Here is a 48,111-nt window from a genome sequence, read left to right as displayed (position 1 = left end):
GGGCGAAATCGGATCACCCACCGGCCGATCGGCTGTACGACGTGTCGCCCGAGGAGGCGCGGGATCGGTTCCCGGCTCTAGGCGACGTTCCAAGCGCCATCTACTACGAAAACGCCGGTCGCGTCGATGGAACGACGGTGCAAAACGCCCTCCTTCGAGCGGGGGCGACCCACGGGCTGGAGACGGTGCGCGACAGCGCCGAACGAATAACTGTAAGGCGGGGTGCCGTCACCGGTGTCGTCACCGAAAACGAATCGTACGAAACGTCAGCCGTCGTGATCGCCGGAGGGGCGTGGTCTAGTGCGTTCGGAGAGCAGCTGAACGCGCGCGTCCCGGTCGAACCGCAACGCGGACAGCTGATCACCCTCGACCTGCACGACGCGGACACGTCGAACTGGCCGATCGTGACCACGTTCGGGGGGTACTATTTCGTGCCGTGGCCCGACAACCGCATTGCGGTCGGAGCCACCCGCGAGACCGGTTCGGGCTTCGCTCCACACACGACCGCCGCCGGCGTGCGCGAAGTGCTGCAGGAGGCGCTGAGCGTCGCGCCCGGTCTCGCCGAGGCGGCTATCGACGAGATTAACGTCGGCCTTCGTCCGCTCAGCGCCGACGGCCTACCCGTGATCGGTCCCGTTCCGTCAGTCGACGGAGCGTACCTGGCAACCGGTCACGGACCGACCGGCCTCCAACTCGGTCCGTATACGGGAAAAATCGTCGCCGACATGCTACTGGGGAAAAACGTGGACATGGACATATCGGCGTTCTCCCCGGCTCGATTCGCCTAGCTACCCGGTCGATGGATACGGACACTCGATCGATCGACGCCGGCGGTACCGAACCGCTTGAGAGTCGATACGGGCCCATCGTGGTCGTCACAGTGAGGTGCTACTGGATACTTGAAGGGGTAGCACAAAGCGCTACGGGTCGCCGAGATTCATCCCGCCCTAAAGGGTGGGGATGAATCTCGCACTTCCGTAATCCAGGTTGTGTGTACGTTTACATTTGCGATTGTCTTGCTCGCGAAAGGTGTACACCGTGAACGGCCACCGGCGAAAGATGAAGAGCACACGCCAACTGGCGAACGCAAACGTCCGTTGGGTGCGGCTGATACCGGTCCGCAGCCAGCCGTCCGCCAGTAGCAGGACCTCAACGGACACGCTTCGAGTACGCGCGTTTTTGCGCGAAGTGTTCGCAGGTACGCCACCGACAGCTCCCGTCTCGCGTGACGATGGGGCGTGAGGTCTCCGACATCGTCGACGGCAACTCCACCAGCAACACGGTCACGGTCGAGCAAAAACGTCGTCCCTTCGCTGGACTGTAGATCAATTGCAGTGAATCGTCGGTATGATGTTTCCTTTTCTCTCTGAAATCCGCTCGCCCCGTTATGCTGACTGACAAGTGGCTACCGGGTAGCGAGTCACCGTCACCGTCCGAAAATCGTCACGCGTATCGAGCTCTCCTCCCGTCGGTGTTTCTCTTACAGACGGACCGCTGGACCAACTTCTCTCGTCTGGCTGTCGGGTGCCCCCAACGCATTAGTACGACTGTCCCCTGTATCGGAAAGACCGAATTACGGGACCGCGGAACGCGCCCGCTGCCTCGTCCACCTGGGGACGAGGGGACGAACCCGTAGTTCGGTCAACTCGGTACCGCCGCTCACGAGCCATCGGATGCGAGCCACCCGGTGGATGGGCACAGAGGTCGACACCGGAACCCGCGTTCCGGCACTTAGCGTCCCATCCACCACGGGCAGCACACCGCACCGCGGTGCTGCCTTCATCATACGTTGTGCGCTTCCGCCTCGAAGTCGTGTGAGAACGCGGTCTCGACGGAGTCGTCGCACGGTGAGGGTTTTCCGCTGGTCGCTCACGGTGGGTCGATACAGGAGGACAGGGCGAGTGAAATCGGTCAGAACGCCCCGACCGCCCCACCCTCGCCGAGTACTGAGTCTGCGGCAGGCCGAAAAACGTCAAACTCTTACATCGCTACACCGCCTGCTGAGATAGTGCCTGACGCTGGGTGGTTCCGTGACAGCACACAGATCGTCCTTCCGAAGGACGCGGTAGCCGAGTATCGCGACGAACTCTGCGAGGCGTTCATGATCACGCTCGTCGATGAGAACGACACGGTCCGTCTCATCGGCAGCCCCGTCGTCATCACTGACGTCCGCGAGTGGCTCGAAGATCGAGGGATTTCTGTCACCTGACGTTGCAGAGGCCGACGACGCTCTCATCGCGATGCCGACCGGCGCAGCCGGTGGGAAATCGCCTCGAAGAACCCATAAGAACCATTGGCGATCGCGCGTGCGGTCCGTTCACGTTCGGCGGGCTGACGATCTGGTGAGGAGAAAGGTCCGAAGCGGTGGGCTTCCGGCTTTGAGCCGTCCGCCGGTACCACTTTACTGATCGCTTCCGTCGGCTCGACCATGGAAACCGCCCGTATTCCGCCGAAGAGCGGCGCGGCGTTCGCCGTCAAAGCCGGCGAGTCGTTTGCGGTCATCACGCCGGAGCCGCGACAAGTAGCCGATCTCGTCGCGTTCGACCGTTCAGATCCGTCGGAGGCGTTTGCCCAATCCTACACGCGGGACCTCAACGGGAAGCTCCGTATCACGACCGGCGACGTCCTCTACACGACACGCGGGAACGAACTGTTGACGATCACGGACGACGACTGCGGCGTCCACGACATCCTGTTCGGTCCCTGCACCGAATGGATGCTCACCGACCGGCCGACCGGCGAGGGGCGACAGGACGAACCCGGCGGATGTCGAGAGAACCTCGCGCTCGCCCTCGAAGCGTACGGACTCGACGTCCCCGTTCCGGACACGTTCAACGTCTTCCAGCAGTCGACGGTGACCGACCAGGTCTACTTCGACGTGCGCGAAAGTCCCGCCGACGCCGGCGACGCGGTGAGGCTCCGCGCCGAACGCGACGTCGTTGTCGCCGTTTCCGCTTGCTCGGCGAAAGGCGTCGCCAGCGGAACGACGCTTACGCCGATTGACGTCCAGGTTCCGGCGAACACAACGGTCCACCGTGCGTCCGTTCACGATGACCGTCAGGATTGACGGGCTCTCCGCCCTTCGGAGCGAGGTTTTGTGCTCAACGTCGGGCGAACTGCCGTCTGACGCGATCAGGTAAGATCCGTCTACGTATCGGTATTCGAAGTCTACATTCGATAGAGAGTTATTACTTATTGAGATCCGTCGTTGATTTATAAAGAGGGATGACGGCTATCCGGACGCGTGCCAACGTCGAACTAGCTATCGAGAACGACTCCCTCCCCCAATGGGCGAAGCGCCGTTATCGCGCCTTCGATGAGACAATGACGGGTGAGGACGCCCCGTATCCCTGCTACTTCGCCGTTAGCGCTCACCGCGACGGGGACCTCCGGTATCTGTTTTCTCCATCGGAGACGAGCGACGACGGAAAGGCCACTTTCGCCGAGGAACTTGCGACGTACCTCGACGCCGCACCAAGTATCGCCGACGTAACGGCGCTGGCGGTGTTCTTCGAACCGCCGTCGGCGTCGCTCTCTGCGAAGGACTATCACGATCGGTTCTGGGACCTTTTGGATCACCTGCACCGTCACGATCCCGCGCCGTGGCCGGAGTCGATTCCGACCGACCCGTCGGATCCAAAGTGGGAGTTCTGTTTCGCCGGCGAGCCGATATTCCTCGTGGCGCGGGCGCCATGCTATGAGCGCCGACACAGCAGATACGCCCCCCACGGACTGGAGATCACCGTGCAGCCGCGATGGGTGTTCGACGGCCTCGGCGGCGACACCGAGGCCGGTCAGAACGCCCGTCGTGTGATTCGCGATCGACTGGCCGACTACGACGACGTGCCGCGCCACCCCGACATTGGCGACTACGGTGAGCCGGGGGTCCGCGAGTGGAAGCAGTACGTGCTCCCCGACACCAACGAAGAGCGGGTCGATACCTTCCCTTTCCCGGAGTGGAGCACGTGAGTTACGCGATCTCCGGATACGGTTTCTGTGAGATGGTGCCCGGATCGGAGGTGGTGAAATATCACGCATCACGCGAAAGGAGAATCACGGAAGGAGTGGGATGCGGTGTTATCTTCGGCGACTGAGCGAACGAGCGCGGCCTGATCCCGACGGGTTCGAACTACATCCCCGCGACGGCCGTGGATCCGTCGACGCGCTCTCGGCGCCTCCTTTTTTCCGCACTGATTAATGGGCCCGAGATTGTATACATATTTGATATAGGCCAGAGGTATAGCTATACGTTATAGGTAGAATCCCAGTACAGACTCGAACGGCTTGATCAGCACAGTACTCCGGTGTTTATGTTACTTCAGGAACTGCTCTCGTCAAGAGAGGGAGTCAATGAGGGAAGAGCGTAGCGCTCTTTACCGCTCGGTCTCCGTGGATTCATAGATTGCCTCGCACATGCATTTCTCGAGAGAAAGAGCGTCTACTCCGCGTTAGAACCGTCTTCCCGGTCAATTCGCACGAGTTCTCCCGCCTGCTCTACCCAGTCAACTCCCCATTTCACCGTTACTGGAACCAGTGCGGTGGTGAAAATAGCGATGAAGACCAGCACCGAGAACAGTTCCTGAGTGATGATTCCGGCGGAGAGACCGACTGAGGCGATGATAATCTCGACGGTGCCACGACCGTTCATCCCAAAGCCGATCACGAGACCTTCGCGGGAGGTGAGCTGCGTCGGGAGCGCAGAGACCCACGAGCCAACGATCTTTCCAACGAATGCGATCACGATCAGTAAGATGAGAAGACCAAGACTCCGTGTAAAGACATCAAGCGTCAGGTCGAACGCAACGGAGACGAAGAAGATCGGAGCGAAAAAACCGATTGCCAGGTCGTAGATGACGTTGTACATGTGCTCGTACAGCTCCGGTTCAAGATCTGCCTGATGGAGAAAGAGTCCGGCCATGAACCCCCCGATGATCATGTGGAGACCAGCGATCGTGGCTAGTTCGGCGAAAAAGAGCGCAACGAGCAGCGCAAGCGTAAACGCGGAGGTCTTATCGACGAATCCGTACTCTTCGAGGAGGCGATCGAGCCGTGACCAGAGAATCGGTAGAAAACGATCGCCGATGACGAGCGTGATAATAAAGAAAGCGAGTGCCTTTCCCATGACGCTGACGATGTCTGTCACATTCACTGATCCGGCCTGAATAAATCCGATCACACCGGCGAACACGACGAGGACGCCCACGTCGGAGACGAGTGCGCCACCCAGCAAAATACCGGCAATTCGAGTGTCAAGGAGCTCTAAGTCAACAAGAATACGCGATTTTGTCGCCAACGACGTTGCCGCCATCGCGAGTCCGAGAAACAGCGCACCCTCCGTCGTCGCGATCGTCAAAACGCCGCTTACGTATCCTAAGATGAACGGGAGCACGAACGCGCCGACAGCGACGACGAGCGCCTGCGGCCCTAAATCGAAGAGGTCGTGGATGTCAATTTCCATACCCACATAAACCATGAGCAGGAACACACCGAGTTCAGCGAAGATGTCCAGTGCTACGCCGCCATGGAGTAACCCGAGTAGCGGAGGACCGAACAACAAACCGACAAGCAGTTCGCCCATCATCGCAGGATATCCGAGTCGCTCTGTCAGTGTCCCGCCGGCCCACGCGAGCGTGAGCACGAGCAAGAGATTCAGGAGGTCAAATTCGACAGCTCCGACCATATTCCACCGTTATTGATCAGTTCCCTCAGCTCCCGAATCTTTATTCGTATTGTGCTATGTACGCTAGTACGCCACAGGTCAATTAAACATTTTCCGCGGAACCGGCAGTTTCGCTCCCCTATCGTCCGAGAGCGATGAATTTCGACTCAGCATAGATGAAGACAGTTGCAACGAGTTCCACAGTAAGGTTAGAGATGTGAACGGGTGTAGGTCTTCGTCTCGTTACCACTGTAAAACCGGAACTCACTCGACACCCGAACGGACCTGAAGGTACGTGAGCAGGGGGGAGTAACTGAGTGTTACCAAGCAGTTCCTCACCTCTTCTGGCAGAACGACGCATTTTTATATTCTCTATCTGCGAATGATTCTCAATGGCCGGATTTTCTCATCAACGACAGGAGCGTGAAGCAAAACGGGAACGAACGGATGTCTCTACTCGGACCTGCCCAGAATGTGGCTCGGACTCGATCATTCAGGACGGGGATGCGGGGGAACGTCTGTGCGACGACTGTGGACTCATTCTCGAAGATCAAAACATCGATCACGGACCGGAATGGCGAGCGTTCAACCAGAGCGAACGTGATTCGAAGTCCCGGGTCGGGGCTCCTACGACGAAGACGATGCACGACAAGGGGCTGACAACCCAGATCGATTGGAAGAATCAGGACGCGTACGGTCGGTCCCTCTCGTCGGAGAAGCGCTCGCAGATGAATCGATTGCGTAAGTGGCAGGAACGTATTCGAACGAAAGACGCGGGCGAACGCAACCTCCAATTTGCCCTCTCAGAGATCGACCGCATGGCGTCCGCTCTGGGGATTCCTCGATCAACTCGCGAAGTCGCGTCCGTTCTCTACCGCCGTGCGCTAAACGAGGACCTCATTCGCGGGCGCTCCATCGAGGGGGTCGCGACGAGCTGCCTGTACGCGGCGTGTCGGCAGGAAGGGATCCCACGGAGTCTCGATGAAGTGACGGACGTAGCACGCATTCCGTACAAAGAACTCGGTCGTACCTACCGATACATCGCACACGAACTCGGCTTGGAGATGCAGCCGGTTGATCCGAAGGAGTACGTCCCGCGCTTCGCCTCCGAACTCGAACTGAGCGAAGAGACGACACAGAAGGCGAACGAGATCATCGAAACCTCCGCGGAACAGGGCCTCCTCTCCGGGAAATCGCCGACGGGATTTGCGGCTGCTGCACTCTATGCCGCCGGCCTCCTGTGCAACGAAAAGCGAACACAACGGGAAGTAGCCGATGTCGCCCAAGTCACGGAAGTGACGATCCGAAATCGGTACCAGGAACAAATCGAAGCGATGGGACTTTACTGAGAAATATCGGGGGGACTTACCCGCCCGTGGAGTTGTTTTCGTTGAACTGTAGATCATTTCACTGGACTGGAGAACGTTTCGCTGGATTGTAGATCAGGACAGCCCGCTCGAACAGCGCAGCTCGGTGGCCGTCACGATCAGCTACATAAACTCCCCCACCCCTCGTTCAGAGTGAAAACGGGAATACCTCTCTGAAACCAGCCGCCACGTGGGCACTACGCTCGTAGCTGGACGATGATCAGCCAGTCGATGATGAAACGAGATCCGGCTCAACAGACGTTGAAGGCGCTAAAACATCGAAGTTATCACTCTGAACGAGGGGTCTGTCTGACGGATTCTTACTAGACTCGTTTGGATAGCGTTTCACTCTGAATGAGGGGTGGGGGAGTGCGACTCGAATACGCCGTTAGAACTAGCTTCGAAGAAGGAGAAATCGAGAGAGATAGCGACGTAGCGTTTAGACTTTCACTCTGACAGACCCCCAACAACCTTATTACAAATGGTGTTGATACACGGGATATGACGGAGCAACCGGACGGTACAGACTCCGTGGGCGATCCGTTGTTCGCCGATCAGGACCCAATTTTCGCCCGGAAGGAACTCCTTCACGTCGGCCACGTCCCCGAGAAAAACCGCATCGTCGGCCGGGACACCGAGATCGAGTCCGTTGCCGACGAAATTGGCGCTATCGTCCGGGACGACCCGCCGAACAACGTGATGATCTACGGGAAAACCGGAACGGGGAAGAGTCTCGTTTCTCGGCACGTTGCGAGTCGAGCGAAGAACGCTGCCCAGTCGAACGGGGTTCGATGCGACGTTGTCTACGTCGATTGTTCCGAGGCGGACACAGAAACGCGAGCCACGAGACAGATCGCCACCACTCTCAAACGGAGTACGCCGTACGAACAGAAGGTCCCGCTCCGTGGCGTCGGAACGATGGAGTACTACCAACACATCTGGCGCATTCTCGATCTTCACTTCGACGCCGTCCTCATTATCCTCGACGAGATCGACAAACTCACCAATTCGAATATCCTGATGCAGCTTTCCCGCGCCAAAGAGGCCGGGAAGACCGAGTCGTTCATCGGCATCATCGGGATCAGTAACAAAATTCAGTACAAGGACTCTCTCGACGAGCGGATAGACTCGAGTTTTGGCCACCGCGAGCTGTTCTTCCACCCCTATGATGCGTCTCAGCTCCAAGAGATCATGCGGAATCGGACTGACGCCTTCCAACCGGGGGTTCTTGGGGCTGGGGCGATTGAACTCTGTGCCGCTCTCGCGGCGAAGAAACACGGTGACGCACGGAAGGCGATCGACATCCTGAAAGAAGCCGGGGAACTCGCTCGTCGAAACGGGGATAGAACGATTACTGACGAACACATCCAGCAGGCGCAGAAGGTCGCGGAGATCAATCGCATCGAGGAACTCACGAGCGGCGGAACGATCCACGCGAAGCTCGCGCTGTACTCGCTTGCCAGTCTCATCATCACGGGAAGCAAGGAGAGTTACTCGACTCGGGAAGTCTATGACCGGTACGGCAAAATGTGCGATCTCGCTGGCTATGAGTCCGTAACCGAGAACGGACTGTATAAGCAGTTGAAAGAGCAGGCCTTCCTCGGCGTGATCGAATCGACCAAAACTGGCGGTGGTCGCTCCCAGGGAAGCTATCTCCTCCATCGGCTCGTCACTGATCCGAAGCACATCGTCAAGGCCGTCCGCCGAGACACGAGTCTCGATGCGCTTCCGTCTCTTGAGGATCTCCAGGACCTCACAATCGCTCACCAGGAGCAATCGTCACAGACGACGTTTGGTTCAAACCAGTGAACCGCGTGACCTCTTGACGTAGGTGGTGATTACCCCGTTTTCACTCTGAACGAGGGGTCCCCGAAGTCCTAACCGGTTCTCATTTGTCAGAGAATACACTCTGACTAAGGCGTGTTCGGAGAAGGTTACGGGTGGCATCCGATACAGTCTGAATGAGGGGTCCCTCCGGGATCGTCGTTACTCAAAAGGGAGACGGCGTACGGTGTGTCACCCGATACAGTCTGATTGGGGGGTGTCTGAACAGCGGTCCAGGGCGACGAACTACCTCTCCCGCCGGTCAGACCGACGCCCTCACGCGTGGGAATGGGTTTCCTGCTTCCACGACTCGCTTTGCAGATACAGGTCCATCCGCAGGGAGCAATCTCCTCGGAAGTTGCTTTAGAGTGGGACACTCCTGGATCTGCGGAACTGCGAGAAGATATCGGTGAGACTGCAAGAAAGAACGTACCGCGCCGTCGCAAAACCACGGGCGATTTCGCTGTCCGTCAGACTACTTCTGACGACCATGTTTGCGTCCGTGTCTCCCCAGAACGTGAGACGGCGTTCGAGCGGATGGTTGGGAAGCTCAACCGAGATATGGAGATCCGCAAGATGGTCACCGATTCGGAACTCGTAGAGGATCAGGATGTCGACCTTCCCGAAGGAGCGTCTTTAGTGCCGAAGATGGCGTCAGAAGAGAAGCTTCGTGAAGCCAAACACAAACGTATGGAAGCGAATCTTGAGCCAATTGAAGAACTCGAGGACGCCGATGGGACGGGAGAGGACAGCGACTGAGACGAACGATTTATAACGGCTCGGCTACCTCTTGTGAAATCCTCAGCCACAAATGGAACTGTCTCAGCTGACGGTTCAGGGCAGGAAGCACATCAAACGCACCTTCCACCGTCTTATGGCTCATGAGCCACGAGATGGTCTATATTTTAAGTAGTTTATTACGATACCAACTTCTTCTTATGACTCGAAACCTAGTCAACCGAGATAAAGGGAATATTCTCATGTGGCTTTATTGAAATCCGGCCTTGTCGAAACCCTCAATCGGTGATAGGTTTCAACAGCCGTGCTGAATACACAGCGCGTATTGGTGACGGAGAAGCATCCGTGGCGAAACCTCACGTCCACAGAGGAAATTCGTTTGGAGTGGATTCAGACCACAAAGCGACGAAGCAGTGGTGGACGGAGTGGTACGATGCGTAGGAAGCCACCGTCACGGAAGGTTAGAAACGTACAGGAGTGGCTTTGATGACGAAGCTGACTCACCCGAGAAGTGCATCGAGGCTCTGTCGAGAGACTCAGACGGTTATCAATTCAGAGAGGTTGGCAAAACTGAATTGGCAGTTCCGTGCCCAGTCACGCCGTCGATTTACCGCGGATTGTCCTTTGTCCACTCTGGAACTTCGCTTACGCGTCTCGCCCGGCGACTACCCGACGCGGCCCTGTATCTCGACTTCCGCCGGCAGCGTCGAGGGCCGATCGCCCGCGTCGATATACCCACGCTGATGTTCGTCACGTTGCCCCTCAGTCCAGGGTCCGCCGAGTCCGGTGAATCCACAGCGCACACACGAGGGCCGCGAGGCCGGCGGCCGTGGCGATACCGAACGCGACGCGATAACCCGTAAAGGAGTAGACGGGCGTGCCGCCGACTGTCTTCCCGGTCCAGAAGGCATCGAGCGCCACGCCCATCACCGCGGGCACGATGGCGGCCCCCAAGTAGCCGACGCTGTTTATCGTCCCGCTCACCGTTCCGCTCACCTCGTCGGGGTGCCGCCGACGTCCGACGGTGAACGCAAGCGAGATTCCGCCGTTGACGAACATGGCCGCGAAGAAGAGGACGCCGACGAAGACGAGCGGTGGCGTCCCGAGGGCCGTGATAGTGCCGTAGACGACGCAGAACACGAGCGTCGAGAACAACACCAGTGCGGTATGGGCGGCGATGCGGTCTGCGACCCACCCAAACAGCGGTGACCCAACCAGGAGGCCGACGTTACCCGCAAGGACGTACAGCGACGCACGCGCGACGGAGAGATTGTAGAGGTGGACGAGGTACGGGACGCCCCACAGGCCGATGACGGTAAAGTTGACGCCGAGAACCAGAAAGTCGAGGACGCCGAGGACCCACACGTCCGGGCCGCCGAGGACGGACCGTAAATCGGCACGAAGTGACGTGGGCGCGCCGTCGGCAGCCAGTTCTGGCGACTCGTCGTCGGACGGGTCGGCCGGTCGGTCACGGACCAACAGGAAGATGACGAGGGCACTGACGACACAGAACGACCCGACGGCGAGCATCGATGCCCGCCACCCGGCGACGGACGCGGCGATGGCGAGTGGCGTCGTCGCGACGATGCCGCCGAGCGCCGAGACGCCGATAGTCATGCCCGTCACGGTGGCGTACTCGTCCGCCCGGAACCACGTCACAGCGAACCGGAGGATGGCGAGGAAGATGACGCTCCCGCCGAGGCCCACGAGTGCGCGGGCAAGAAAGCCCATGAGGAACGAATCACTCATCGCGAACGCGACGGCACCGAGGCCCATCACGAACGTGCCCGTCCCGGCGACGTGGCGCGGACCGTACCGGTCTGCGAGCAACCCGGCGGGCAACTGCATGGCGGCGTACAGGTAGAAGAACGACGAGTGGAGCAACCCGAGTTCCGTCGCCGTGATGTCGAACGCGCGCGCCAGCGACTCCGCCAACACTGCCGTCGAGACGCGGGTGAAACTCATGAGCACGTACCCGAACGTGAGAACGCCCCACATCATCCACCGGACGCGTCGCGTGTCGAGTCGCGTCAGCACCGTCGCCCCAAAGTACCGTACATTGCTTGTCTGTGACCCCACAGTAATCGACGACGATGCTCGGGACGGCCTATGCCGCCTCGACAAGTGACTCCGTCGTCGTCCACTCGTCCACGCCGTGGAGGTTCGCACCCTACGAACCGACGAGGGCGACGGACGCGTCGTAGTAGCTCCCGAGGCTCTGTTGAATTCCTCACATGGATACAGACTTGAATGGGTTGGCTGAAAGGAATCAGCGGTCTCATATTCTGAACGTTAGACGTAGGGCGCACATTCACCACGGATGGAACTGCACATCGAGGCCGTTCGAACCGTTCAGAGTCGGTCATTATTCGAGTGGTTCGATCGTGTCGCCCGGCCGAATTGTCCCGCTTTCGAGGATATCAGCTCGAAGCCCGCCCCGGTGGGCCAGCGTATCCAAGAGGTCTTTTCCAGTGAGGTCTTGCAAATATCCGCAGGGTTCGCAGAGGCGGTCGCCACGACAGATGGCGGTGCCGATTCGGAATCGCGTTCCGACGAGGTGGTTGAGTGCGGCATCCTGCGTGACGATGTTCCGCCGGTGTTCGCCGGGAGCGAGTACAACGTCTGCCTCGCGTTCGATTGCGTCGATAGCCTCCTGCTCAATGAGCGTCAGGTCATAACCGTCCTGGCGGTCTTCGTCCGATTCCCAAGTAACAAACGTCCCGGCTTCGATATCGCTGAAATACCTGTCGCCCTGCAGACCACGGCCTGCGATGGCTTCGACTTCACTGCGTTTGTCCATCTCAACGCCGGCGTCAGGCGCAGTGAAAATGTGTTTAGCAGTCCCTTCACCTTCCATACGTACTGTCTTATAGCTCAGGTACAAATACCTTCCCCGTACTGAATTCGGTTTGAGTGGTTAATATTGTATGAGACATTATAAATAGGGAACATATTGAACTCAATCCAAAAATAGATGTGAGCGCTCGCCTACCAGCTGATTCTGACTAAAGGGGCTGAACAAAAGCCCCGCGTCTTGCTGAATACAGGCTCTGCATCGGTCACACTGGTACTAACAGGACTCGGGCAGATCGATTGCCCTCATACGATGCTCAGCGATGCCGAATGGGAGCTGGCGAGCGGACTCGAATTACCGGCTTTCACTATCGAGGGGGATGAATACCTGAAGCGGTTAACGATGGTTGTTTCTGAGGGACGTATTGAGCACGCCTTCTACCCAATCTTCCCACCGGATGAACACGCGAGCGAAGTCCTCGAATGGATGAAAGAAAATCCCCCGATAGAGAGGACACCGAGTAGTGCTCTGCCAGCCGACCCGTTCTATTGTTTGAGGACTTTCGTATTGGCTCGGGATGCTATAGGGGTGGATCGGCGTCGTCACCAAACCCACTCCCGTACGCCTCGACGACTTCTGTAACGGTGACTTCGTACGCATCGTACCACTCTGTCCATCGCTGTTTCGCCTCTTTGTGGTCAGAATCTGCGCCAAACGACTCAAGCGCGTCCAACGACTCCCAGTAGTACACGACGAGAACCTCTTCACTCTCAGAGGCATGCCACGTCCGCTTGCCCAGATACCCCTCTGTGTCCTCGGCAGCCACTTGTATCGCGTCATTCAACTCGTGAAACTCTGCATCGTACTCCCCCGGATCAAGGCGGAACGTGACAAGATACATCACTACAGTTTACTCGCCAATGTGAATAAGAAACCTCCCTTCCAGGGACACAACAGTTCGTTACAGATCGCTCGCTGACTCGTGCCCAGTTCAGGTTTTATCTCTGGCCAGTCTCGCCTATAACTCTACGACTATCTACCGCTACGGAGAACACTCCTATGAACCACCCAATTGTATCGGAGATATGTTCACCGCCCAAGTGGGTCTTGTAGTGAGTAACCTATGACACGACACGATGACCGGTCCAGCAAGAACCGATTCGCAACCATCGCCGTCGGCGCAGCAGAAACCGAGACGCATCCCCACAGAGGTGGAACAAACGACGTCGTCCCGCCGATCCACCTCTCGACCACATTCGAGTGGACCAGCGGAGACGAGGCCAATGAACACGACTATTCGCGTGAGAGCAATCCGACGCGGGCAGCCCTTGAAGCGCAGTTAGCCCGTCTCGAAGGCGGCGAGCATGGGTTGGCGTTCGCCTCCGGAATGGCCGCCACATCGACGACGATGCTATCGCTGGTCCCTCCGGGAGGCCACGTCGTCTCCTCGGACTCCATCTACAGCGGAACCGAAAAACTGCTCACGGAACACATGGCCGGACATCTCGGCGTTGACATTGACTTTGTTGACGCTCGTGACCCCGACAACGTCGCCGATGCAATCAACGCGGACACTGACCTGATTTGGGTAGAAACACCGTCGAACCCCTTGATTAGGTTGTGCGATATCCAAACGATAGCCGACATCGCCGATGCCCATGATGCGCTGTCCGGCGTGGACAGTACCTTTGCGAGTCCGTACTACCAAGCCCCACTCGAACTGGGTGCTGACGTCGTCGTTCACAGCACCACCAAGTATCTCAACGGGCACTCCGACTCGATCGGCGGTGCCGTTATCACCGACGACAGTGGTGTTTTTGAGCAATTAGCGTTCGCGCAGCGGGTTGGGCTTGGGAATATGCTTTCGCCGTTCGACTGCTACCTCGTTGCACGAGGCATCAAGACGCTGCCCGCGCGGATGGAACATCATGAGAAGAACGCGATGGAAGTCGCCCGGTTCCTCGAAAGCCACGATCGGGTCGCTCGTGTTCACTATCCGGGTCTCGAGAGCCACCCGCAACACGATCTTGCGAGTGAGCAGATGTCGGGGTACAGCGGGATGCTGTCCTTCGAGTTCGATGGTACACTCATCGAACTTGAGGCGTTCGTTAAGGGACTTCAGGTATTCACGCCGGGAGCCAGTCTCGGCGGGGTTGAGAGCCTTGTTGAGGTGCCGTCACTAATGATCCCCGAGGAGCTCAGTCGTAGTGAGGATTCAGCGGAGATTCCCGAGACGTTGGTCCGAGTATCCGTTGGCCTCGAAGACGCCGACGCCCTCTGCGAGGATCTCCGGACGGCGCTACCGTAGACCCATGCACTCGTTCTCCGATTGTCCACCGGTCATAGCGGTCGCAAGGGGATTTTGAGCCGTCTCTGACCGAACTGAGATATTGGTCTTGGTTTCGATTCAGGATCCTATCCTACTACAAAGCAGGCCAAGAACCCGACATTCACTCGATTTACTCTTGAGTGCGCTGTGGACGGCCAATCCTTACAATGCGCTGAACTCGATCGGATATTGGGGAAGTATCATTCTATTGTCAGTTTGTAGAAATCTAAACGCGGAATCTGTAGGGTGCAGCAAGAGACTTCATCTGTATCCCATCATGGAGTTTATCGAGGCACCAAGCAAGTCTCATTTTGAGAGAGGGGATAGACTGAGACCACTCCCACATTTGAGGAGGGGCTGATGTTCTCACGGACGTGATCAGAGGGGTAGTAAATATCTCTCCCGACTCTAAGAACCATCACTACCCGACTCGCTCCGCACTTGATCTAACTTCTTTTGAAACGGTGTTCATTGATCATTCACACCGGCTTTGGTCTGACTCGCCTCGGTGGATCGACGCCGACTCTGCAATGGACGCTATTACTTTTCAATGATGGGTATAGCTATAGGATATAGCTCGATGGCATAGCTATTTATTGTGGCTGTAAACTATGTTTATCTTGGATTTCTCCCTCTGGTTGGACCTCGCCTTATCGCGTTGTGCTCCGTCTCCCCAGCTGTTCAGCGATTATTCCACTGGTGGGGTAGATGCCTGAGAGTGGATCTCTGTACCGACTGCCACTCACCAACGCGTGTGCTGATCGACTCTCGATGCCACGTATCGCTACTCGGTATAGGTGGTGAATATAGATCCCAAATATAGTTATAATGTATCGTTATCAGATATAGCTGGGAGACGTCACTGTATTGTCTGACTTACCTTTATATCCGTGGTCATCAACTATTCCCTATAATGCTCACCTATACTCCAGTTTCGGAGGCTGGCGGTGTCGGGAAGACGACGACAGCAGCGACACTGGCGACGAGCCACGCGCGCGCTGGCCACGATGTCCTGGTCATCGATATGGACACCCAGAACGGAAGTCTCACATATTTTTTCGGACCTGATTACGACCGCGGCGATCCAAGCGTCGATAACCTCGTTCGCCACCTCGTTGGTCGTCCGAAAGGCGATTTTCACGATCTCGCTCTCGAAGTCGAACGCGGAATCGACCTGATTCCGTCGCACAACATGCTCGAAGACCTTCACGAGTTTCTTCTCAACGAGAAAAATCAGGCCGAGAACTTCGGGGAATCCTACAGCATGTACCACCAGTTACATCGTGTCCTCCGCGAGGCAAACGTTCGTGACGAGTACGACGTCATCATCGTTGACTCTGCCGGGAAAGCAGGACCCATTCTGTATAACGCACTGGTCGCCGTCAGGAACGTGGTCATCCCGTTCGAGGCGACCGCAAAGGGAAAAGAATCGATCGAAGGCCTCGACGACCTCGTTGACGGATTAGAGCAAAGCATCGACGTCGACGTCGGCGTCCTCGCGGTCGTCCCGATCGGCTACAAAAACACGCGCGATCAGCGCGAAATACTCAATGAGCTTCGCGAAAGTGGGTTCCCGGTTCCAGTGGTCATTGGTGAGCGTGGCTCTATGATGGAGGGGAGCTGGAAGCAGCAGTGTAGCCCGTACACGTACGTGGAAAAGCATCGCGACCGGCAACGTGAGTATGAGCTAGAAACGCTCGACCAATTCGACGAACTCGCCCGCCATCTCGAACGGCAGGCCGGCCTTACAACGCCCGAGGTGACGGCATAATGGGGCTCAAATCCGGGTCACGAGATGCTGGACTCGACGAATCGGACGACGTCGAGCGATCTGACGACCGGGACGAAAATGTATCTTTGACGGAAGACACGACGGCAGCTAATTCAGCACCAACTGAAACGAGCGACAAAGATACTGGCTCTGTGAGCGGATCAGAGACGTCATCTCCTTCACGGCCGACGATGGACTCGCTCCCTTACAAGCTTCGCCGGGAGAAGGTGAACGAAGGACGCGAGCAAGTTCCCTATTTCCTTCGGAGCGAGATCATCGAAGCCGAGGGCGATCTTCAGGATACGCTGGAGGAGCTTCTCGGCGAAAGCGTCTACAAATCTGATTACCGAGAGGCTGCCATGGTCGTCGCTCAGCGCAACCCCGAGCTCGTTGCCGAAGTTCTCCGTGAATGGGGGTATGATCTCGAGAAGTCTTAGAGCGCGGTTAGCGACGTTGCCGACTTCTTCTACGGTGGTTCCATAGTGAGTTTCGGGTTTCTTCTCGGTGTCTAGTCTGTCGGCTGCAGGGGTGGTCGTGGTGGGCAGAGGGTAGCAGCCCCGCTGTGTGACGTTCTGGTTCTGAGAGTGGTATTTTCGGTCGGGAGGCTCTATTTAACAAGATAGTGTTGAATTCTGGGACCACACAGACGGTAGCAGTCCGTGTGAACACCGAGGGAAGCCCCTAAATTTGCGCGCAATTTGCGTAAACCGCATGCTGATATATAAATTCTTCTTAGATTGCGGGTCACAATTTCGGAGGATGGGGTTCTGAAGTGCGCCTTCCGGCAAGAAGAACGGGGTATTGTTCAACTGGAGAACCGACTGAGGTCACCCAATTCATCGTAAGTAGCGCGAAAAGAAGCCGTGCATCACCTGGCTAAACTCCGAAGTTGTGAGTGGGTTTCTACCCTCTACGAGGCTCCGAAGAACTTAACGTCGCGAGACATGAGAACTCATCGATCACCCTACTGGGGATGAGAAATTCAATGTCACCGTTGAAGTCACAGCCAATCAGTTAGATGGACATCTCTTAGTAGACGAGGTAACTAGAAACATCGGGCTAGAGGACAGGAAACGTCGTCAACCGTCATGAAGATTTCTGCTGAAATACCGCATGAAGTCGACTCATTGTTGAGCGGGACGTTGACCCATGTTTTCGTAAGTATCTAGCGAAGCGCGTCAAGTCGCTTCCCGAGAATTTCTTGAACCGAATCCACCTCATCGCCGACGCGGAGGACACGGTAACCCTGCGAAAGAAGGTCTGCAGCACCTTCGGTAGAGTGTTCAGGGATGCCAATAGGAACATGAGCATCTGCGCAGGCGTCTTCGATCGTTTTGATAGCGTCATTTACTTCGGGGTGATCAGTTTGCTGAGGGTATCCCATAGAGATCGAGAGGTCCATCGGCCCGACAAAGACGAACCCTAAATGTGGTATGCCGAGGATCTCTTCTATATTCTCGATGGCTTCAACCATTTCTATCATAACTCCGACAAGGACTGATTCGTCCTCTCGTTCGGTGAACCCTTCCATGGCGGCGCCCCACTCAGCATTACGGCCACCGCCAAATCCCCTGTTGCCCGGTCCACCGTCAAACGAAAAACGAGCTGCCTTTACCGCACGCTGAGCCTCCTCAGCATTCTTGATTCGCGGAACCAATAGAGTTGAGATCCCAGTATCAAGAACTTTATGAATGAGGGATGGATCTGAATTGGGTACCCTGACGAGCAATTCAATGTCGACGCTCTCGGCCGCTCTAACGAGCGAGTCGAACCCAGTACTATCGTATGGGCTTTTCCCAGCATGCTCAAAATCAAGCCACACAAAGTCAAACCCTAGTTGTCCATAGATCTCAACAAGCATTGGTGACATAGTTTTTGACCGTGCACCGATCACTGCTTCGTCGGCCTCAAGTCTTCTACGAACCTTGTTTACGTGCATCATCCTTTCCAAACTTGTAAACCGATGATAAAACGTTTTGGGTTACTTCACCGATCCGCTTAAAGAAGAGAGATTCGATGAGTATCTCATTTGGAGAGTAGCCACCTAATTTGATCGAAAACGCGGTTCCTATAATTCCGAAGTTCCGTTCACCATCGTCGAAAGCGCTCTTAACAGTAACATTTTTATAGTAAGGCCGTCACGCCATCGTGATTGATTGCCAAATTCATCTCAAATACTCACCAATTACTTTGAAGCCATTCTTCATAGGCGCAAATAGCCATCTCGTCGTAGATGTCTGTAATAAGATTATATTTACATTTCCCCAGTTGCGTGGTTTTTGGATACTCTAGTATACCGTTTACTAGCGTCGAACGCGCCTTGATGGGAGTTATCGTGTGACAGGGCCGTTACGGCACTATTAGAGTCATACCCTTCTTATTTGACCGCTATCACTTTTATTGATGCTGCATCAGAAAATGGCTAAAGGAGCCTTTTCAACGGTCAATTCCGCCTTCTTGGTGCGATTCGGTCCTTGAAACAAGTGAATTTCTCATTGTAAAACAGAGGTTTAACATTCGTGAACAGCACAGAGAGACCGTTCCTCGAACGGAAACGGTATAGATAACATCGGAAGTAGGTTTGAAAATGGAGAGCAACTGTTTGCCACTAGCCGGAGGAACAGAAACATGGTACAAAGAGCTCTCTAGCTTCGTGTATGTGATCGAACATACAGATTGAGGATGACCATAAGTGGATTTAACTCCTAACAATGTGAGATACATGTATGCGACGGATCGACGTAACCGAGCTAGAGTCATTAGCCATAAAACTAGTTTCGGCACTTGGTACATCCAATCAAGTTGCCGCCGAGGTAGCAGAATCGCTTGTTGAGTCTGACCTCCGCGGCCACGGTTCGCATGGAGTCATCCGCATGGGAACTTTTTACCGCGAGATGATCGAGAATGGCGAAATCCGTCCTCGAGCCACCCCCGAAATCGAACGGCTGAGTCCAACGACCGCGCAGGTCAATGGTAACTTCCAGTACGGACAGGTAGTTGGCCGGCGCGCCGTTGATGTCGGTATTGAACTCGCTAGTGATAGCGGCTCCGCCATCGTTGGAGTCCGAAATGCAACCCACCTTGGCCGCGTCGGTGAATGGGCTGAGCGAGCGGCAGCCGCTGGGATCGGTTTTGCTGCCTTCGTCAACACCGGCGGCACCTCTCCGCTCGTGGCGGTACCAGGAAGTGCTGAACGCCTGCTGCCGACCAACCCATTGGCATTCGGCGTTCCCACGTTTGATGTGCTCCCTCATCCGGTAGTCCTTGATATGGCCACTAGTCAAGTCGCCCACGGAAAGATAACAAAACGGTATATAGAGGATCAACCACTTCCCAAAGGCTGGGCTATTGATGAGTTAGGCGAGGCAATCACTACCGCACGGGCTTACGAAGAAGAGAAACAGGGAGCAATGTTACCACTCGGTGGTCTCACGGCGGGATACAAGGGATTTGGCCTCGCAGTGATCGCAGAGTTATTCGCCGGTATTATAGCGAATCACCAGGTCTCTGGCCAGTGTAATGAACGGCGTGTCAACAACGGCGCAATGTTCGTCTTCGTCGATCCCGAATATTTTTCGACATACGAGGCAAACCGGCGGCGCGTGGAGGCACTTGTCAGGTTAGTCCACAGCGCTGATCATTCCGAGGAGATACCGATGGGTCCCTCTGCGAAGGGTGATCGTGTGGTACTTCCGGGGGAAATCGAATACGAGAAGCGACAGAAGCGGCTCGAAGAAGGCATACCGTTTCACGACGAGACGCTTAGCCTGCTCGCAGATGTTGCGAGACAGTCGGGAATCAAAAGTTCAGTCCTGGGCCCCTTCGATGCTTGAGTTCAGTCAGCGGTATTGCCATGACCGGGCCAGGTAAAAGATAGATATTTCTGCGGCCGATAAGTCTGATGAAGGCTGAAGCAGGAACGCCGGATAGTACGGTTTATCTACTCGATGGAACTGATCTCTCATACATGTGATGGATAAGAACGAAGACGACGTCCTCCTGTTCTAGTAGATCCATTTGACTATATCGCTGAGAACAGGCGATGGTACTGGAATGAAGTGAGATCGCGACGCTCTAAGCGTCACCGAAGACGAATCGACGGACGATGCACTGGTTGTGGGCGAGTCCCATTGACACAGATCCGGCGAGCTGGATACAGAAAATGATGTTTACCATCTCGCTTACCACCTGCACGGCCGCCAGTGCGGGCCCGTTCCTTAGGTACTTAGTAGCACAGTGGTACAAACGGAAGGGGGTCAAGAGATAGGAAAAGACGGCAAAATAGTGCCGCTAGTAGCCGATTGTAATTGCGGAAGAGAGCGCTCTATTACGCCTGGTGCCGATAATGATGCTATTGGAGGCGTAGGGAGAAAGTTTAGTATTGTCCGCTGGCATTGTGTTGGTTATGACTGGCGTGGTAGCAGTTGTCGGTGCAGGGAACATGGGACACGGACTTGCCGCTCACTTTGCACTGCACGATTGGAACGTAACGCTCATTGATCATCGACAATCGAACCTCGACAATGCTCGTGAGCGTATTAAGAAGGTCACCCAGTTTCAAGACGAGATGGAACTCGTGTCCGTGTTACCTAAATCAGTCATGAATTCGATCTCATTCACACTCGACTGCGCGGAGGAGGTCAGCGACGCGGAGCTTGTCATCGAAACTGTCTCAGAAGATCTTGACACCAAACGGGAGATGTTCGCGACACTTGCGGACTCGACGGAGGATGACGCGGTATTGGCGACTAACACTTCCGGTATTCCTATTACTGACATTGCGGCGGGCAATGACGCGGCCAACAGAATCATCGGCTGTCACTGGTGGTACCCTCCGTACCTACTGACGCCTGTGGAGGTCATTCGCGGTGAAGAGACTAGTGACGAGACAGTAGATAGAACGGTGACGTACCTCGAAACGGTTGACAGAACTCCGGTAGTCGTCAAGCGAGACGTTCCTGGATTCGTTTGGAACCGAATTCAGTTCGCCGTCATCCGCGAATGTATGCACCTCGCAGAAAAGGGGGTGGCCTCGATTGAAGATATCAACATGGCAGTTCGTGATGGATACGCCCGCCGGACTTCTGTCGTTGGTCCGTTCGAAACGACAGACATCGCTGGTCTTGACCTCTTTGAGACCAACGCGAGGAATCTTTATCCCTACCTCTGTGACGACGATGAACCGAGTATCCTTTTCGAGAAGTACCTTCAAGCGAACCATGGCGGCATTGAGGACGGTGCTGGATTCTTCGAGTACGATATTCCTCCGGAGGAGGTCACCCACCGCCGGGACAAGCAGTTGGCGGCGCTCAAGAGGGTACTAGATGAATAATATTTCCTCGTCAAGGCTGGGGAGTTGCGTCAGGTATAAACGTTGGATCCTGACGTTAACCATCTTCAACTACAATCTACTCTATAATTAGAATCAAGGTTCCAATAGACAGAGAGGTATCTCGGTGCGGTTAAAGACTCGGTCACCGGATCCTGGGTATCGCTATTCCGTTATCGGACTAGATTGACCGAACCGTCCAGCTAATCATGAATAATCCGTATGTTACCTTCGACGGACGTCTGGGAGGTAATGAGTAACTACCCGAATGAGCGAAGTATGGCGTGGTCGATTACCGCTATAGGTCCTCATGGCGAAGTCGTTTGGCCGCTAGGCGAAGTTACCAACGATCTCGATGAAACCCTTCCACGATGAAAATCGCGAATTCCCCACGGCTCTATCGTTGTTTTCAACGACCTATATAGCCATGAGTATTTGCTATCCAGAATAGCCGGTATTAAAAATAAAATTGAAGAAATGGGGATAGCAAAGCCTACAAGGTCTTGTCGGACTCTTCGAGCATTCGAAGGCGATAGAGAAATGATTCTTGATCCAGTTGGACATCGTCGGCGGTGACAATCGTGTCCTTCTCGACATCGGAGACAAGCGTTGCACCCTCTAGGAGTTCGAGAGGGACATAGTTGGACCGTGTGGCCGTCTCAGCGTCTTCAATCATACCGTAGACTGTGTATCCACCGCCACCGTCTAGTTCTTCACCGGCCGAGAGGTCGCGCTTGGCTGCGCCGACAACCTCGGCTACATGCTGTTTCGGAACTCCAGTCGGTTCATTCCGGAGTGCCGCGCTGGCGACGCTCACGGAGGTTTCGGTCCCAGGGAGGTGGAACGGCCGGTAGAAGAGCTGGTACTTCCCAGCATTTGCGACGTACATTCCAGATCCACCGTACTGGTTGAGATACTCTCGGACACCTTCGTTCGGTGTTGTCGTGACGATCCAGACGCCAAATTCAATGTCGTTTTTGATCTCACTTCCGTCAGGATTTAATGAGCTTATCGTGTCAACGACGCCGGAGTTTTCTAGTAATCCTCCATCTTCCTGCGGACGCATACGTTTTGGTATCTCTTCGAGTTCGGCCGCTGGTATGTGCATGCCCGACACGTCTGGCTTCAACCCAGTCGCGTTAGCGACAGCGCACATTTCGACGGCGACCTTTGTCCCGTCAAGGAACGAGTTATACATGTACGGGTTGAGGTGATTCTCTTCGACGAACTTCTTATCGAATCCCCACCGCTCGAAGACATCGTCAGGGGTCCCGTATTTGTACTCATTGATGAAAGGATTCCCTTTCCCGGCGGCGACAACATCAAGCCCGACGGTCTGAGCCCAATCATATAGCTCGGCGATGAGTGCAGGCTGGTCGCCGTACGCCATTGAGTAAGTCACTCCAACCCTATCGGCGAGTTTTGCGAGGATTGGTCCGACGACTGTGTCGGCCTCGACGGTGACCATCACTACATGTTTTTTGTCCATAATGGCTGTATAGGCGTGACGGGCACCCACCTCAGGGATACCTGTTGCTTCAACAACGACGTCGACATCGCTTTCAGCTAGGACGATACCATCATCGGTAACTGCTCGCATGCCATCAGCGATGGTCGCTTCGAGGGCGTCGGGATCATCAACCTGCTTAATATCACCTACGTCAGCTCCGTTGAAGGCATCTACTGCTTTGTCTACTTCTAGATCGGCGATGGCGGCCGTCTGCATGCCAGGAGCGCGTTCTACTTGGTCGACCAGTCGTCTCCCAAATAACCCAGCGCCAATAACGCCGACAGTAATTGGTTCGTTAAGTTCGGTGAGTTGCGACGGAACATTGAACATGAGTCTTAGTTTTCGAGTTCTTCGACTAATTGAAGGTAGATCCCCTCGCTCGTTTCTACATCCATGTCTAGAAGCTTACATCCTGGGAAGGTTGGCGCAAGGATGGCTTCGTCCCACTCAGGTTCGATGCCTTGGTCCGCGAAGTTTTCGACTGCTACATCAAGATCGTTGACTTCGTAGGCCACATGGTTAAGTCCGTTACCGTGCTCCTCATGAAACGCCTCTATTTCGGGGTGTCCCTGTGGCTCTTGGACTTCAATGTAGGTCTCTCCGACTTGGTAGACCGCTGCATCGTAGCCAGCCTCGGGCATCTCGCGATAGTCGACCAAGGTCATGCCGAGGACGTTCTCGAAGAACGGGCGGTAGTCGTCAATATCGCCAACAGTGTACGCCACGTGGTGAATGCGCTCGAATATCTCGTCTTTCTCGCTCATAGGGGATTCACTCCGAAAGCAACTCAACTACGTTACCGTCTGGATCGTACATGTAGGCCACTTCAGCTCCGTTCTCGAGTGTTTGTGGCGGATTGATGAATTCGACGCCATCCGACCGGAGGTCATCATAGATTGCATCGAGGTCGTCCACTTCGAGGCAGAAGTGCGCTGCGCCGATATCGTTGTTCGAGACGCCGTCATTGGCGTTGTCTCCCGAAGGATGGTTGTATTCGAGCAGTTCGACCGCACAGCCATCCGCATCGAGGAAGACGAGGTCAACGTCGACGTTCTCAACACCGACAAACTTACTGAATTCCTCGCTCGCAAAGGAAAGCTGATCTAGTTCCTCCATGCCGAGAGTGTCTCGGTAGAATCCGAGAGCCTCGTCCATGTCTGATACTGTCACGCCGTAGTGGTGGGATTGTCCAATCATTGTAGTCTCCGTGGATTCAGTTGTAATTGTGGTAAACTGTCTTTAATTGCGTGTACTTAAGGAAGCCGTACTTACCGTCTTCGCCGCCTAGGCCGGATTCATTCCAGCCGATATGGTGGCCGTGCCACGATTCACCGAGCGTCCGATTAATGTACGTCTCGCCGAACTCCAGTTCCTCGGCAACGCGCATCGCTGTCCTGTAGCTATCTGTGAACACGTACGAGGAGAGTCCGTAGCGTGAGTCATTGGCATACTCAACAGCGTTCTCCAGTGAGTCAATCTCCATAATGGGCGTCACTGGGCCGAACACCTCGTTCTGCATGATATCCATATCCTGGTTGACGTCAGTGATGACCGTCGGTTCGTACCAGTAGCCTCTTTCGAAACTATTACCCGACGGGCGAGAACCGCCCAACAATACTTCCGCACCATCATTACGGGCCCGTTCGACGGCTGCCTCCGTCTTTTCGAGCTCCCGTTCGTTAACTTGTGGTCCCATATCGGGATTGTCCTCAGGTTGGCCGAGTGTGACGTTCTTGGCTGCTTCGACGTAGCGCTCTTCGAATTCCTCTCGGACGTCACCGTGGACATACACTCGCTCAGCACAGGTACATACTTGTCCCGTATTGGTAATGCGTGCTGTCAGAATATCTTCTACGGCTTGGTCAATATCCGCGTCCTTCCAGACAATGACCGGGGCCTTCCCGCCGAGTTCAAGCGAGACTTTGGTCAGATTGTCGGCGGCTGCTCTCATGATGGCCTTACCCGTTTCGACACTCCCGGTCATCGATATCATATCGATCGAGTCAGATGAAACGAGCTGAGTGCCAACCTCACCGCCACCAGTAACGATGTTCAGCACGCCATCGGGAAGGTCAATCTCCTCGTCAATGAGTTCGGTGAGCCGTAGCGTTGCGAGCGGCGTCTCTTCGCTTGGCTTTGCAACAAGGGTGTTCCCAGCGACAAGCGCAGGCGCGAACTTGCGTATAAAGACCGCAATGGGATAGTTCCAGGGGATGATACCCGCGATGACTCCAAGCGGGTGTCGCTGCAGGTGAATTGACTCTCGACGCGTATCGCCAGGAAGGATATCACCCTCGATACGACGGTCCCACTCGGCCATGTATTCACAGAGGTCCGCAGATGCCTCGATTTCTCCCAATGCTACGTTACGAGGTTTTCCCTGCTCTTTGACGATGAGATCTGCAAGTTCTGATTGGTGGTTCATCATGAGCTCTGCCACTTCTCGAACAAGTTCACCGCGTTCGCGGGCCGGTCGGCGTCCCCAGTCAATTTGGGCCTTACCGGCAGCGTTTATGGCCGAATCGATCTCCTCTGAGGTCGCGTTTGGGATATCTGTGATTACTTCCTCAGTCGTTGGATTTCGAACTTCGATGCTCTCAGTTCCGGAGGGTACTCGCCATTCGCCAGCGATATACTGACCTCCAAGTTGATTTTCTTCCGACATCAGTAGGAACACTGACTGGGTCTCACATATACTTTATTGTGGTTTCGAAGATATATGGCTGAAACATAATCATCGCTCCTCCATTGAGGAGGAAATAGCTGACTGTTAACCCCTTAGATGATCCTGCCTTTGCTCTTGCTTCGGATCTCCTCGGTCGACTTCAGATCTTTATCGAACATGTCAGAGTAAAATTGAAGCAAATCAGGATGTGGGCGATTGTCGTACCCGGCATTCATACCTTCACGGTGGAATTGTTCAACGAAGTTTCCAAGCGGGAGGTAAGTCTCGTACTTTTCGGCAAGACTTTTGAGTTCGACGAGATCCTTGTGGGCTACGTCGAGATGGAACTTGTTTCGATAAATACCCTCGGCGTCATCAAGGGCGAAGTGCTCGTCGAAGTGCTTATCGAACTCGTTAGAGAAGAACGAATCCAGCTTATCGTCGTAGATTTGCGTCCAGTGTCGAAGCGTCCGATATAGCGTCGAGGGATCAACACCGAACTCGTCGGCCAACAGCACACCCTCAATGAAAATGATAAGTGTAGTCTGGCCGACATGGTTGTGAATAAGCTTAACGAACTGGCCGTCGCCAACATCGCCGATGTGGTAGACGTTGCTTGCGATGGCCGAGAGGATATCCCGCTGAGCCTCAATACGTTCAGGATCACCGCCCATCATGATCGTGAGCTCGCCCGCCTGTGCTCCAACCTCTCCGCCTGTGATGGGGCTGTCAAAGTAATACATGTCTTCCTCCTTTGCCTGCTCGCCGAGTTCGCGTGCAGTAAGTGCAGAGAGTGTACTTGTATCAAAAATATCTGTCCCAGGATCCCCATGCTCCACAATCGCGTTAACTGCATTACGACTTGCGTCAGGGTGGGGCAGGGAGAGGATAATGACCGACGCACGCTCTGCAACCTCAGCGCTGTCCTCGGCGATGTCTATACCGTGTTCGGCAGCGGCCTCGCAGGCCTCTTCTGAGAGGTCGAACCCTATAGTCTCGAAGCCCTGCTCAGTGAGATTTTTACTGATACCGTTTCCTACCTTTCCGAGACCGATGACTCCTACCGTCATACGGTTACAAGTCACAATAAAGGGGCTTAAATAAGTTGTGGGAGTGTTAGCTAATATGGCATTTCTCGTAATGATGGATCTTCGACGGAGCCTATTTGGGCAAGAGACACGAAGCCCCATCCATGACGTCAGACGCACAATTGGTGGCCGTTCGTTCGAACTGGTGGTGGAGCCATGTCGCGGTCGTCCTGTGGACGATAGTTCTTGATTTGTTTCTCCTCATCGGTGGCTCATTGAACCTGACGCAAACGGCATCACTTTTAGCTCTTCAAGCATGGCTGTTCGTATTCTTAACGTTCACTATCGCCGCATTATTCGGATTCTATTATGACGCAAGAGAGATTCAGGACGCTGGACAGGAGTGGAAGCCTACGTGGTGGATGTACATCGTCGGATCATTCATAGTGACACCATTGCTCACTTCCGCTCTTTATTTGTTTCAGCGGTATCGCCATGTTGGCATTCGCTACCGTAGGTGGCAGGTGGGGCCAAGCGAACGAGTTACAGACGGGTAAGATCAAGTGAAGTATTTCTCTTTAAGGCTCCCGAAGTATTAAAAGGTTGAGTAACCTCCGGCACGATAATGGCTGACAAAACACAGACTTCGTTCGTAGAGACAGACCAGCTTATCGGTGATGCGTTTCGCGAAAACTCGTTTCAGGCAGCGCGAGCGCTCGGACAGCTTCTGCGTACTACCTACGGTCCATGTGGCAGAGACAAATTTCTCATTGACCATCTTGGGACGGGATACATCTCGAACCAAGGAACGGATATTCTCGATCGGCTTAACATCGCCAATCCTGTGGCACAACTCATAGTCAACGCCTGTAAGTTCTCCGAACGATACGCAGATGGCTCGACGTTTGCGGTGCTTGTTACCTGTGAGTTGCTCAAAGAGGCCGAAACTCTTGTCGAGTCGGGACTCTCCCCAATTGAGATAGCGCACGGGTTTGAGCGTGCCTTTGTCACGGCGGAGGCAGCTCTCGATGATGTGGCAGTACCTCTCAAACTAAACGAACGGGAGCGGTATGCGCTCGTCTCAACGGTGACTTCCGGTAGATTCACTGATTCATCCGCCAAGCACCTTCGGCGGGTCGTCCTTGACGCAGGTGATGTGCTTGCTCCTGACGTGGCGGTCAGTCGGGTCTACTTTGAGGAAAGTATCCGGCTGGGTCTTGACCGTTCGAGAGTAGTTGCAGGTACTATTTTACGCGCCAATCCGACGCATCATGACATGCCCACGGACATCATGAACGCAAATATATTGCTACTTTCCGAGCCGGTCACGAAACCAAATCTAAAAGACCTATTCGGCGAGGAGAGCGTTACGCTCGGCAGCATGGCGACCCTCCAGGGTGCTACCGAATCTACTCAGCAAGTGTTTGAAAAACGTATACAGGATATCATAGAGAGTGGCGCCGATGTGGTTGTTTGTCGGGGGAGTCTTGACAGCTCCGTCGTCTATGAGCTCGCCGCTGAAGGAATACTTGTCTTTCATCAAAATGACGTCTCAGAGGAGGACTTGTCTCGGGTGCACAGGGCTGTCGGCGGCACCATAGTCCCTCCAAAGGACATCAAGAGTGCGAAACTTGGGCACTCCGGTCGAGTGACGGTGACGAACATCGGCTCGGGTACCATCAAAGGCGTTCTCTTCGCCGATTGTGACGATCCCGACATCGTCTCAATCATTGTCCACGCTGGGACTGCCTCTGGTTCAGATCATGCCAAACGCATGCTGAAGCAGGGAATTGGATCGCTAGCAGCCGTCTACGATGACCCGCGGGCCGTTCCAGGCGGTGGGGCGACGGAACTTGAGGCTGCCCGCACAGTTAGAGACATCGCTGCTGGCGTTGGGGAACGGAATACACTCGCCATAGAGGCGTACGCCGATGCACTTGAGTCAACGGTTGCACAGCTTATACAAAATACCGGCCATGATGCACTTGACGTCTTACCCCAATTGAAGGCGGCCCACGCCGACGGGACTGACGATGCGGCCGTTGATGTCGGAAGTGGCGGTGTAACAACCGCATATGAATGGGGAATTATCGAACCGTACGAATCTAAACGCCTTGCCCTCCAGGCAGGTACTGAGGCTGCGATTTCGCTCCTCCGTATCGACGCACTACTTCCACGTACCGGTGGAGAAGCACCTGACCTCGGCCCTGATGGCAATCCGATGAGCCCGCCAGACGTCGGGTGGGGAAGCGGGAATGTTAACTAGTAAGTGGAATAGGCAGTTGTCGTATCCACCTACGTAATTTAGCGGATGTATTTTGGCGAAATTAATTACATTTATGTATTGTCATTCCTATGCATCGTTCGTCCGAGTGTGATAGTGATTGTGGACCAAGTTCCACGAAACCACCTATCATACAAAAGGGCGCGTGAGCCACTATGCCACACGAGAACGAAAATACGAAACGGAGAGAGGGACACGGAGACACTGCCGCCGTACCGCAGGCAAGTACGGATAATGAGTCCCGTAGAGGCTTTTTAAAGGGCGTCACTACCGCGGCTGCGGCTGGAACGACGCTGCTGGCTGGCTGTGCCGGCGGTGGTGATGGAGGCGGTGGAGGTGGAAACGAATCTGGCGGTGCACCAAGCAAGCAAGCTGTGCACTACATCTCGATGGAACAATCCCCAACGTTCCAAAACTTTTGGAAGAAGACTGCCAAGAAATTCGAGGAGGAAAATGGACAAAAGGTCAAAGTAACGTACGCTTGGGACACAGGCTACAACGAACGTATTGCCCAACTCGTACAAGCCGGAAATCCACCGGATATCATTAACCTCGAGGACTTCAACGTCGGCCAGTATGTGAGCGATGACCTGCTCCGTGATGTCACAGGATCCGTCGACGACTTCATGCAGCAAGTGAACTTTCCTAAGGAGTTCCGGATTAAACAAGACGGGAAAGATAGATGGTGGCCATCTTTCTGTTGTCCGAATGTCCGTTGGTACCGTGGTGACGTGATCGAAAACATCGGATTTGAGGGTAGCGCCAGCAATGGTACCCCTGCAACCTTCGAGGAATGGGGAGAATTCCTCCGAATGGCTGACGAGGCTGACAACAACTTACGCGGCGGAGCCTTAGGTGTCAGCGCTGAACTCTATGGGACAAACACCACGTTATGCCACCTTTGGGCCCGTGGCGTCACCATGAGCAAGCGGGAAGGAGATGAAACCAAAGTCGCCCTAGGGGACCACCGTGGTGCCATCGGAGAGTTTCTCAAAAGCATGAAGGAGTACTACCAATATTCTCCTAACTCTACCACGTGGAGCTGGACCGAAGCCATCGACTCTTTCGCAGACGGCAAAGTCGCAGAGGCGTTCTATGGGGGTGCGCGTCCCCAGCTTCAGGCATGGGACCGCGGTCGAGACTTCGCTAAGGACGTTCTTCCCGGTCCGTTTCCAAATGGCGAAAATTCCGGTGATTCCTGGGACTACACCTTTCCCTCTGGATGGGGTTTCGTAAAAGGGAGCAGTCAGCCAGAAGCTGCGAAAAAGTACGTCGCCTCCATAATGATGAATCAAGACCTGTTGATGGAACTCCTGCAGATGGCACCTGTCCATAACGCGCCGCTTGGGAAGGAGATGCGTGACCCCTCTCATGAGGTTTGGGATGTCGATATGGTCAACGAAGCCATGACAGAAGAACAGCTTAGAATGTATCTCGAGCAAATTCCGAAAGGTCGGGCACTCTCATACGAAACGAATCCTCCAAACCACAAGACTTCAGATATGTTTATGTCGTTGGGCCTTGGAAATATGGTGTTCCAGCATGTGGGGAACAATAAGTCAGTTAAAGAAGCAATAGACACAGGAATCTCTGACCTCGAAGAATCATTATAAAAGTTCCAAATTAACATTCATGAAGATCACAAATAATCACAGGACGCATCCAGGGACGCCCAATTATGAGAGCTCAATCCGAAATCAGGCAATCAGTGAGTTACACGCATGAGTACAATTGACGACACAGTGTTAGACCGCCTAAGCAAGACCCGACGATCCTCCGAGCGAGTTCTCTCGTCACTGTTTGAACGTGACTCACTATTGTTGGGAATGACCATCGGCCCGGCCCTAGCGTTAATGATCTTGGCTGCGTTCCTACCTGTCATCTGGGCGCTCAACCTTAGCTTCCACGAAGCCAGCGCACTTAGCCCCTCTTGGACGTGGGTAGGAATGGAAAACTATGTGAGTTTGATGGAGAGTCAGTCATACTGGAATGCCTTTAAGCGGAGTCTGATATTCGGGTTCGGTTCTGTAGGTCTCCAACTCGTAGTCGGGGTTGGGGTCGCGTTGATGCTATCACGTGAGTTTCGAGGAGTCATCCTTGCTCGCGCGATGATTTTCCTCCCGTACCTTATCCCCACGGTTGTAGTAGCGTTGGTTTTCCGACTCATGCTTAACGGGAGCTACGGAATCTTAAACGTCTTCCTCATGGATCTTGGCCTCATCAATACCCCCGTCAATTGGCTCTCAAACTCTGATCTTGCCATGATTAGCCTCATCGTTCTCAACAGTTGGAAATTTGCTATTTTCATTACTATTATGGTTCTCGCTAAACTCCAGTCCATTCCTCAGCAATATTACGAAGCAGCAACCATGAACGGTGCAGGACCGCTTCGGAAGTTCAGAGACGTCACCTTTCCTCAGATCAAAGGAGTCATCCTACTCGTTCTCCTGTTGCGGGGTATCTGGATGTTTAACAAGTTCGATATTATCTGGGTCACAACTGGCGGAGGTCCTGGAGACGAAACTGCCACGCTCCCAGTCTATATTTATGAGACTGCGTTTCTCAACTTTAACCTTGGCACAGCTGGCGCCATCGCTGGGACTTTATTCGTGTTCCTCGGGTTCGGTGCAATAATCTACTTCGCCGGCTTCAGTCCGGCTGAGGAGGTGGGAAGGTAATGGTATACACTGATAGGATTGCCAATCAAATCGCGTCGTTAACCGACTCAGATAAGCTTCCCTTTAGGCAGAAACAGAAGCTCCGTAAATACGGACTCTACGTGTTGGTAACAGTAACGTGTTTACTCTTTATGTTCCCTGTCTATTGGATGATAGTGGCGTCGATCCAACCATACGACGCGATTATCCAAAATCCCACTTGGGTCCCACTCGACGTCCTTTCACAAGTGACCATTGGATCGTACGTTCAGATCTTTGTCAATCGAGCCTTCGATCGATGGTACTTCAATAGTATCGTGGTGGCCATCATCGCTATCATTGTGACCGTGGCCGCCTCGACACTTGCGGGATACGGGTTGACGCGCGTGGAATTCCGGGGTCGTAAGACATTTGCTCGGCTCATCTTGTTTAGCTACATGTTCCCCCCGATCCTATTAGCGTTCCCGCAGTATCAGATATGGCAGCAGATAGGATGGCTGAACACCTATCACGGAATCGCAATCGCCCATATTGCGCTTTCGTTACCGTTTGGAATGTGGATGATGTGGAAGTTCTTCCAGACAGTACCCATTGCGTATGAGGAAGCAGCATGGATGAACGGTGCATCCAGATTCCACTCCTTCAAGGACGTTGCGATTCCAATGGCGAAACCAGGGATGGTAGCCGTCGCCATCTTCACGTTTGCGGTCAGTTGGAACGACTTCACAATGGCTACGATTCTCCTCCCTAACCAGTCGATGCAGACACTCCCACCCGCAGTACAGACGTTTACTGAACAGAACACAGTCTACTGGGGACAAATTATGGCAGCATCGGTGCTAATGTCTATTCCCCCGTTCCTACTCGTGTACAAATTACAAGAGAGCATCCTCGAAGGATTCCGAACTGGAGGCCTATAGTATGAGTCAGAGTGAAAATAACACCCAGATAGCGCTTCAGGACCTACGTAAAGAGTTCGATGTCCCAACGGGCGTCGAAGTTGCAGTCGACGGTATAGATCTTGAAATCAACGAAGGCGAATTTGTCACACTAGTCGGACCTAGCGGGTGTGGAAAGACGACGACCCTACGATGCATCGCAGGACTTGAGACAGCGACCGAGGGGACACTTCTCCTCGAAGGAGAAAACGCGCTCAATACAGCGCCGCAAGACCGCGATTTGGCGATGGTGTTCCAGCGGACAGCACTTTACCCCCACATGACGGCGCGGAAAAATATCGAATACCCTCTCAAATTAGCTGGGATGACACGCAACGAGCGAACAGAGAAAGTTGAGCGGGCCGCCGAAATTGTCCAAGTTGACGGCCTTCTTGACAAGTACCCTGGTGAACTCTCCGGTGGGCAGCAACAGCGTATTGCCATCAGCCGCGCCATTGTCCGCGACCCTGTCGCCTTCCTCATGGACGAGCCGATGAGCGACTTGGACGCGAAACTCAAGCGCCAGATGCGCAAGGAACTCGGCAAGATTCATCAAGAACTCAATGCGACAATCATCTACGTCACCCATGATCAGGAGGAAGCAATGACGATGTCGGACAAGATTGCCGTGATGAACGATGGAAAGATTGAGCAGGTTGGTACTCCGCAGGAAGTATATCAAGAACCCACAAATAGCTTCGTGGCGCAGTTTATTGGCTCACCTGAGATTAACATGATCGACGCCACTGTTGTCGACATCGACGAGGCTCGGACGGTGGTCGACATCGAAGGTGGACCGAGTCTGGCGTTCGAAACCGGTGAGTACCTCCCCGAGAAGGCCGACAAGGACGCCGTCTTAGGATTCCGTCCTCGTAAGGTTGAGGCCGCGGAGGGGTCCGCCCCGGGGATCGAAACGACAGTTTCGCTGCACGAGCCCCTTGGCGACGAGACGCTGATGTACCTTGAGGGACCGCAGGGGGAACTTCGGGCGGTCGTCCCCATCGACACAGAGATCCCCGAGGGCAACGAGGCGACGATCGTTCCTGAGGTGGCGGCCACCTATCTGTTCAATCGGCGGACGGGCGAGCGGTTCTCCCGCGGGTATTTGGACAGCGACGAGGTAGCCGAAACCGTGGAGACCCGGCGCGCCGGACAGTAAGCCACAGCGGCCGCTTTCTCACGGCGTCCAGCGAGCGTTGCTTCTAGCCGTCGGCGGTCGGTGCAACACGATCGGTCTTCACGGGGCGAACTCCCATTAAGTCCCTCCCCTTGTCGAATTGCCACCTGCAGATTGTCGATCGGCGGGACTGTTATACCGGTTGGGAATCGTTGACCGAGCATGCGCGGCCTCACGGCGGATGAAGTCAGGGAACTGGCGCGGCACCTCGGAACCGACGTTCAGGCAGACGAACTGGCCGCTGTCGGAGAGGCGATCGGGTCGCTCCTCGACGGTGCGACAGACATTCCTGAAGTCACGGAGTCGGTCGCCGACGAGTGCCATGCGTCGCGGACGTGACGTGAGCCCCGAAACGATTCCCACAACGCAATCGTGACTGAGTGCACCACGGAACCTGGCGTCGACCGCGGACCGCTCTCGGGCCTGCGCGTCGGCGTAAAAGACGCCATTGCGGTCGCCGACGTGCCGATGGAGGCTGCATCCGGGGTACTCAGCGGATTCGTTCCGCGAACGGACGCAACAGTCGTCCGCCGCCTCCTCTCGGCGCGGGCGTCTATAACGGCGAAGACGAACCTCGACGAGTTCGCCGGAAGTGCGCATGGGACGACCGCCGCGTCAGGGCCGATCACGAACCCGTGGGACGAAACGTGTACCGCAGGTGGATCTCCCGGCGGCAGTGCGGTAGCGGTAGCTCGCGACCGTGTCGACGTCGCGCTCAGCACCGATACCGGCGGATCGATCCGTATTCCGGCGGCGTTCTGCGGCGTCGTCGGCGTGAAACCGACCTACGGTCTCGTTCCGCTGACTGGCATCGTCGAGAATACCTACACGCAGGATCACGTGGGACCGATGGCGAACTCAATCAGGGACGCGGCTCGGACCCTCGAAGCGATAGCTGGACCGGACGAGGGTGATCCGGCAAGCCTCACTCCGACAGGAGGGGAAAGCTACCAGATCGGCGGATACGTGGACGCAGTCGAACGTGGACGAGAACCGAGTGATCTGACGATCGGTCTGCTCCGGGAGGGGGCGATCACAGGGGTCGACGACGGCGTCGTCGAGCGAACCAGCGCAACTCTCGATCGGCTCGCCGACGCGGGAGCGTCGTTGCAGTCAGTCTCCGTCGATGGGTATGAGCACTTCAAAGCGGTGAAAAACGTCGTCAGCGTCTCCGAGATCGCCGCCCACTGGCGAGCGTACGCGGCACCGTATCGACGAGGCGGGAGGGTCGAGCCTGCCTATCAGGCCGCGTTCGCCGACAGTCGGCGCGACGCGAGTCGTACCATGAACCACTTCTACAAGGGAAAGATACTGGCCGGGGCGTACCTCATGAGGGAATCCTCCGGGACGCTATACACGAACGCACGGCAGTTTCGGGAGGTCCTTCGGGAGGAACTCGAAGATGCGTTGGCCGGCGTAGACGTTCTGGTGACCCCGACGACCCCGTCGACGGCACCCCGCCTCGAGGAGGCCGACGATCCGGGGTTCGACTACGCGCTGAACACCCGTCCGGCGAATGTCACCCGCCTGCCTGCGGTGACGATTCCCAACGGTACGGTCGGCGGATTGCCGACCGGACTTCAGCTGATAGGGTCTGCCTTCGACGAGGCGGAACTCCTCGCCGCCGCGGCGGCACTCACCGAGGTGACTCCCGGAGCGTGAGCGTTACTCGGGATGCAACGCCGCATGGATGATTTCGTGGTCAAATTCGTCGCCGGGGAGCTGGCGTTCGATCGCGGTCTCGGCCTCCCAAACCGGGAAGGTGTGTGTGTTGATCGCGGCCACATCGTCCGCACGCCTTTCGAGGATGGCCATCGCCCGCTCCACGTTGTGTGCCTGACCGCGTCCGCCGAGCAACTGGATCTCGTCGTGAACCAGTCGATCAGTGTCGAGTTCCGTTTCCGTCCCCATGATACCCGGAAGGACGATCTTCCCGAGGGGTGCGACCACGTCGACAGCCAACTGGAGCGCCTTCGAGGACGGCGCGGTAACCACGACTACCTCCGGACCGTCGCCATCAGTGAGGGTGGCGATCTCCTCCACGGGGTCGCCCTCGTCAACATGAATCACGTCCGTAGCGCCGAAGGACTCACCCAGGCGAAGGCGCTGGTCGTCCGAAGAAAGGCCGGCGAGGACGAGTCTATCGGCGCCCGCCTCGTCTGCGACGATCACCGAGGCGAGACCCTGCGCCCCCGGTCCGACAATGACGATGTCCTCTTGGGGATCGACGTCTCCTTTCGTCAGAATCCACCGGACACCGTTGCCCACGACCGTCCCCAGACACGCCGCCTCGGCCGGGACGCCGTCGGGAACGGGATGCGCTCTCGTGTTCGGGTCAAGGTACATGTACTCCCCGTATCCGCCCCAGAGGTGCGGCGGGACGTCCGCCGAGATTGTGACGCCGTAACACCGACCCTCGTCGCACATGTGGTAGTTTCCGGTCTGGCAGTAGTGACACTCGTAGCAAGGGATGTACGGTTCCGGTATGATCCTGTCGCCCACCTCGACGCCGACGCGGTTGAGGGTCTCGGGATCGCCGTCGGCGATGCAGCCCACCACCTCGTGGCCGAAGACGAGCGGGAACGTATTGTGGTAGGACTCGCCAGTGTATATCCCGATGTCCGTCCCACAGACGGAGGTCATCTCTACGTCCAGCAGCATGCCGCCATCATCCACGTCGGGGACGTCGAATTCGCGCGGACGGAGTTCGCCGACGTCGCTCAGTACCATCGAGGTTGCACTGTCGGACCTCGCCATGGCGTCCCTGCAATGCGATAATACATAAATCTATACCACCGACGGAGCCGTCACACTTCGTGGCGGACGCTCAGCGTGAGGCCGCCGTCGACCACGAGAGTCGTACCCGTGACGTACGCTGCCTCGTCGGAGACGAGATAGAGAACCGCGTACCCATGGTCCCGTGGTTCCGCCCACCGCCCTGCGGGGATCTTTTCCCGCGTGTGCTCGCGGCTCTCCTCGGTCGTGGCTTGCTCGATCAGCGGAGTCAGCGTGCCGCCGGGACAGAGCGCGTTCACTCGGATCCCATCGTCTCCGAGGTCCCAGGCCATGTGCTTCGTAAGACCGATCACACCCCACTTTGACGCGGTGTAGTTTGCTGGTCCTTCGTAGCTGAGATTCAGACCGGCGATCGAGGCGACGTTTACGATACGACCGTCATCCTGCGCGGCCATGGCTGGGACGATCTCTGAGGAGACGTTGTACATGCCGGTCAGGTTGACGTCGAGAACCCCCTGCCATTCGTCCGGGGAGAGTTCTCCAAACGATTCGCCCTCTGCGACGCCCGCGTTGTTGACGAGCACGTCGACAGAATCGAACTCCTCGAGCGTCGCGTCCGTGAGCGCCGCGGCGTCCTTGCGGGAGGTCACGTCGCAAGTCACCGCTAGTGCCTCGGTGCTCTCCCGTCGGAGTTCGGCCGCCGCTTTCTCGGCTTTCTCCCCGTTCACGTCCGCGATGACGACGTTCGCGCCGTTTTCGCCCAGTACATCCGCGATGCTCCGTCCGATTCCCTGTGCCGCTCCGGTGACTATGGCCGTCTTGCCGTCGATTCGGAAAGCCATACGAACGAACGCGCTCACAAGGATTATAAAGCTGTGGTCGTGAAGCGGACCTAAACGCTACACGATGCGGTCGATGGCGGAGTTGATCTCGGCGGCGCCGGACAGCACCTCGTCTTTAAGAGGCGGGCTGAACGGGATCAGCGTGTCGGAGACACACACGCGCGGGATGGGCACGTCCAGCAAGTAGATTTTCCTTTCGGTCACTCGGGAAGCCACCTCGGCGCGGAGACCATAGGAGTGTGGGCTCTCGTCGTTGACAACGAGCCGGCTGGTCTTGCGGACGCTCGCTGCGATCGTATCGACGTCGAACGGCGACAGCGACTGCGGATCGATGACCTCAACGTTGACTTCCAGGCGGTCCTCGGCGGCGTCCAAGGCTTTGCTAGCAGCTGTGTCGCGGCGACACTCATGTCTGCTCCTTCGCGGAGAATCTGCGCTTCGCCGATGAGTATCGTGAAGGCGGGGGCCGGCCTGCTTGTAGATGGTCTTGTTCTCGAAGAAGACGACCGGGTCATCGGATCGGATGGCTCGTCTTCGTGAGTCCCTTCGCACCGTAGGGTCTCGCGGGCACGACCGCTTTCAAACCCGGAAGGTGCACGACGAGCAAGTGAACTGTATTGGAGCGCTGGGCCGAGGCGTTGAGGCCGGCACCTTCGACGTCACGCACGGTCAGCGGGCCTCGGAGGTGTCACCAAACATGTACTGCGTATTCCCGACCTGGTTCATGATAAGATCGAAGTAGACGCAGATGAAGTCTGCGAAGCTGATGTTCTTGACAGGGCAGATTCCGGTGACCACCGTGCCGACATAGGCGGCTTCGTTGGTTGGCGTGTCCCGGACTCTGTCACGCCCGAACTCCTCGGAAAGGTCAGCGGTCACCTCGAAGGAACCACCGCTCTCCTCGTCTTGCCCCATCAGGAAACCGTCGTCGCCGCGGGTAAGTTCCTCGCGGAGCGCCTCTCGCAGCGAACGCGTGTGGCCGGCTGAATTGGCATGGCGCTCGCGGTGGCTCCCCCAGCCGAATTCATCACAGATGAAATATAAATATATGGTTTTATAATACCAACTAGGATACAATGACGTTCATAGATTATGATTCAGAGGGTCGTCAGTAGATGCTCCATCCGCCATCGACGACGAAGATCTCCCCGGTGACGTACGATGCTGCGGAGCTCGCAAGAAAGAGCACCGCCGGCGCGATCTCGTCGGCATCGGCGACTCGGTCTATCGGAATCGGCTTCACGAGCGATCCCTCGTCGGCCATTTTCTCTGCGTGCTCGGCGTTGCCTGTAATCGACGTCACGGTCCGCCCCGGCGCGATGGCGTTGACGCGAATCCCATCGTCGACCAGTTCCATCGCCGCGCTTCGAGTTATCATTCCGACGGCGCCCTTGCTCATGTTGTAGAGGAGTTGGTCAGGCAACGCCGTGTCGTATCTGATCGAGGCTGTGTTGATGATCGACCCACCGCTGCCGCGCGCTTGTATATCGTTGGCCGCCACCTGACATCCGAAGAGGACGCCTTTCGTGTTGACGCAGGCGACGTGTTCGTAATCCTCGACGGTAACCTCCCGCACCGATCCAGACCGGTGGATGCCGGCGTTGTTCACCATGACGTCGACGCCGCCGTACTCGCGGGCTGCCTCGATCACCGTAGCGAGGTCCTCGGGGTTCGAGACATCCGTTTCGACGAAAGCCGCTCGACCGCCGTCGTCCTCGATCGACTCGTGGGTCGGCACCGTCTCGGTCGGCGCCTTCGGTTTGGCTCGGAGGTCGGCGTTGATCACGGTCGCTCCCGCCGCGCCAAACTGGGTCGCGATGGCCCGACCGATGCCGGAACTGCCGCCCGTGACTACGGCGACCTTTCCGTTAAAATCGAATGTTATGCCATCCATGGAACGTACGTTTGCCGCAGCCAGATAAATCTAGGGTCGACCATTCGTGCGTTCGAGAGCCTCGACGGTGTCGGTTCCTACGTTCGAAAGTTCCGATCCTATCGTCAAGAGTTACTGAGTCACAATGTGTGGGCTTACAATATGGTGGAGATACTTCACACGATCACCCGCGTCGACGATTCCCATCGCGATAAGATCGTCGTCGCCGCCAGCCACCGGAACGAGTACGCGCCGGGTACCGCACGGTCAAGGCCGGGGTCCGCGGGTGATCCTGAACGACGCCGTCGTCGTCGGGGATCGAGCGAGAATCGGGCCACTGTCGCTGCTCGACGAACACTCCCGTCCCTACGTAATGGTTGCCAACACGAGCGTACGAATCGGCGACGGGGACGACTGCTGCCGGCAGGGACAGATCAGCCACATAAATGAAACGACGACCGCTCTCGGCTGTAAACCCGACCAGTCGACCAGCGAGTGCACGTCGTTGATGGTGGCGGCTGACCCGCCGGAGACGGATCTGCTGGGATACGGACAGATGCGACACCTCCTTCGAGGCGGCGACGGCGACCTGTCTGGGCGCTCGATTCTGTTTCCATGCTCTGGACGGACGGACGATCGCGCCGACGTCGTCGTAACCGGGAGCCACGGCGGGAGACTCCCGGACGAGGAGCGCCACGGATCCTACGTCTCCGCTGACGTGGCGGGCATCACGTTCAACGACGTTGGTTTCGGCGCCGACGGCGCAGGCGTGAGCCGCCTTCCGAACCTCGCCGATCGGGATATCCCCTCGGTCGCCGTCGACAATCGCAGCGCCAAATCGGGGAGGCTCTGTCCTCGTGGCGAACAGGGCACGTCAGCACGATGAACGATTCTGCCCGCGAACTCCGTGTCGATCCCGGAGACTCCTGTCAGCCGTTCGCCGACGCCGTTTAGAATTTATCACGTAGCGTCAACGGTTGGGCGCTTGATTACCGCGTCGGACCTTGTCAGGAGCGCTCGGAGACGCGGGGTGACCGCCGTATCTCGATTCTTGTCGAGCGTGCGCTGAGACTTGCTCAAACCGAACGGCGAATCGACCCGGTAGAGAGGAACTGCCCCGATTAGAGATCTCGCGGACGACGGAGGGGACTCTCGTGGCACTTGAAATCGGATCAAGCCGGTTTCTCCGATTCCAAACTCCTGTTACACAATGAGGAATATTTATGTAGAATACGTGCCATGGTAGAACACGCCATGTCACAAGCAAAGGAAGCAAAGCACCCAATCAAATCGTCAAGGACCACCTTCCGAATCGTGGAGGCACTGAAAGAACTTGACGGGGCGGGCATCACGGAGGTAGCTAACCACCTAAACCTCTCGAAGAGCAGCGTCCATAATTATCTCGACACCCTCCGCCACGAGGGATACGTTATGAAGCATGGCCAGCAGTACCACGTCGGGCTCAAATTCTTAGAATTGGGCGCGTACGCTCGACGCCGACGGAAGTTATTCGAAATCAGTAAACCCGAAGTCGAACGGTTGGCCGATGAGACGGGGGAGGTCGTCAACCTCCTGGTCGAGGAACAAGGAAAGGGGATCTACCTCTGTCGGGAAAAGGGGACGAAGGCCGTGAAGCTGGATACTTCGACCGGGATGTTCGTCCACCTCCACCAGACTGCCTTCGGAAAGGCGATCATGGCGTACATGGATCGAGAACAAGTGGAGTCGATCATTGACCGCCACGGACTGCCGGCGAGAACCGACAACACAATCACTGATCGCAAGGAATTGTTCGAGGAACTCAACCGGATCCACGAGCAGGGGTACGCACTCGACATGGAAGAGTATCTCGACGGACTTCAGGGCGTGGCGGTACCGATCCTGAACAACGGTACAACCGTCGAAGGAGCGATCAGTATCGCCGGCCCGAGTTGTCGGATGCGGGGCGAACGGCTAGAAGAGACGCTCCCCCGAAAAATACAGAACGCCGTGAATGTAATTGAGCTTAACATAACACATTCCTGACTGTACTGGCGGAACCGCGGGCTTCTTTTCGAACCGTTGACCGAACTCAATCTCCGTAGATTCCCTCAGCTGACCGACGCTAACGGCAGATGCGGCTCGCGAACCAAGATTTCTTCATTGTCCAACGGATGATCACCATTAGTGAACATCATGCATGGCGGGTTACCGATACAGGAATCTAGCTTATGACTCTACGTTTGTAATGACCGTTCGATTGAGGGGGATGCAGACGGTAACGTCCCATTCCTACGCCGATGGCCGAGTGATTCGGAGCTGAACGTCGTGACGACGTTCTAATTATTACTTCTCCATGCTCAGGGAAATTATCCAATGCCGAACGCTACCGTTCAGGAGTTCACCGTCGTCCAGGTGCGGCCGAGTCCTGCACGCGGCGCGGGGCCAGCACTTTGTGATCTCGGTCGCCGTTGACATGGCAACCGATCATACGCGTATAGAATCCTTGCGCCAGATGAGATGACGACTCGCGAGAGCGGTCGAGTCATGCGGGCGGGAGCAACGGCAGCATCTACGTCTCCCGACGCCGTGACCACTTTCCCAACGTTTTATTATTCGCGCCGCCACCACTAGGTCTGATAACACATGCCAAATGAGCGCGTGGAGGCGATGTACTGGATTGAGACCCCATCCGGCGTCGCGGACGCGGCAGAGGCCATGGCCGACGAGCAGTCCTCCGGAACCTTCGTCGATGTGCCGGGAGAGACCAACGAGTTGCGCGAGCGCCACGGAGCGACGGTCGAACGTATCGAGGAACGCGGATCGACCGAGCAGCCGTCGCTGCCGGGATCGATATCACCGTCCAACGCCCAGTCGCCGACGTACACCCAGGCAGAAGTAGTCATCTCGTATCCACTCGCGAACATTGGAGCGTCTCTTCCGAACCTCCTTACGACGGTCGGGGGAAACCTGTTCGAACTTCAGGAGCTCTCGGGGATTCGTCTCGTCGATGTCGATGTTCCGGATTCGCTGGCCCGCGAGTATCCAGGCCCACAGTTCGGCATCGACAGGACGCGCGAGATACTCGACGTGTGGGAGCGTCCGATCATCGGAACGATCATCAAGCCGAACGTGGGGTTGAGCCCCGAAGAAACGGCCGATAGGGTTGAAACCGTCGTCGAAGCAGGCGTGGATTTCGTCAAGGACGACGAACTTCTCGCGAATCCGCCGTACTCACCGGTCGAAGACAGAATCGTCGAAGTGATGTCGGTCGTAGACGCCCACCGCGATCGAACTGGAACGGAAGTGATGTACGCGTGTAACATCACCGGCGATGTCGACGAGATGCTGGAACTGTCTGATTGCATCACCGATGCGGGCGGTAACTGTGTAATGGTGAGCGTCAACAGCGTCGGACTGGCCGGCGTGAGGAAACTTCGGCGTGAGTGTGATCTCCCAATTCACGGGCACCGAAACGGCTGGGGAGGCCTCTCGCGGTGCCCACAGCTCGGGTTCGACTACGGGGTCTTCCAGAAACTCTATCGCCTCGCCGGCGTCGATCACCTCCACGTCAACGGCCTTCGAAACAAGTTCGCTGAGTCGAACGAGTCGGTCGTCGCGTCGGCGCAAGCCTGCCAGACGCCGATCGTTGACGAGGACGATACCGCGATGCCGGTGTTTTCCTCGCGTCAGTGGGCGGGGCAGGCCCACGACACGTACGAGGCGCTTGGAAATACGGACCTCATGTATCTCGCCGGAGGTGGGATTCTGGGTCATCCGGACGGCCCCGCCGCAGGCGTCGCCCACATCCGTCAAGGATGGGACGCCGCACTACGCGGCGTTCCCCTGGAGGAGTATGCACAGACCTGCGAAGAACTCGCGACGGCGATCGAATACTACGAACGATGACTGACAACTTGCTACTAGCGTACTACGGCGACGACTACACCGGTTCCACGGACGCGCTTGAGGCGCTCAGCCGACACGGAGTCCGGACCGCGCTCTTTCTCGAACCTCCAGGGTCCGACGATCTCACCGGTCGCTTCGCCGACCTACAGGCGATCGGCGTCGCGGGAGAGAGCCGGTCAATGACGCCTGTGGAGATGGACGTGCATCTGCGGGAGACGTTCAAGGCGATTGAGGACCTTGATCCGACCTTGTTCCAGTACAAGGTTTGCTCGACGTTCGATTCAGCGCCGGATCGGGGGAGCATCGGCCGCGCGATCGATATCGGCCAGGACGTTTTTGACTCGTCATTCGTTCCTGTCGTCGTCGGGGTGCCCCCGATGGAACCGCAAGGAAGGTACGTCGTCTTCGGGAACCTCTTCGCGACGGTCGACGACGAGACCTATCGGCTGGACCGACACCCGACGATGCGAACGCACCCAGCCACCCCCATGACCGAGAGCGACCTCGCTCGTCACCTCGGAGAACAGACCGACCGGTCGATCACCGGGGTCACAGTTATCGATGTGGATCACGGCGTTGAGGGCGCGCGGCGCGCAGTCCGGAAAGCGCAAGAGGACGGAGAAATCGTGATCTTCGACACGTTAACCGACGATCACCTCGCAACTCTCGGACGAGTCATCTGGGAGCGCACCACGAACGGCGGGGGAATGACGTTCGGAGTCGGTTCGTCCGGCTTTGACTACGCCTTAGGGGCGTACTGGCAGGATGTCGGCCTCGCATTCAACCGCGTCGGCGACGCTCAGGTCCCCGAGGTTGATTCGCTCGTCGTTATTTCGGGGAGTGCCTCGCCCGTCACCGCAGAGCAGATCGAGTGGGCCCTCGACCACGGATACGCGGACATCAAGCTCGACACGACCGCTCTAATCGATCCAGACAAGGCCGACGACGAGGGAGCCAACGCAATCAGACGCGCGACCGAGGCCATACGGAAACACCGAGGGACGATCCTCTACACGGCTCGCGGGCCCGACGATCCCGCCATCGAGGAGACGCGAGCGGAAGCCAAGGACCTTGGTATCCCTCCCGAAGCTGTCGCCCGGCGGATCGGACGACAACAGGGGCGACTACTCCGAGAATTTCTCGAGCGGACGGATACCTCGCGGGTCTGCATCGCCGGCGGCGACACTAGCAGTTACGCTACACCGGCGCTCGATGTGTACGCCGTCGAGATGATTGCCCCGATCTTCCCTGGGGCGCCGCTCTGTCGCGCGAGCGCCCGCACGGGACAGTTCGACGGACTGGAGATTGCCCTGAAAGGCGGTCAGATCGGCGACGAAAAGTACTTCGAGCGGGTTCGCCGATGCGTTCCAAACTCCGAACAACGGCGCCTCAAGTAACGGGTTTCCACGCAAAGTGACCGTGGAGACTCCGAATCTCACATCGGCTAGCGGCGCGTGTCCAATGCGTCCACCGACGACTCTGCGGCGTTTCGAACGCGTAGTTGGTTGCGCCTGAGGTGTCCGCGTGGACGGCGTGCAATACTGCACTTGGAGTATTTAACTGACGGGGCGTTTTTTGAACCAGCAGAACTCTTATTCGGTTGTAGATGGACATTTACGTATCGCATGCCATCTGTTGACATAGGTGAGCCAGACGGTCGACGTCACGCCCTTCGCCAGATGCTGACGATTAGAGAGTTCGAAAAGGCCGTACTCAAGAATTTCGCCGACGGGGAGATTCCCGGGTTCGTGCATCTCTATATTGGGCAGGAAGCGGTTGGAGTCGGCGCGTGCTGCGCGCTCGAACGCGATGACTATGTGACAAGCACTCATCGCGGACACGGTCATTGTCTTGCAAAGGGCCTTGACCTTAATCGACTTATGGCTGAACTCTACGGTCGTGAAACAGGGTGCTGCGAGGGAAAAGGTGGATCAATGCACGCTGCATCGCTCAGCGACGGGTTACTCGGCGCCCAACCTATCGTCGGCGCAGGGGTCCCACTCGCCACCGGGGCGGCGCTCACAGCAGAGATACGCGACAAAGACTGGGTTGGACTCTCATTCCTCGGCGACGGGGCAGTTGCCGAAGGGCAAGTACATGAATCCATCAACCTCGCTGCTACGTGGAATCTTCCCGCCGTCTATCTTGTCGAAAATAATCTCTACTCTGAGGGGATGAGTTTTGAGAAGCAGCACAACATCGATGATTTGGCCGATGGTGCGGCGGCATACGGCATTCCTAGCGTTATTGTCGACGGAATGGACGTTACTGCGGTGTACGATGCCGTCTCTACCGCTCGTGAACGCGCCGCCGCGGGCGACGGTCCTACCTTCATCGAGGCAAAGACCTACCGGTTCCGTGGACATTATGAGGGTGATCCTGAATCCTATCGGAGCGAAGAGGAGGTAAACGAGTGGCGAGAAAACCGGGATCCAATAGACACATTTGCAGCGCAACTCCGTGAAGAGAGGAATTTAACCGGTGCGGCGTATGCTAATATGCGCAGTGAAGTGGTTGCCGAAGTTGAGGATGCTGTCACATACGCACGCAACCAGACATTCCCCAATCCTGAATGTGCCTACGACGATGTATTCGTCGAAGGGAGCTCCGACATTGACTACTTCCGAAATCAACGCAGAGCAGAAAAAACTCTTACAGAGGTGATGATGTATGAGTGACGTGACTGAATTGACAGAAGAATTAACGATCCGCGAGGCGCTCCGGACTGCTATCCGTGAGGAACTCATGGCTAATGATGAGGTCTTTCTCATGGGACAGGACGAGGAGGACGGCGGCTCGTTTGAGATCACGATGGGGCTCTTCGAGGAGTTCGGCCGGGGCCGTGTGCGGGACACGCCAATCAGTGAAACCGCCCAAGTAGGTGCCGGCGTTGGAGCAGCCGCTACAGGTTTGCGACCAATTGTGAATTTGAGTTTTGCGGACTTCATCGCTATTTGTTTCGAGCCGCTGATGAATCAAGCTGGGAAGATGCGATATATGTTCGGAGGGGCAACGAAGGTGCCTCTGACTGTGCGTGCCATTGAGGGGGCGGGCCTAAGCGCAGCTGCCCAGCACTCCAGTACCGTCCACACGCTCATTGCACACTTGCCGGGCATTAAGGCTGTCGCCCCCGGTACTGCACGTAGCTCAAAGGGGCTCATGAAGGCAGCTATCCGATCGGATGATCCAATCGTATTCTTCGAGAATAAAACCATCTACAACCGTGAAGGTGAGGTGCCAAAAGACAAGGAATTCACGATTCCGCTTGGCCAGGCTCAGATTGTTCGCAAAGACAATGATATTACCGTCGTAGCCACGCAACGCCTGCTCGGTGACGCCATCGGCGTGGCCGACAAAATGGAGGCTATCGACATTGAGGTGATCGACCCGCAGACGCTCTCGCCGCTTGACACAGCGACCATCGTCAAGAGCGTCGAGAAGACTGGACGGTTGGTTGTAGCCGACGAAAGTCCGCTCTCGTATGGGTTACACGGCGAGATCATCTCGCGTGTGACTGAGTCAGCGTTCTTCTCACTCGACGCACCTCCACAACGTATCGGAGTACCAGACACGCCTATTCCGTTTAGTCCACCACTCGAAGATGAGGTACTGCCAGGTACGAGCGAACTCACCGCAGCCATTGAACGGACATTCTAACACGAGTATGGCTCGCCCCGCCACATAGAAATAGAGTTATATCTCTCCTATATGAGCGGCAATCTCATAGACAAATCAGTGATAGTGACGGACGCAGCTCAGCCATCCCTTCATCCCGGGGTAAGACTCTGCATTGTCTGCCAAGTCGACGGAGGTCCCCAGCAGGGAGTTCGCTGACGCTGTACTGCCCTGAACCTTTCGGTTACTGGCCTCCGTGGCTTACCGATGGTGTCGACGAATCATCGCCCTCTCCCTGGTGTATAGTAACACTTTTTGTTCGGTGGTGACGTGCCATTGTATGGCAAATAAACTAGTTGGTTTCGTAGGCCTTGGAATTATGGGAAAGCCGATGGCGGAGAATCTCCTTGAAGGTGGCTATCCCGTCGTTGGATACAACCGCTCCCCTGAGCCTATCGATAACCTCGTGTCTTTAGGAGCCGATCGGGCAGAAACACCCCAGGAGGTAGGGGAACGCGCGGATATAACGATTACCTGCCTTTCTGATTCGGAGGTCGTAGAGGCACTCATTCTTGGTGACGACGGTATCATCCACGGCGTGACGGCCGGAGACACCGTCGTAGATATGTCAACTATCAGGCCAACCGTGGCCAAGCAGATTGCAGACCGCCTCGCTGAGAAGGGAGTTTCGATGCTAGATGCCCCTATAAGTGGGGGCGAGGAGGGTGCCATCGACGGCACGCTGTCCATCATGATCGGTGGAAGCGAAGAGACGTTCGAAGAACACCGGGATGTTTTCGAGACAGTGGGCGAGACTCTCACCCATTGCGGCACCAATGGGGCCGGGCAAGTTGCAAAGGCCTGCAACCAGATCGTGGTCTCTGTCACGATGGAGGCCATCAGCGAGGCACTGGTGTTCGCCAAGAAGGCGGGGGCCGATCTCGAAGCCGTCGTCGATGCTATAAGTGGCGGAGCCGCGGGGTGCTGGGCACTGGATAATCGGGCACCGCGGATGATCCGTGGAAACTTTAACCCGGGTTTCTTCGCCGCTTACCAGTACAAGGATCTCCGAATCGCCACGGACGCA

The 48,111-nt window shown here is 56.2% G+C and carries 42 protein-coding genes (1 of these 42 running past the window's edge); 27 read left to right on the top strand and 15 right to left on the bottom strand.

Annotated elements, in window-relative coordinates; all coding sequences use genetic code 11:
* From CNO20_RS11140 to CNO20_RS11125, 4 genes are all read left to right on the top strand, one after another.
* The coding region (locus CNO20_RS11140) for an NAD(P)/FAD-dependent oxidoreductase (RefSeq protein WP_101296179.1) at positions 1-788 on the top strand (788 nt) is incomplete at its 5' end.
* Between the two features lie 1,220 nt (positions 789-2,008).
* Complete coding sequence (locus tag CNO20_RS11135) at positions 2,009-2,209, top strand: VNG_1110C family protein (protein ID WP_101296178.1); 201 nt, start codon at positions 2,009-2,011, stop codon at positions 2,207-2,209.
* A gap of 219 nt (positions 2,210-2,428) precedes the next feature.
* On the top strand, positions 2,429-3,067 hold the full coding sequence (locus CNO20_RS11130) for a DUF1989 domain-containing protein (RefSeq protein WP_101296177.1): 639 nt from the start codon (positions 2,429-2,431) through the stop codon (positions 3,065-3,067).
* A 158-nt stretch (positions 3,068-3,225) separates the two neighbouring features.
* A complete protein-coding gene (locus CNO20_RS11125; protein WP_101296176.1) occupies positions 3,226-3,969 on the top strand; it encodes a YqcI/YcgG family protein in 744 nt (247 codons plus the stop codon).
* A gap of 469 nt (positions 3,970-4,438) precedes the next feature.
* Here the strand turns inward: CNO20_RS11125 and CNO20_RS11120 are convergent, their stop codons facing one another.
* Positions 4,439-5,680, bottom strand: coding sequence for a cation:proton antiporter (locus CNO20_RS11120; RefSeq protein ID WP_101296175.1), 1,242 nt, complete (start codon positions 5,678-5,680; stop codon positions 4,439-4,441).
* 371 nt (positions 5,681-6,051) lie between these two features.
* Between CNO20_RS11120 and CNO20_RS11115 the strand changes: the two genes are divergently transcribed.
* The 3 genes from CNO20_RS11115 to CNO20_RS11105 all read left to right on the top strand — a co-directional run bounded on the left by CNO20_RS11115 (position 6,052) and on the right by CNO20_RS11105 (position 9,609).
* Positions 6,052-7,008 carry a transcription initiation factor IIB gene (locus CNO20_RS11115; RefSeq protein WP_101296174.1) on the top strand — a complete coding sequence of 319 codons (957 nt, stop codon included), beginning with the start codon at positions 6,052-6,054 and terminating at the stop codon, positions 7,006-7,008.
* Between the two features lie 519 nt (positions 7,009-7,527).
* Positions 7,528-8,835, top strand: coding sequence for a Cdc6/Cdc18 family protein (locus CNO20_RS11110; protein WP_101296173.1), 1,308 nt, complete (start codon positions 7,528-7,530; stop codon positions 8,833-8,835).
* Between the two features lie 552 nt (positions 8,836-9,387).
* Positions 9,388-9,609, top strand: a complete 222-nt coding sequence (locus tag CNO20_RS11105; protein ID WP_199174813.1) for a hypothetical protein — start codon at positions 9,388-9,390, stop codon at positions 9,607-9,609.
* A gap of 741 nt (positions 9,610-10,350) precedes the next feature.
* Here CNO20_RS11105 and CNO20_RS11095 read toward each other — a convergent pair.
* From CNO20_RS11095 to CNO20_RS11085, 3 genes are all read right to left on the bottom strand, one after another.
* Positions 10,351-11,625, bottom strand: a complete 1,275-nt coding sequence (locus tag CNO20_RS11095) for an MFS transporter (protein WP_233204139.1) — start codon at positions 11,623-11,625, stop codon at positions 10,351-10,353.
* 328 nt (positions 11,626-11,953) lie between these two features.
* Entirely contained in the window at positions 11,954-12,445 is a 492-nt protein-coding gene (locus tag CNO20_RS11090) for an MOSC domain-containing protein (protein ID WP_101296172.1), read from the bottom strand.
* A 517-nt stretch (positions 12,446-12,962) separates the two neighbouring features.
* Entirely contained in the window at positions 12,963-13,283 is a 321-nt protein-coding gene (locus CNO20_RS11085; protein WP_101296171.1) for an antibiotic biosynthesis monooxygenase family protein, read from the bottom strand.
* 222 nt (positions 13,284-13,505) lie between these two features.
* Here CNO20_RS11085 and CNO20_RS11080 point away from each other — a divergent pair, with 222 nt between their 5' ends.
* From CNO20_RS11080 to CNO20_RS23365, 3 genes are all read left to right on the top strand, one after another.
* On the top strand, positions 13,506-14,690 hold the full coding sequence (locus CNO20_RS11080; RefSeq protein WP_101296170.1) for a trans-sulfuration enzyme family protein: 1,185 nt from the start codon (positions 13,506-13,508) through the stop codon (positions 14,688-14,690).
* Positions 14,691-15,624: 934 nt separating this feature from the next.
* Complete coding sequence (locus CNO20_RS11075) at positions 15,625-16,482, top strand: ParA family protein (RefSeq protein WP_101296169.1); 858 nt, start codon at positions 15,625-15,627, stop codon at positions 16,480-16,482.
* Positions 16,482-16,919, top strand: coding sequence for a DUF7970 domain-containing protein (locus CNO20_RS23365; RefSeq protein ID WP_199174812.1), 438 nt, complete (start codon positions 16,482-16,484; stop codon positions 16,917-16,919). The genes CNO20_RS11075 and CNO20_RS23365 overlap by 1 nt, the downstream gene beginning before the upstream one ends.
* A 728-nt stretch (positions 16,920-17,647) precedes the next feature.
* On the opposite strand, the gene CNO20_RS11065 is transcribed toward CNO20_RS23365, so the two are convergent.
* A complete protein-coding gene (locus CNO20_RS11065) occupies positions 17,648-18,421 on the bottom strand; it encodes an HpcH/HpaI aldolase family protein (protein ID WP_199174811.1) in 774 nt (257 codons plus the stop codon).
* A gap of 787 nt (positions 18,422-19,208) precedes the next feature.
* Here CNO20_RS11065 and CNO20_RS11060 point away from each other — a divergent pair.
* Together CNO20_RS11060 and CNO20_RS11050 are read left to right on the top strand one after the other, a co-directional pair.
* Complete coding sequence (locus CNO20_RS11060) at positions 19,209-20,315, top strand: Ldh family oxidoreductase (protein ID WP_101296166.1); 1,107 nt, start codon at positions 19,209-19,211, stop codon at positions 20,313-20,315.
* A 572-nt stretch (positions 20,316-20,887) separates the two neighbouring features.
* Positions 20,888-21,814 carry a 3-hydroxyacyl-CoA dehydrogenase family protein gene (locus CNO20_RS11050; protein WP_101296164.1) on the top strand — a complete coding sequence of 309 codons (927 nt, stop codon included), beginning with the start codon at positions 20,888-20,890 and terminating at the stop codon, positions 21,812-21,814.
* 490 nt (positions 21,815-22,304) lie between these two features.
* Here the strand turns inward: CNO20_RS11050 and CNO20_RS11045 are convergent, their stop codons facing one another.
* From CNO20_RS11045 to CNO20_RS11025, 5 genes are all read right to left on the bottom strand, one after another.
* Complete coding sequence (locus CNO20_RS11045; RefSeq protein WP_101296163.1) at positions 22,305-23,537, bottom strand: NAD(P)H-dependent oxidoreductase; 1,233 nt, start codon at positions 23,535-23,537, stop codon at positions 22,305-22,307.
* A gap of 119 nt (positions 23,538-23,656) precedes the next feature.
* On the bottom strand, positions 23,657-24,085 hold the full coding sequence (locus CNO20_RS11040) for a VOC family protein (RefSeq protein ID WP_101296162.1): 429 nt from the start codon (positions 24,083-24,085) through the stop codon (positions 23,657-23,659).
* A 7-nt stretch (positions 24,086-24,092) separates the two neighbouring features.
* Positions 24,093-24,518 carry a VOC family protein gene (locus tag CNO20_RS11035; protein ID WP_101296161.1) on the bottom strand — a complete coding sequence of 142 codons (426 nt, stop codon included), beginning with the start codon at positions 24,516-24,518 and terminating at the stop codon, positions 24,093-24,095.
* Positions 24,519-24,534: 16 nt separating this feature from the next.
* Positions 24,535-25,986: an aldehyde dehydrogenase gene (gene aldA / locus CNO20_RS11030; protein ID WP_101296160.1), complete on the bottom strand. Its 1,452-nt coding sequence runs from the start codon at positions 25,984-25,986 to the stop codon at positions 24,535-24,537.
* Between the two features lie 113 nt (positions 25,987-26,099).
* A complete protein-coding gene (locus CNO20_RS11025; RefSeq protein ID WP_101296159.1) occupies positions 26,100-27,176 on the bottom strand; it encodes an NAD(P)-dependent oxidoreductase in 1,077 nt (358 codons plus the stop codon).
* Between the two features lie 2 nt (positions 27,177-27,178).
* Between CNO20_RS11025 and CNO20_RS11020 the strand changes: the two genes are divergently transcribed.
* The 8 genes from CNO20_RS11020 to CNO20_RS10990 all read left to right on the top strand — a co-directional run bounded on the left by CNO20_RS11020 (position 27,179) and on the right by CNO20_RS10990 (position 35,732).
* Complete coding sequence (locus CNO20_RS11020) at positions 27,179-27,571, top strand: hypothetical protein (protein WP_101296158.1); 393 nt, start codon at positions 27,179-27,181, stop codon at positions 27,569-27,571.
* Between the two features lie 68 nt (positions 27,572-27,639).
* Positions 27,640-29,280, top strand: coding sequence for a TCP-1/cpn60 chaperonin family protein (locus tag CNO20_RS11015; protein WP_101296157.1), 1,641 nt, complete (start codon positions 27,640-27,642; stop codon positions 29,278-29,280).
* Between the two features lie 173 nt (positions 29,281-29,453).
* Positions 29,454-30,911 carry an ABC transporter substrate-binding protein gene (locus CNO20_RS11010; RefSeq protein WP_101296156.1) on the top strand — a complete coding sequence of 486 codons (1,458 nt, stop codon included), beginning with the start codon at positions 29,454-29,456 and terminating at the stop codon, positions 30,909-30,911.
* Positions 30,912-31,019: 108 nt separating this feature from the next.
* Entirely contained in the window at positions 31,020-31,976 is a 957-nt protein-coding gene (locus CNO20_RS11005; RefSeq protein WP_101296155.1) for a carbohydrate ABC transporter permease, read from the top strand.
* Entirely contained in the window at positions 31,976-32,875 is a 900-nt protein-coding gene (locus tag CNO20_RS11000) for a carbohydrate ABC transporter permease (RefSeq protein ID WP_101296154.1), read from the top strand. Before CNO20_RS11005 ends, CNO20_RS11000 begins: the two co-directional genes overlap by 1 nt.
* Position 32,876: 1 nt before the next feature.
* Positions 32,877-34,052, top strand: a complete 1,176-nt coding sequence (locus CNO20_RS10995; protein ID WP_101296153.1) for an ABC transporter ATP-binding protein — start codon at positions 32,877-32,879, stop codon at positions 34,050-34,052.
* 180 nt (positions 34,053-34,232) lie between these two features.
* Entirely contained in the window at positions 34,233-34,409 is a 177-nt protein-coding gene (locus tag CNO20_RS23015) for a hypothetical protein (protein ID WP_158237408.1), read from the top strand.
* Positions 34,410-34,442: 33 nt separating this feature from the next.
* Positions 34,443-35,732: an amidase gene (locus CNO20_RS10990; protein WP_158237407.1), complete on the top strand. Its 1,290-nt coding sequence runs from the start codon at positions 34,443-34,445 to the stop codon at positions 35,730-35,732.
* A gap of 3 nt (positions 35,733-35,735) precedes the next feature.
* Here CNO20_RS10990 and CNO20_RS10985 read toward each other — a convergent pair whose 3' ends face one another.
* From CNO20_RS10985 to CNO20_RS10970, 5 genes are all read right to left on the bottom strand, one after another.
* Positions 35,736-36,827: a zinc-dependent alcohol dehydrogenase gene (locus CNO20_RS10985; protein ID WP_101296151.1), complete on the bottom strand. Its 1,092-nt coding sequence runs from the start codon at positions 36,825-36,827 to the stop codon at positions 35,736-35,738.
* A gap of 50 nt (positions 36,828-36,877) precedes the next feature.
* Positions 36,878-37,666 carry an SDR family NAD(P)-dependent oxidoreductase gene (locus CNO20_RS10980; RefSeq protein ID WP_143423200.1) on the bottom strand — a complete coding sequence of 263 codons (789 nt, stop codon included), beginning with the start codon at positions 37,664-37,666 and terminating at the stop codon, positions 36,878-36,880.
* 39 nt (positions 37,667-37,705) lie between these two features.
* Positions 37,706-38,023 carry a transketolase C-terminal domain-containing protein gene (locus CNO20_RS23360; RefSeq protein WP_199174810.1) on the bottom strand — a complete coding sequence of 106 codons (318 nt, stop codon included), beginning with the start codon at positions 38,021-38,023 and terminating at the stop codon, positions 37,706-37,708.
* Between the two features lie 294 nt (positions 38,024-38,317).
* A complete protein-coding gene (locus tag CNO20_RS24215) occupies positions 38,318-38,563 on the bottom strand; it encodes a hypothetical protein (protein WP_233204134.1) in 246 nt (81 codons plus the stop codon).
* Positions 38,564-38,756: 193 nt separating this feature from the next.
* Positions 38,757-39,542 carry an SDR family NAD(P)-dependent oxidoreductase gene (locus tag CNO20_RS10970; RefSeq protein WP_101296149.1) on the bottom strand — a complete coding sequence of 262 codons (786 nt, stop codon included), beginning with the start codon at positions 39,540-39,542 and terminating at the stop codon, positions 38,757-38,759.
* 265 nt (positions 39,543-39,807) lie between these two features.
* Here CNO20_RS10970 and CNO20_RS10965 point away from each other — a divergent pair, with 265 nt between their 5' ends.
* From CNO20_RS10965 to CNO20_RS10935, 7 genes are all read left to right on the top strand, one after another.
* A complete protein-coding gene (locus tag CNO20_RS10965) occupies positions 39,808-40,407 on the top strand; it encodes a hypothetical protein (protein ID WP_101296148.1) in 600 nt (199 codons plus the stop codon).
* Between the two features lie 353 nt (positions 40,408-40,760).
* The gene (locus CNO20_RS10960; protein ID WP_233204132.1) at positions 40,761-41,546 is read left to right on the top strand and encodes an IclR family transcriptional regulator; all 786 of its coding nucleotides are present in this window, start codon (positions 40,761-40,763) and stop codon (positions 41,544-41,546) included.
* Positions 41,547-42,146: 600 nt separating this feature from the next.
* Positions 42,147-43,409, top strand: coding sequence for a ribulose-bisphosphate carboxylase large subunit family protein (locus tag CNO20_RS10955; RefSeq protein ID WP_101296147.1), 1,263 nt, complete (start codon positions 42,147-42,149; stop codon positions 43,407-43,409).
* A complete protein-coding gene (locus tag CNO20_RS10950) occupies positions 43,406-44,806 on the top strand; it encodes a four-carbon acid sugar kinase family protein (protein ID WP_158237406.1) in 1,401 nt (466 codons plus the stop codon). The genes CNO20_RS10955 and CNO20_RS10950 overlap by 4 nt, the downstream gene beginning before the upstream one ends.
* Positions 44,807-45,034: 228 nt before the next feature.
* Positions 45,035-46,087 (top strand): thiamine pyrophosphate-dependent dehydrogenase E1 component subunit alpha, encoded by a 1,053-nt coding sequence (locus CNO20_RS10945; protein WP_101296145.1) that lies wholly within the window; start codon positions 45,035-45,037, stop codon positions 46,085-46,087.
* On the top strand, positions 46,080-47,066 hold the full coding sequence (locus CNO20_RS10940; RefSeq protein WP_101296144.1) for an alpha-ketoacid dehydrogenase subunit beta: 987 nt from the start codon (positions 46,080-46,082) through the stop codon (positions 47,064-47,066). The genes CNO20_RS10945 and CNO20_RS10940 overlap by 8 nt, the downstream gene beginning before the upstream one ends.
* A gap of 298 nt (positions 47,067-47,364) precedes the next feature.
* Positions 47,365-48,111, top strand: partial view of an NAD(P)-dependent oxidoreductase gene (locus tag CNO20_RS10935; RefSeq protein WP_101296143.1) — the 5' portion only. 153 nt of this gene lie beyond the right edge of the window; the window shows 747 of its 900 coding nt (coding positions 1-747); it begins with the start codon at positions 47,365-47,367; its stop codon lies beyond the right edge, outside the window.

The organism is Halegenticoccus soli, from assembly GCF_002844195.1.
Lineage (GTDB): Archaea > Halobacteriota > Halobacteria > Halobacteriales > Haloferacaceae > Halegenticoccus > Halegenticoccus soli.
Note: the sequence above shows the minus strand (reverse complement) of the source record. Positions and strands in the feature narration are given on the sequence as shown.

What these genes read in the sequence shown, in the direction of transcription:
- CNO20_RS11045 (WP_101296163.1), bottom strand. Translation starts at nt 23,537, where the DNA reads ATGCAGACGGCCGCCATCGCCGATCTAGAAGTAGACAAAGCAGTAGAT.
- CNO20_RS11105 (WP_199174813.1), top strand. Translation starts at nt 9,388, where the DNA reads ATGGTTGGGAAGCTCAACCGAGATATGGAGATCCGCAAGATGGTCACC.
- CNO20_RS24215 (WP_233204134.1), bottom strand. Translation starts at nt 38,563, where the DNA reads ATGGGGCAAGACGAGGAGAGCGGTGGTTCCTTCGAGGTGACCGCTGAC.
- CNO20_RS11060 (WP_101296166.1), top strand. Translation starts at nt 19,209, where the DNA reads ATGCGACGGATCGACGTAACCGAGCTAGAGTCATTAGCCATAAAACTA.
- CNO20_RS11075 (WP_101296169.1), top strand. Translation starts at nt 15,625, where the DNA reads ATGCTCACCTATACTCCAGTTTCGGAGGCTGGCGGTGTCGGGAAGACG.
- CNO20_RS11035 (WP_101296161.1), bottom strand. Translation starts at nt 24,518, where the DNA reads ATGATTGGACAATCCCACCACTACGGCGTGACAGTATCAGACATGGAC.
- CNO20_RS11040 (WP_101296162.1), bottom strand. Translation starts at nt 24,085, where the DNA reads ATGAGCGAGAAAGACGAGATATTCGAGCGCATTCACCACGTGGCGTAC.
- CNO20_RS11110 (WP_101296173.1), top strand. Translation starts at nt 7,528, where the DNA reads ATGACGGAGCAACCGGACGGTACAGACTCCGTGGGCGATCCGTTGTTC.
- CNO20_RS10995 (WP_101296153.1), top strand. Translation starts at nt 32,877, where the DNA reads ATGAGTCAGAGTGAAAATAACACCCAGATAGCGCTTCAGGACCTACGT.
- aldA (WP_101296160.1), bottom strand. Translation starts at nt 25,986, where the DNA reads ATGTCGGAAGAAAATCAACTTGGAGGTCAGTATATCGCTGGCGAATGG.
- CNO20_RS11020 (WP_101296158.1), top strand. Translation starts at nt 27,179, where the DNA reads ATGACGTCAGACGCACAATTGGTGGCCGTTCGTTCGAACTGGTGGTGG.
- CNO20_RS11005 (WP_101296155.1), top strand. Translation starts at nt 31,020, where the DNA reads ATGAGTACAATTGACGACACAGTGTTAGACCGCCTAAGCAAGACCCGA.
- CNO20_RS23015 (WP_158237408.1), top strand. Translation starts at nt 34,233, where the DNA reads ATGCGCGGCCTCACGGCGGATGAAGTCAGGGAACTGGCGCGGCACCTC.
- CNO20_RS23365 (WP_199174812.1), top strand. Translation starts at nt 16,482, where the DNA reads ATGGGGCTCAAATCCGGGTCACGAGATGCTGGACTCGACGAATCGGAC.
- CNO20_RS10955 (WP_101296147.1), top strand. Translation starts at nt 42,147, where the DNA reads ATGCCAAATGAGCGCGTGGAGGCGATGTACTGGATTGAGACCCCATCC.
- CNO20_RS11125 (WP_101296176.1), top strand. Translation starts at nt 3,226, where the DNA reads ATGACGGCTATCCGGACGCGTGCCAACGTCGAACTAGCTATCGAGAAC.
- CNO20_RS11090 (WP_101296172.1), bottom strand. Translation starts at nt 12,445, where the DNA reads ATGGAAGGTGAAGGGACTGCTAAACACATTTTCACTGCGCCTGACGCC.
- CNO20_RS11025 (WP_101296159.1), bottom strand. Translation starts at nt 27,176, where the DNA reads ATGGGGCTTCGTGTCTCTTGCCCAAATAGGCTCCGTCGAAGATCCATC.
- CNO20_RS10940 (WP_101296144.1), top strand. Translation starts at nt 46,080, where the DNA reads ATGAGTGACGTGACTGAATTGACAGAAGAATTAACGATCCGCGAGGCG.
- CNO20_RS11120 (WP_101296175.1), bottom strand. Translation starts at nt 5,680, where the DNA reads ATGGTCGGAGCTGTCGAATTTGACCTCCTGAATCTCTTGCTCGTGCTC.
- CNO20_RS11115 (WP_101296174.1), top strand. Translation starts at nt 6,052, where the DNA reads ATGGCCGGATTTTCTCATCAACGACAGGAGCGTGAAGCAAAACGGGAA.
- CNO20_RS11010 (WP_101296156.1), top strand. Translation starts at nt 29,454, where the DNA reads ATGCCACACGAGAACGAAAATACGAAACGGAGAGAGGGACACGGAGAC.
- CNO20_RS10970 (WP_101296149.1), bottom strand. Translation starts at nt 39,542, where the DNA reads ATGGATGGCATAACATTCGATTTTAACGGAAAGGTCGCCGTAGTCACG.
- CNO20_RS10985 (WP_101296151.1), bottom strand. Translation starts at nt 36,827, where the DNA reads ATGGCGAGGTCCGACAGTGCAACCTCGATGGTACTGAGCGACGTCGGC.
- CNO20_RS11065 (WP_199174811.1), bottom strand. Translation starts at nt 18,421, where the DNA reads ATGCACGTAAACAAGGTTCGTAGAAGACTTGAGGCCGACGAAGCAGTG.
- CNO20_RS11050 (WP_101296164.1), top strand. Translation starts at nt 20,888, where the DNA reads ATGACTGGCGTGGTAGCAGTTGTCGGTGCAGGGAACATGGGACACGGA.
- CNO20_RS11130 (WP_101296177.1), top strand. Translation starts at nt 2,429, where the DNA reads ATGGAAACCGCCCGTATTCCGCCGAAGAGCGGCGCGGCGTTCGCCGTC.
- CNO20_RS11085 (WP_101296171.1), bottom strand. Translation starts at nt 13,283, where the DNA reads ATGTATCTTGTCACGTTCCGCCTTGATCCGGGGGAGTACGATGCAGAG.
- CNO20_RS11000 (WP_101296154.1), top strand. Translation starts at nt 31,976, where the DNA reads ATGGTATACACTGATAGGATTGCCAATCAAATCGCGTCGTTAACCGAC.
- CNO20_RS10950 (WP_158237406.1), top strand. Translation starts at nt 43,406, where the DNA reads ATGACTGACAACTTGCTACTAGCGTACTACGGCGACGACTACACCGGT.
- CNO20_RS10960 (WP_233204132.1), top strand. Translation starts at nt 40,761, where the DNA reads ATGGTAGAACACGCCATGTCACAAGCAAAGGAAGCAAAGCACCCAATC.
- CNO20_RS11080 (WP_101296170.1), top strand. Translation starts at nt 13,506, where the DNA reads ATGACACGACACGATGACCGGTCCAGCAAGAACCGATTCGCAACCATC.
- CNO20_RS11015 (WP_101296157.1), top strand. Translation starts at nt 27,640, where the DNA reads ATGGCTGACAAAACACAGACTTCGTTCGTAGAGACAGACCAGCTTATC.
- CNO20_RS10945 (WP_101296145.1), top strand. Translation starts at nt 45,035, where the DNA reads ATGCCATCTGTTGACATAGGTGAGCCAGACGGTCGACGTCACGCCCTT.